This is a genomic window from Variovorax sp. FW305-3-2-15-B-LB1 (assembly GCF_058787635.1).
Window position 1 is genome coordinate 1 of record NZ_JBYSZY010000023.1, and the last position, 55,871, is coordinate 55,871.

Annotated in this window: 50 protein-coding genes and 5 tRNA genes (1 of these 55 running past the window's edge); 26 read left to right on the plus strand and 29 right to left on the minus strand. The window is 68.5% G+C overall.

The features are described from left to right. The coding region (locus AC3WQR_RS16020; protein ID WP_492742733.1) for a histidine phosphatase family protein at positions 1 to 684 on the plus strand (684 nt) is incomplete at its 5' end. A gap of 1 nt (position 685) precedes the next feature. Here the strand turns inward: AC3WQR_RS16020 and AC3WQR_RS16025 are convergent. The 3 genes from AC3WQR_RS16025 to AC3WQR_RS16035 form a co-directional block, all read right to left on the minus strand. After that, positions 686 to 2,278, minus strand: coding sequence for an N-acyl-D-amino-acid deacylase family protein (locus AC3WQR_RS16025; protein ID WP_492742734.1), 1,593 nt, complete (start codon positions 2,276 to 2,278; stop codon positions 686 to 688). Between the two features lie 117 nt (positions 2,279 to 2,395). Beyond that, positions 2,396 to 3,757, minus strand: coding sequence for a tetratricopeptide repeat protein (locus AC3WQR_RS16030; RefSeq protein WP_492742735.1), 1,362 nt, complete (start codon positions 3,755 to 3,757; stop codon positions 2,396 to 2,398). 50 nt (positions 3,758 to 3,807) lie between these two features. Then, positions 3,808 to 4,206 carry a tautomerase family protein gene (locus AC3WQR_RS16035; protein ID WP_095949164.1) on the minus strand — a complete coding sequence of 133 codons (399 nt, stop codon included), beginning with the start codon at positions 4,204 to 4,206 and terminating at the stop codon, positions 3,808 to 3,810. A 124-nt stretch (positions 4,207 to 4,330) separates the two neighbouring features. On the opposite strand from AC3WQR_RS16035, the gene AC3WQR_RS16040 reads away from it, so the two are divergent. After that, a complete protein-coding gene (locus tag AC3WQR_RS16040; RefSeq protein WP_492742736.1) occupies positions 4,331 to 5,194 on the plus strand; it encodes a LysR family transcriptional regulator in 864 nt (287 codons plus the stop codon). Positions 5,195 to 5,215: 21 nt separating this feature from the next. Here AC3WQR_RS16040 and AC3WQR_RS16045 read toward each other — a convergent pair whose 3' ends face one another. The 6 genes from AC3WQR_RS16045 to AC3WQR_RS16070 form a co-directional block, all read right to left on the minus strand. Further along, on the minus strand, positions 5,216 to 6,610 hold the full coding sequence (locus AC3WQR_RS16045) for an amidase (RefSeq protein ID WP_370869615.1): 1,395 nt from the start codon (positions 6,608 to 6,610) through the stop codon (positions 5,216 to 5,218). A gap of 23 nt (positions 6,611 to 6,633) precedes the next feature. Next, entirely contained in the window at positions 6,634 to 8,121 is a 1,488-nt protein-coding gene (locus tag AC3WQR_RS16050; protein WP_492742737.1) for an ABC transporter substrate-binding protein, read from the minus strand. 275 nt (positions 8,122 to 8,396) lie between these two features. Beyond that, positions 8,397 to 9,218 (minus strand): ATP-binding cassette domain-containing protein, encoded by an 822-nt coding sequence (locus AC3WQR_RS16055; RefSeq protein ID WP_492742738.1) that lies wholly within the window; start codon positions 9,216 to 9,218, stop codon positions 8,397 to 8,399. Next, positions 9,215 to 10,204: an ABC transporter ATP-binding protein gene (locus tag AC3WQR_RS16060; RefSeq protein WP_492742739.1), complete on the minus strand. Its 990-nt coding sequence runs from the start codon at positions 10,202 to 10,204 to the stop codon at positions 9,215 to 9,217. The genes AC3WQR_RS16055 and AC3WQR_RS16060 overlap by 4 nt, the downstream gene beginning before the upstream one ends. A gap of 11 nt (positions 10,205 to 10,215) precedes the next feature. After that, positions 10,216 to 11,091: an ABC transporter permease gene (locus tag AC3WQR_RS16065; protein WP_062481348.1), complete on the minus strand. Its 876-nt coding sequence runs from the start codon at positions 11,089 to 11,091 to the stop codon at positions 10,216 to 10,218. Beyond that, entirely contained in the window at positions 11,088 to 12,038 is a 951-nt protein-coding gene (locus tag AC3WQR_RS16070) for an ABC transporter permease (RefSeq protein ID WP_095746670.1), read from the minus strand. Before AC3WQR_RS16070 ends, AC3WQR_RS16065 begins: the two co-directional genes overlap by 4 nt. Before the next feature lie 145 nt (positions 12,039 to 12,183). Here AC3WQR_RS16070 and AC3WQR_RS16075 point away from each other — a divergent pair, with 145 nt between their 5' ends. Then, positions 12,184 to 12,486 carry a YfhL family 4Fe-4S dicluster ferredoxin gene (locus AC3WQR_RS16075; protein WP_354342277.1) on the plus strand — a complete coding sequence of 101 codons (303 nt, stop codon included), beginning with the start codon at positions 12,184 to 12,186 and terminating at the stop codon, positions 12,484 to 12,486. On the opposite strand, the gene AC3WQR_RS16080 is transcribed toward AC3WQR_RS16075, so the two are convergent. From AC3WQR_RS16080 to AC3WQR_RS16115, 8 genes are all read right to left on the minus strand, one after another. Continuing rightward, positions 12,469 to 12,813 (minus strand): hypothetical protein, encoded by a 345-nt coding sequence (locus AC3WQR_RS16080; RefSeq protein WP_492742740.1) that lies wholly within the window; start codon positions 12,811 to 12,813, stop codon positions 12,469 to 12,471. The two genes, AC3WQR_RS16075 and AC3WQR_RS16080, sit on opposite strands and share 18 nt — an antisense overlap. Positions 12,814 to 13,013: 200 nt before the next feature. Continuing rightward, the gene (gene pth / locus AC3WQR_RS16085; protein ID WP_095949172.1) at positions 13,014 to 13,649 is read right to left on the minus strand and encodes an aminoacyl-tRNA hydrolase; all 636 of its coding nucleotides are present in this window, start codon (positions 13,647 to 13,649) and stop codon (positions 13,014 to 13,016) included. Positions 13,650 to 13,730: 81 nt separating this feature from the next. Beyond that, positions 13,731 to 14,387 carry a 50S ribosomal protein L25/general stress protein Ctc gene (locus tag AC3WQR_RS16090; RefSeq protein WP_062476274.1) on the minus strand — a complete coding sequence of 219 codons (657 nt, stop codon included), beginning with the start codon at positions 14,385 to 14,387 and terminating at the stop codon, positions 13,731 to 13,733. 86 nt (positions 14,388 to 14,473) lie between these two features. Further along, positions 14,474 to 15,448 carry a ribose-phosphate pyrophosphokinase gene (locus tag AC3WQR_RS16095; RefSeq protein WP_062476346.1) on the minus strand — a complete coding sequence of 325 codons (975 nt, stop codon included), beginning with the start codon at positions 15,446 to 15,448 and terminating at the stop codon, positions 14,474 to 14,476. Positions 15,449 to 15,591: 143 nt separating this feature from the next. Further along, positions 15,592 to 15,668: transfer RNA gene (locus AC3WQR_RS16100), tRNA-Gln, on the minus strand. Between the two features lie 71 nt (positions 15,669 to 15,739). After that, positions 15,740 to 16,621, minus strand: a complete 882-nt coding sequence (ispE, locus tag AC3WQR_RS16105; protein ID WP_070061996.1) for a 4-(cytidine 5'-diphospho)-2-C-methyl-D-erythritol kinase — start codon at positions 16,619 to 16,621, stop codon at positions 15,740 to 15,742. After that, the gene (locus AC3WQR_RS16110; protein WP_492742741.1) at positions 16,618 to 17,145 is read right to left on the minus strand and encodes a lipoprotein insertase outer membrane protein LolB; all 528 of its coding nucleotides are present in this window, start codon (positions 17,143 to 17,145) and stop codon (positions 16,618 to 16,620) included. Before AC3WQR_RS16110 ends, ispE begins: the two co-directional genes overlap by 4 nt. 18 nt (positions 17,146 to 17,163) lie before the next feature. Then, complete coding sequence (locus tag AC3WQR_RS16115; RefSeq protein ID WP_492742742.1) at positions 17,164 to 19,020, minus strand: tetratricopeptide repeat protein; 1,857 nt, start codon at positions 19,018 to 19,020, stop codon at positions 17,164 to 17,166. Between the two features lie 71 nt (positions 19,021 to 19,091). Here AC3WQR_RS16115 and mutM point away from each other — a divergent pair, with 71 nt between their 5' ends. The 3 genes from mutM (at position 19,092) to mutY (ending at position 23,059) form a co-directional block, all read left to right on the plus strand. After that, complete coding sequence (gene mutM / locus AC3WQR_RS16120; RefSeq protein ID WP_070061998.1) at positions 19,092 to 19,907, plus strand: bifunctional DNA-formamidopyrimidine glycosylase/DNA-(apurinic or apyrimidinic site) lyase; 816 nt, start codon at positions 19,092 to 19,094, stop codon at positions 19,905 to 19,907. Between the two features lie 103 nt (positions 19,908 to 20,010). Beyond that, positions 20,011 to 21,984, plus strand: a complete 1,974-nt coding sequence (locus AC3WQR_RS16125) for a dynamin family protein (RefSeq protein ID WP_070061999.1) — start codon at positions 20,011 to 20,013, stop codon at positions 21,982 to 21,984. A 40-nt stretch (positions 21,985 to 22,024) separates the two neighbouring features. After that, entirely contained in the window at positions 22,025 to 23,059 is a 1,035-nt protein-coding gene (gene mutY, locus AC3WQR_RS16130; RefSeq protein WP_492742797.1) for an A/G-specific adenine glycosylase, read from the plus strand. Positions 23,060 to 23,075: 16 nt separating this feature from the next. On the opposite strand, the gene rapZ is transcribed toward mutY, so the two are convergent. Genes rapZ through AC3WQR_RS16145 form a run of 3 tightly spaced genes read right to left on the minus strand, consistent with a single transcriptional unit; the run spans position 23,076 to position 26,576 of the window. After that, on the minus strand, positions 23,076 to 23,948 hold the full coding sequence (rapZ, locus tag AC3WQR_RS16135; protein WP_095949299.1) for an RNase adapter RapZ: 873 nt from the start codon (positions 23,946 to 23,948) through the stop codon (positions 23,076 to 23,078). A 2-nt stretch (positions 23,949 to 23,950) separates the two neighbouring features. Beyond that, complete coding sequence (gene recN / locus AC3WQR_RS16140; RefSeq protein WP_492742744.1) at positions 23,951 to 25,633, minus strand: DNA repair protein RecN; 1,683 nt, start codon at positions 25,631 to 25,633, stop codon at positions 23,951 to 23,953. A 37-nt stretch (positions 25,634 to 25,670) separates the two neighbouring features. Next, positions 25,671 to 26,576: an NAD kinase gene (locus AC3WQR_RS16145; RefSeq protein WP_062476290.1), complete on the minus strand. Its 906-nt coding sequence runs from the start codon at positions 26,574 to 26,576 to the stop codon at positions 25,671 to 25,673. Positions 26,577 to 26,607: 31 nt separating this feature from the next. Between AC3WQR_RS16145 and hrcA the strand changes: the two genes are divergently transcribed. The 5 genes from hrcA (at position 26,608) to AC3WQR_RS16170 (ending at position 32,424) form a co-directional block, all read left to right on the plus strand. Further along, on the plus strand, positions 26,608 to 27,615 hold the full coding sequence (gene hrcA, locus AC3WQR_RS16150; RefSeq protein ID WP_062476292.1) for a heat-inducible transcriptional repressor HrcA: 1,008 nt from the start codon (positions 26,608 to 26,610) through the stop codon (positions 27,613 to 27,615). A gap of 35 nt (positions 27,616 to 27,650) precedes the next feature. Next, positions 27,651 to 27,727, plus strand: a tRNA-Ile gene (locus AC3WQR_RS16155). Positions 27,728 to 27,983: 256 nt separating this feature from the next. Continuing rightward, complete coding sequence (locus AC3WQR_RS16160) at positions 27,984 to 29,111, plus strand: efflux RND transporter periplasmic adaptor subunit (protein ID WP_492742746.1); 1,128 nt, start codon at positions 27,984 to 27,986, stop codon at positions 29,109 to 29,111. Positions 29,112 to 29,130: 19 nt separating this feature from the next. Then, entirely contained in the window at positions 29,131 to 32,265 is a 3,135-nt protein-coding gene (locus AC3WQR_RS16165) for an efflux RND transporter permease subunit (protein WP_492742748.1), read from the plus strand. An 82-nt stretch (positions 32,266 to 32,347) separates the two neighbouring features. Continuing rightward, positions 32,348 to 32,424 (plus strand) — tRNA-Arg (locus tag AC3WQR_RS16170). A 184-nt stretch (positions 32,425 to 32,608) separates the two neighbouring features. On the opposite strand, the gene AC3WQR_RS16175 is transcribed toward AC3WQR_RS16170, so the two are convergent. Further along, the gene (locus tag AC3WQR_RS16175; protein ID WP_070062003.1) at positions 32,609 to 33,019 is read right to left on the minus strand and encodes an HU family DNA-binding protein; all 411 of its coding nucleotides are present in this window, start codon (positions 33,017 to 33,019) and stop codon (positions 32,609 to 32,611) included. Between the two features lie 217 nt (positions 33,020 to 33,236). Here AC3WQR_RS16175 and AC3WQR_RS16180 point away from each other — a divergent pair. After that, positions 33,237 to 33,313 (plus strand) — tRNA-Arg (locus tag AC3WQR_RS16180). A gap of 69 nt (positions 33,314 to 33,382) precedes the next feature. Here AC3WQR_RS16180 and AC3WQR_RS16185 read toward each other — a convergent pair. Further along, complete coding sequence (locus AC3WQR_RS16185; RefSeq protein WP_492742750.1) at positions 33,383 to 33,943, minus strand: thermonuclease family protein; 561 nt, start codon at positions 33,941 to 33,943, stop codon at positions 33,383 to 33,385. 98 nt (positions 33,944 to 34,041) lie between these two features. Here AC3WQR_RS16185 and greB point away from each other — a divergent pair, with 98 nt between their 5' ends. After that, a complete protein-coding gene (gene greB, locus AC3WQR_RS16190) occupies positions 34,042 to 34,623 on the plus strand; it encodes a transcription elongation factor GreB (RefSeq protein ID WP_492697487.1) in 582 nt (193 codons plus the stop codon). 13 nt (positions 34,624 to 34,636) lie between these two features. Here greB and AC3WQR_RS16195 read toward each other — a convergent pair whose 3' ends face one another. From AC3WQR_RS16195 to AC3WQR_RS16210, 4 genes are all read right to left on the minus strand, one after another. After that, complete coding sequence (locus AC3WQR_RS16195) at positions 34,637 to 36,880, minus strand: RelA/SpoT family protein (RefSeq protein WP_095746649.1); 2,244 nt, start codon at positions 36,878 to 36,880, stop codon at positions 34,637 to 34,639. 93 nt (positions 36,881 to 36,973) lie between these two features. Continuing rightward, a complete protein-coding gene (gene rpoZ, locus AC3WQR_RS16200; protein WP_013543330.1) occupies positions 36,974 to 37,177 on the minus strand; it encodes a DNA-directed RNA polymerase subunit omega in 204 nt (67 codons plus the stop codon). A 31-nt stretch (positions 37,178 to 37,208) separates the two neighbouring features. After that, positions 37,209 to 37,829, minus strand: coding sequence for a guanylate kinase (gene gmk, locus AC3WQR_RS16205; RefSeq protein WP_062476362.1), 621 nt, complete (start codon positions 37,827 to 37,829; stop codon positions 37,209 to 37,211). Positions 37,830 to 37,843: 14 nt separating this feature from the next. Beyond that, positions 37,844 to 38,767, minus strand: coding sequence for a YicC/YloC family endoribonuclease (locus AC3WQR_RS16210; RefSeq protein WP_492742752.1), 924 nt, complete (start codon positions 38,765 to 38,767; stop codon positions 37,844 to 37,846). 91 nt (positions 38,768 to 38,858) lie between these two features. Here AC3WQR_RS16210 and AC3WQR_RS16215 point away from each other — a divergent pair, with 91 nt between their 5' ends. The 6 genes from AC3WQR_RS16215 to AC3WQR_RS16240 all read left to right on the plus strand — a co-directional run bounded on the left by AC3WQR_RS16215 (position 38,859) and on the right by AC3WQR_RS16240 (position 43,623). Beyond that, positions 38,859 to 39,866: a serine/threonine protein kinase gene (locus AC3WQR_RS16215; RefSeq protein ID WP_056573330.1), complete on the plus strand. Its 1,008-nt coding sequence runs from the start codon at positions 38,859 to 38,861 to the stop codon at positions 39,864 to 39,866. Between the two features lie 5 nt (positions 39,867 to 39,871). After that, complete coding sequence (locus tag AC3WQR_RS16220) at positions 39,872 to 40,780, plus strand: PP2C family protein-serine/threonine phosphatase (protein WP_062476311.1); 909 nt, start codon at positions 39,872 to 39,874, stop codon at positions 40,778 to 40,780. Between the two features lie 55 nt (positions 40,781 to 40,835). Further along, entirely contained in the window at positions 40,836 to 41,567 is a 732-nt protein-coding gene (gene rph, locus AC3WQR_RS16225; RefSeq protein WP_062476315.1) for a ribonuclease PH, read from the plus strand. Positions 41,568 to 41,637: 70 nt separating this feature from the next. After that, positions 41,638 to 42,237, plus strand: a complete 600-nt coding sequence (locus AC3WQR_RS16230) for a non-canonical purine NTP pyrophosphatase (protein WP_062476318.1) — start codon at positions 41,638 to 41,640, stop codon at positions 42,235 to 42,237. A gap of 3 nt (positions 42,238 to 42,240) precedes the next feature. Continuing rightward, complete coding sequence (hemW, locus tag AC3WQR_RS16235; RefSeq protein ID WP_062476321.1) at positions 42,241 to 43,503, plus strand: radical SAM family heme chaperone HemW; 1,263 nt, start codon at positions 42,241 to 42,243, stop codon at positions 43,501 to 43,503. Between the two features lie 32 nt (positions 43,504 to 43,535). After that, a tRNA-Ser gene (locus AC3WQR_RS16240) sits at positions 43,536 to 43,623 on the plus strand. A 302-nt stretch (positions 43,624 to 43,925) separates the two neighbouring features. On the opposite strand, the gene AC3WQR_RS16245 is transcribed toward AC3WQR_RS16240, so the two are convergent. Both AC3WQR_RS16245 and AC3WQR_RS16250 read right to left on the minus strand, forming a co-directional pair. Continuing rightward, complete coding sequence (locus tag AC3WQR_RS16245; protein ID WP_492742753.1) at positions 43,926 to 44,528, minus strand: hypothetical protein; 603 nt, start codon at positions 44,526 to 44,528, stop codon at positions 43,926 to 43,928. A 77-nt stretch (positions 44,529 to 44,605) separates the two neighbouring features. Continuing rightward, positions 44,606 to 46,294, minus strand: a complete 1,689-nt coding sequence (locus AC3WQR_RS16250; RefSeq protein WP_492742754.1) for an InlB B-repeat-containing protein — start codon at positions 46,292 to 46,294, stop codon at positions 44,606 to 44,608. 167 nt (positions 46,295 to 46,461) lie between these two features. Between AC3WQR_RS16250 and AC3WQR_RS16255 the strand changes: the two genes are divergently transcribed. The 3 genes from AC3WQR_RS16255 (at position 46,462) to AC3WQR_RS16265 (ending at position 49,437) form a co-directional block, all read left to right on the plus strand. Then, positions 46,462 to 46,854, plus strand: a complete 393-nt coding sequence (locus AC3WQR_RS16255) for a hypothetical protein (RefSeq protein WP_492742756.1) — start codon at positions 46,462 to 46,464, stop codon at positions 46,852 to 46,854. A 104-nt stretch (positions 46,855 to 46,958) separates the two neighbouring features. Continuing rightward, the gene (locus AC3WQR_RS16260) at positions 46,959 to 47,567 is read left to right on the plus strand and encodes a response regulator transcription factor (protein WP_307694981.1); all 609 of its coding nucleotides are present in this window, start codon (positions 46,959 to 46,961) and stop codon (positions 47,565 to 47,567) included. Between the two features lies 1 nt (position 47,568). Continuing rightward, positions 47,569 to 49,437 (plus strand): sensor histidine kinase, encoded by a 1,869-nt coding sequence (locus AC3WQR_RS16265; RefSeq protein ID WP_492742759.1) that lies wholly within the window; start codon positions 47,569 to 47,571, stop codon positions 49,435 to 49,437. A gap of 8 nt (positions 49,438 to 49,445) precedes the next feature. Here the strand turns inward: AC3WQR_RS16265 and AC3WQR_RS16270 are convergent, their stop codons facing one another. Next, a complete protein-coding gene (locus tag AC3WQR_RS16270) occupies positions 49,446 to 50,360 on the minus strand; it encodes an alpha/beta fold hydrolase (RefSeq protein ID WP_492742760.1) in 915 nt (304 codons plus the stop codon). 299 nt (positions 50,361 to 50,659) lie between these two features. On the opposite strand from AC3WQR_RS16270, the gene AC3WQR_RS16275 reads away from it, so the two are divergent. The 4 genes from AC3WQR_RS16275 to AC3WQR_RS16290 form a co-directional block, all read left to right on the plus strand. Then, on the plus strand, positions 50,660 to 51,700 hold the full coding sequence (locus AC3WQR_RS16275) for an AraC family transcriptional regulator (RefSeq protein ID WP_139702671.1): 1,041 nt from the start codon (positions 50,660 to 50,662) through the stop codon (positions 51,698 to 51,700). A gap of 537 nt (positions 51,701 to 52,237) precedes the next feature. Next, entirely contained in the window at positions 52,238 to 53,017 is a 780-nt protein-coding gene (locus tag AC3WQR_RS16280) for an esterase/lipase family protein (protein ID WP_095948796.1), read from the plus strand. A 44-nt stretch (positions 53,018 to 53,061) separates the two neighbouring features. Further along, positions 53,062 to 54,774 carry a long-chain-fatty-acid--CoA ligase gene (locus tag AC3WQR_RS16285; RefSeq protein WP_492742762.1) on the plus strand — a complete coding sequence of 571 codons (1,713 nt, stop codon included), beginning with the start codon at positions 53,062 to 53,064 and terminating at the stop codon, positions 54,772 to 54,774. Between the two features lie 50 nt (positions 54,775 to 54,824). Continuing rightward, positions 54,825 to 55,871, plus strand: the 5' portion of a protein-coding gene (locus AC3WQR_RS16290) for a wax ester/triacylglycerol synthase family O-acyltransferase (protein WP_492742763.1). 570 nt of this gene lie beyond the right edge of the window; only the first 1,047 of its 1,617 coding nucleotides appear in the window; its start codon is at positions 54,825 to 54,827; its stop codon lies off the right edge, out of view.

Below are 55,871 nucleotides of genomic sequence, written 5' to 3' on the forward strand. Positions count from 1 at the left end.
ACCCCCGACTCCGCCCCCACCGACCTCATCCTGATCCGCCACGGCGAAACCGCCTGGAACCGCGAGTTGCGTTTCCAGGGCCACGCGGACGTCCCGCTCAACGACATCGGCCACGAGCAGGCGCGCCGCCTCGGCCTGCGTCTGGCGGGCGAGACGGCACGGCACCTCATCAGCAGCGACCTCATGCGCGCCCAGCAGACCGCGGCGCCCGCGGCGCAGCAGCTGGCGCTGCCGGTCGTCACCTCGGTGGCGCTGCGCGAGCAGCACTTCGGCGTGGTCGAGGGCATGCGGGCCGACGAGATCCAGAGCCAGCATCCGCGTGCCTGGGAAGAGTGGCTGGAGTTCCGCGAAGACCATGCCATGCCGCAGGGCGAGAGCGCGCGCGAGTTCCATGCGCGCGTGATCGGCGCGCTCGGCACGGTCGCCGCTGCACATCGCGGCCAGCGCCTGATCGTCGTCACGCACGGCGGCGTGCTCGACATGGTGTGGCGCACCGCGCGCGGCCTGAGCCTCAGCGGCCCGCGCCAGAGCGAAATTCCGAACGCGGGCTTCAACCGCATCCGCATCGCCGACCCGGCCGCGCCGGACGCCATCGAGATCGTCGAGTGGGCCGACACGCGCCACCTCGCCGACCTGCCGCCGCAGCCGACCTACGACCAGCGGCGGCACCTGAAGAAGGACTGATTCAGGCCGGGCAGCTGCCCGGCCTCGGCGTGCGCAGCAGCGGCACGCCGGCGCCCACGCCCGTGGGCTGGCCGCCGTCCACCGCGAGGCGGCCGTTCACCAGCACCGTGACCACGCCTTCGGACAACAGCGTCGGCTGCGTGTAGGTGGCCTTGGCCGCAAAGCGCTTCGGATCGAACACCACCACGTCGGCGTGGTAGCCGGGGCGCAGGTGGCCGCGCTGCACGAGGCCCAGCGTGTCGGCTGTGAACGAGGTGCTGCTGCGGATGAACTGCGTCAGCGAGATCGCGCGCTCCTTCACCACGTACTGGTCGTACTTGCGCGCGAAGGTGCCGTAGGCGCGCGGATGGCCCAGCGACGAGTCGGACGAGGTCATGACCCACGGCCGCTTCATGAAGGCGCGCACGTCGTCGTCGCTCATGTTGAACGAGGCGATCATCAGGTCGCCGTCGCGCAGCACGGCGATGGCGGCGTCGACCGGGTCGGCGTTCGAGGTCTTGGCCACGTCGGCCAGTGTCTTGCCCACGTACTTCGTGCTGCCGGCCGAGAACAGGATGGCCTCGGGCCCGCCGCGCAGGCGCAGGTTCTCGCGCATGTCCTTGCGCAGGCGCTCCTGCTGCGCCGCGTCGTCGAAGCGTTGCAGCGTCGCGGCGCGGCCGCCTTCGTTGGCCCAGGGCGGCAGCAGCGCGGCCGAGAAGCGCGTGCTCGACGCGGTCCAGGGGTAGTGGTCGGCCGTGATGTCCAGGCCCGCGGCGCGCTCCTTCTCGATGCGCCGGATGATGTCGCCGCTCTGGCCCTGCACCGCCACGCCCAGCGCCTTGATGTGCGCCAAGTGCACCGGCAGCTTCGCCTCGTGGCCGATGCGGATCACCTCGTCGATCGAGCCCTTGAGGCCGACGTTGTACATGGCCTCGTCGCGGATGTGGCTGTCGTACAGGCCGCCGTGCGCGGCCGCCACCTTCGCGAGTTCGATGACCTCCTCGGTCTTCGAGAAATTCTGCGGCGGGTAGAACAGGCCCGTCGACAGCCCGAGCGCGCCGTCGCACATCGCGCGGGCCAGGTGCTGCTTCATCGTGTCCATCTGCGCGGGCGTGGGCGCGCGGTTGGCCTCGCCGAGCTGGCTGATGCGCAGCGGCCCGAAGCCCGCGTACATCGCGACGTTGGTGCCGACCGGCACGGCGCGCAGCTTCTGCGTCTGCGCGGCGATGTCGTAGCCGCCGAAGCCGTCGTTGCCGATCACGGCCGTGGTCACGCCCTGCGTGAGAAAGGGAATGTTCAGGCGCTTGCGCGCGTCGCTCGAGAGCAGGTCGGCGTCGGCGTGCGTGTGGGCGTCGATGAAGCCGGGCGCCACCACGAGGCCGGTGGCGTCGATGGTGCGGCGCGCGCTGAACTGCGCCGGCATGGCGCGGCCCGCGAACACGATGCGGTCGCCCGCAATGCCGACGTCGCCGACCACCGGCGTGTCGCTGTCGCCCGTGTAGATCGTGCCGCCGCGCAGCAGCAGGTCGAGCTCGACGGGGGCTTCAGCGGCGGTGGTGTGGAAGGGCGAGGCGAGGGCCGCGAGAACGGCCAGCGTGACGAGGGAGCGCTGCATGGGCGAACGGGAGGAGAGCGGGAGGAGCGGCCAGTTTAGGAGTCGCTCCCGCGCAGCCGTTAATTCCTTTTGCGGCACGCCCCATGACCGGAAGGCATGGGTGGCGCCGCGCGCCGCTCAGCGCGCCGCGATCTGCCCGAGTCCCAGCCGCGCGTAGACCGCGTCGGTCTGCCGCCGCAACCGCAGCGATTCGGGCTGGCCGTTGAGCTGCTGCTGCAGCAGGCCCTGCGCGCCTGCGAGCGCGGCCTCGGTGCCGGTGCGCACCAGCGCGTCGAGGTACAGCTGCTCGAACAGGTCGCGCTGCGCATGGCTGCCGCCGATCTCGATCATGCGCGGCAGCGCGACGCCCAGGCCCTCGACGGCGCCCACCACGTCGCCGCGCGCGTGGGCCACGAGGCCGCGCGCGGCCGGCACGCACACGCGCTGCCACGCGGCGCGCGTGGACGCCGGCGCCACGGGCGCGAAGGCCTCGATGTTGTGCAGCAGCACCTGCGCCTCGGGCCGGCCGGCGCGCGCCAGGCCGTAGAGGTACTGCAGGTCGAGAAAGGGCAGCACATGGTCGGCCTGGCGCTGCCGCAGGTGGTCGGCCACGTCGTCCCAGCGCGCGCCGACATCGATGCCCGCCAGCTCGAGCCGCGCGAGCAGCGACACGGCGCCGATCTGGTCTTGCGAATAGTCCTTCACCACGCCCCAGGCGTGCTCGTCGTACACCGCGAGCGCTTCGGCGTCGCGGCCCAGGTCGATGAGGAACAGCGCCACGTGCCACCAGTTGTGCGTGACCATGAAGGAGTTGAGCCCGGTCCAGGTGTCGCTCACGCCCTGCATGAACGCCAGCCCCTCGGCCAGCCGGCCTTCGGTGAGCATCACGTGCGCCAGCGCATGGTGCGCCCAGGGCTCCTTGCGGCACAGGCTGATGGCATGGCGCGCGCTGGCCTCGGCTTCGCGCAGCAGGTGGCACTGTTCGTAGCCGAAGGCCACCATGCCGTGCACGTAGGGCACCTCGGCCGCGGCCGGCAGCGCCGCGAGCGCCAGCCGCAGCATGCCGGGGCAGTCGCCGGTGTTGAAGCAGTGGTACTGGCCCAGCTTCACCGACACCAGGTCGCGCGGATGCTCGCGGGCCTGTTCGGCATGCAGCGCGATGGCGCGCCCGATGTCGCCGTCCGCCCAGGCCTGGACGGCGGCGATGTAGCGCTGCTCGCGCGGCGTGGCGCGCGCCGCACCGGCGCGGGCCTTGTCGAGGAAGGGCTGCGCGTTGGCCGCGGCCTCGCGCGATTCGGCGAACAGGTGCAGCGTCGCGCAGTAGGCCTGCACGATCGGGCTGGCATCGCGTTCGGCCAGCGCCAGCAGGTTCACGGCGCGCGCCTCGGTCGAGAGAAAGCCCATGACGAAGTCGTCGACCAAAGCGAGGCTGGCGGCGTCGTCGAGCGTGAGCGGATTGCCGAGGCTGTCGGCAGCGTGCGGGGTTCCGTGGGAGGGCATGGCGGCATGGTGCCACGCCCCCGGCGTCTTTCAAGTCCCTGTGAGACGCCCTAGACACCCGCCTGCTGGTGGCGGTACTCCTGCGTCTGGCCGCCATAGCCGTAGGCCGCGGCGCGCGCGTCGATCACGTGGACGTACGAGACTTCGTGCAGGTCGGGCCGCAGCCGGGCCATGGCCGCGTGCACCTCGCGCAGGTAGCGCGCCTTCTCGGCCTTGGTGTTGGTCTCGTCGGTCACGCTGATGTCCAGGTGGAAGGCCGACTTGCCGAGCTCGGCCAGCGACTTGCCGCCGATGAACCAGCTGTCGGCGGCGATGTACTGCACCGTGACGGCGATGACCGGCAGTGCCTTGCCCAGCACGCTCTGCGTGAGCTCGGCGACCGTGTCGACGGTCTTGCGGGTGAGGGCGGCGTCAGGCTGGCCGGAGAGGTGGACGACGATGTGGGGCATGGTGGACTCCTTTTGCGTTGAAGAACGGGTGGTCGATGGGGTGATTGTGGGATTTCGCTCGTCATCGGAAAAGCGGGAAGATATGATGGAATCCATCGGATTAGCGAATGGATAGGCAGGCACCATGCAAGGCTTCGACCTCGAACAGTTGCGCACCCTGGTGGCGGTGGCCGACGCCGGCAGCCTCACGGCCGCGGCGCCGCGCGTGTACCTGTCGCAGTCCTCGGTGAGCGAGCAGATCCGCAAGCTCGAGGAGCGCGCCGGCCAGTCGCTGCTGACGCGCAGCAAGGCCGGCGTGGCACCCACCGAGGCGGGCCTGCGGCTGCTGGGGCATGCGCGGCGCATCCTCGCGCTGAGCGACGAGGCCTTTCGCGACCTGCGCGGCGAAACCTTGCAGGGCGAGCTGCGGCTGGCCGTGACCGACTACTTCCGCCCCGGCGACCTCACCCGCCTGCTGGGCCGGCTCGGCGAGCGCTATCCGCAGGTGCGGCTGCACGTGACCATCCTGAAGAGCGACGCGCTGCGCACCGCCTATGCGCATGGCGATTTCGACGTGGGGTTGGCGATGAACATCGCGGGCGCCAATGCCGCGGCGAGCGGCAGCGGCGCCGTGCTGCGGCGCGAATCGCTGGCGTGGCTCGGAGCGACCGGCCTGCGCGTGGTGCGCGGCGAGCCAGTGCGGCTGCTGGCGCTGCCCGACACCTGTTCGCTGCACCAGTTCACCGTGTCCCTGCTGCGCCGCCGCCGCGTGCCCTACGTGCTGGCGCATGTCGCGTCGGGGGTGGCGGGCCTGCAGTCGGCCCTGGCCGCGGGCCTGGGCGTGGCCTGCCTCAACGAATCGGCGATCGGGGAGGGCGTTGCACGGCTCGCACCGCCGCATGGGCTGCCGGCGCTGCCGCGCGTGGCGTTCCAGTGGTTGCCCGCGCGGCGGGGGGAGACCGCGTTCGTGACGCGGGCGCGGGAGATGCTGTCGTTGCAGCTGGCCTGAAGGCTTTCAGGCCAGACGCATTCAGACCTGCGGCCAGGGCCGCTGCACTTCCCGGATCTGCTCGAACGCACGCGCCACGCGCAGCACGCCGAGGTCATCGAAGCGCTGTCCCGCGATCTGCAGCCCGATCGGCAGGCCGCCGGCCGAGTACCCGCAGTTCACCGACGCCGCCGGCTGCTCCGACATGTTGAACGGCACGGTGAAGCCGATGTGCTCCAGCGGCCGCAGCGGGTCGTTGGTGGGCGAGGGCGCCTCAGCCGCTGCCGGCATGTTGGGCGACACCGGCGAGATCACGTAGTCGAAGCGCGCGCAGGCGTTCACCGTCGTGACGCGCGTGGCGTGGAACTGGCTGAAGCTGCGGAACACGTGCTCGCCGCTGAACTCGGCGGCGCTCTCGGCCCATTCGCGGATGTAGGGCAGCACCTTGGCACGCTGGTCGGGGCGCAGGGCCTTCAGGTCCACGAGCGAGCGCATGCGCCACAGGTGGTCCATGCCGTCGAGCAGGGCCTGCGACATGAAGGGCTGCATGGGCTCGACCGTGGCGCCGGCCTTCTCGAACAGGCGCGCGGCCTGCTCGACCGCGGCCTGGATCTCGGGTTCGACCGCGAGGCCGCAGCCGGCGTCGAGCAGCAGCCCGATGCGCAGGCCGCGCAGGTGGTCGGGCGCGACGTCGAACGCAGCCCAGTCGATGTCCTGCGCGGGCAGGCTCATGCTGTCGCGCGCGTCGGGCCGGGCCAGCGCCTGCATCATGAGCGCGGCGTCGCCGACGGTGCGCGTCATGGGGCCGGCGGCGCGGCCCATGTAGGGTGGGTCGATCGGGATGCGCCCCAGGCTGGGCTTGAGCGTGAAGATGCCGCACCAGCTGGCGGGCAGCCGCAGCGAGCCGCCGATGTCGGTGCCCAGGTGCAGCGGACCGTAGCCCGCCGCCGCGGCGGCACCGGCGCCAGCACTGGAACCGCCCGGCGTGCGGCTCAGGTCCCAGGGGTTGCGCGCCAGCGTGTGAAAGCTCGACAGCCCCGACGACAACATGCCGTAGTCGGGCATGGTGGTCTTGCTGACGATGACGGCGCCGGCCTCCTTCAGGCGCGCGGCCGGCGGCGCGTCGGCGGCGGCGGGCATGAGGTCGACGGCGGCGGTGCCCGCGGGCAGTGGGTCGCCGCGCGTGGCGATGTTTTCCTTGATCGTGGTCGGCACGCCGTCGAGCGGGCCGCGCGCGTCGCCGCGCTGCCAGCGCTGCTCCGAGGCGCGCGCCTGCTCCAGCGCGGCCTCGGGCCGGAACAGCCACGTGGCCTGCAGCCGAGGCTCGCAGTGCTCGATGCGCGCGATGACGGCGCGCGTCACCTCGACCGGCGACAGGCGCTTCTCGCGGTAGGCCGCAGACAGCTCCTGCGCCGACAGGTCGCTCAACGAAGGCAGGGAAGGGTCAGGCACTGCGGGGCTCATCCCCACGACAGGGCCGACAGGTCGTTCACGAAGATCGGGTTCTCTTTCCAGAGGCCCTTGACGCTCTTCTTGGCCACGGTCGGGAACTGCGGCTGGTAGAGGAAGCCGTTGGCCGCGTCGGTGGCCAGCAGCTTCTGCGCCTCGCCCAGCAGCTTGTTGCGCTCGGCCGCGTTGCCGGTGGACTTGATCTTGTCGAACAGCGTGTCGAAGGCCTTCGACTGGTAGCCCCAGTAGTAGTCGGGCTTGGCGTAGTTGCCCAGGTCGAAGGGCTCGACGTGCGAAATGATCGACAGGTCGTAGTCCTTGTTGGTGTAGGTGCCGCTGAGCCACTGCGCCCACTCGACGTTCTGGATCTTCACGTTGATGCCGATCTTGGCGAGCTGCGCCACGATGACTTCGCCGCCCTGGCGCGCATACGGCGGCGGGGGCAGGGTCATGCGCAGTTCGAGCGGGGTCTTCACGCCGGCTTCGGCCAGCAGCTTCTTGGCCTTCTCGATGTCGAAGGGGTTGATGCCCGTGGTGTCGATGTAGCCCGCGGCGCCCGGCACGTAATGGCTGCCGATCGGCACGCCCAGGCCGTCGGCCGCGCCCTCGATGAAGGCCTTGCGGTCGATGGCCGCGAGGATCGCGCGGCGCACGCGCACGTCGTCGAGCGGCTTCTTCTTGTTGTTGATCGAGAGAATGGTCTTGGCGCGCGAACCGGCCAGGATGGTCTGGAACTGCGGGTTGTTGCGGAACTGCGGCACGGCGCGCGTGCCGATGCGCGTGAACACGTCCACGTCGCCCGAGAGCACGGCGGCGGCCTGCGCGGCGGTGTCCGAGATGAAGCGGAAGGTGACCTTGTTGATCTTGGCGACGGCGGGGGCGCGGAAGCCCTCCCACTTGCTCAGCGTGATCGACGAGCCCTTGGCCCAGTTGTCCAGCTTGTAGGGGCCGGTGCCGATCGGCTTGGTGGCGTTGCCCTCGGCGCTCTTGGGCTCGACGATGGCGGCCGTGGCCTGGCCCAGCACGAAGGGCAGGTCGGGGTCGATCTCCTTGTTGATGACCACCACCGTGTGCTCGTCGACCACCTGCGTGGCGAGGTTGGCGAAGGTGCGCTTGTCCTTGTTGGTGCTCTTCTCGCCGCCGGCGCGGTCGAACGCGAACTTGACGGTGGAGGCGTTGAAGGGCTCGCCGTTCTGGAACTTCACGCCCTTGCGCAGCTTGAAGGTGTAGGTCTTCAGGTCGGGCGAGATTTCCCAGCTCTCGGCCAACAGCGGCGTGACGCTGCCGTCGACGTTGATCTTGGTCAGCGTTTCCAGGATGTTGTACTGCACGACCTCGGCGATGGCGGCGGCGGCGCCGGTGGTCGGGTCCAGGCCCGGCGGCTCCAGGGCCATGCCGATCACGATGGCGTCCTTGCGGCCCTGCGCCATGCCGGCCAGCGGGGTGGCCAGGGCGACGGTGGCGCCGGCGGTGGTAAGGAGCGTGCGACGGTTCAACATACGGGGTGATCTCCGGAAAACGGTCAGTGTCGAATGACTGCTTCGGCGCGCACCGTGCCCCAGGGGGAAGCGCAGCGCCACGAAAGAAAGACACACAGCACGAAAGATGCCACGTGCAGCGGATCATTCTCTCGCAGCAGGCCCTCCGGTGCGCGCCGGCGCGGGCGGTTTTTCCTCGGGACGTTCCCGGATGGGCGAGCGATCTTGCGCGAAGCCCACCGCTTGCGCCACCAGATGCTCATGACCGATCTGTCCGAGGCCGTGCCCCCGCGACTTCAGGCCGCGCGCAGCGTGTCGCCGGGCGGCGTGTGCAGCACCGCCGACAGCAGGGTGCGGGTGTACGGATGCTGCGCGTGATGGAACAGCTCGGCCGGCGGCCCCTGCTCCACGATCTGGCCCTTGAACACCACGCACACCTCGTCGCACAGGTGGTTGACCACGGCGAGGTCGTGGCTGATGAGCAGGTAGCTGATGCCGAACTGCTGCTGCAGGTCCTGCATGAGGTTGAGCACCTGGGCCTGCACCGACACATCGAGCGCGCTCACGGGCTCGTCGGCCACGATGAGCTTGGGGCGCGTGATGAGCGCGCGCGCGATCGCGATGCGCTGGCGCTGGCCGCCGGAGAACTCGTGCGGGTACTTGTCGAGGTCGGTGGTGCGCAGGCCGACGGCCGCGAGCGCTTCGGCGGCGCGCTCGCGCTGCTCGGCACGCCGCGTTTCAGCCAGTGCTTCGAGCGGCTCGGCGACGATGCGCGCGACGGTCTGGCGCGGGTCGAGCGAGCCGTACGGGTCCTGAAAGACCATCTGGAAGTCGCGCCGCGCGGTGCGCAGCTCGGCCTTCGAGAGCGCGTGCAGGTTGCGGCCTTCGAGCGCGACGCTGCCCGAGGTCGGGGTGTCCAGCGCCATCACGAGGCGCGCGATGGTGGACTTGCCCGAGCCCGATTCGCCGACGATGCCCAGGCTCTTGCCGGCCTGCACGCTGAAGCTCACGCCATTGAGGGCCTTCACGGTGGGCGGCGGGCCGAAGAGTTTTTCGCGCGGCAGGGCGTAGTGCCGCACGAGGTCGGTCACCTGCAGCAACGGGGTCGATGGATTCATGGCGCAACAGCCTGCGCGGCTGCAATTTCTTCGAGACGCATGCAGCGCACCGCATGGTCCGGCGGCAGCACCGTGGCGGACGGCCGCGTGGTGTGACAGGCGTCGACCGTGTACGCGCAGCGGCCCGCGAACGGGCAGCCCGGCGGCAGGTCGACCAGCTCGGGCACGCTGCCGCGGATGGTGGCCAGGCGCAGGCCGCGCGGCGCGCCGATGGCGGGGCGCGCGGCGAACAGGCCTTGCGTGTAGGGGTGGGCGCGCTTGGCGAACACGGCGTCGGTGGGGCCGCTCTCGACCACGCTGCCGCCGTACATCACGAGCATCTTCGAGACCGTCTGCGAGATCACGCCGAGGTCGTGCGAGATCAGGATCAGCGCCATGCTGCGTTCGGCCACGAGGCCCTGGATGAGCTCGAGGATCTGCTTCTGGATCGTCACGTCGAGCGCGGTGGTGGGCTCGTCGGCAATCAGCAGGTCGGGGCCGCAGGCCAGCGCCATCGCGATGCCGATGCGCTGGCGCTGCCCGCCGGAGAACTGGTGCGGGTAGGCGTCGAGGCGCGAGGCGGCGTCGGGAATGCCGACGCGGTCGAGCAGCGCGAGCACTTCCTTGCGCGCTTCGGCCTTCGACAGGCCGCGGTGCAGCCGCAGCGGCTCACCGACCTGGCGCACGATGGTGTGCACCGGGTTCAGGGCCGTCATCGGCTCCTGGAAGATCATGCCGATGCGGTTGCCGCGGATCTGGCACATGTCCTTTTCGTCGCGCCCGACCAGCTCGGTGCCGTCGAAGCGGATGCTGCCCGTGACCTTGGCGGTCGCGGGCAGCAGGCCCATGAGCGACATCACGGTGATCGACTTGCCGCAGCCCGACTCGCCGACGATGCCCAGCGTTTCGCCGCGCTCCAGCGAGAAGGAAATGCCGCGCACGGCTTCGGCCGGGCCGCGTTGCGTCTGCAGGCCGATGTGGAGGTCGTTGACTTCGAGAAGCGCCATGACGTGCTTGTTTACCTCGCGCGCGCCAGGCGCGGATCGAGCAGGTCGCGCAGACCGTCGCCCATCAGGTTCAGGCCGAGCACCGCCAGAGCGATGGCCATGCCGGGGAACACCGCGAGCAGCGGCTGCTGGAACATGAGGGTCTGGGCTTCGCTGAGCATGCGACCCCACGAGGGCTGCGGCGGTTGCGTGCCGAGGCCGAGGTACGACAGCGCAGCCTCGGCCAGGATGGCGATGGCGAAGCGGATGGTGATCTGCACGATCAGCACGGCCGAGATGTTGGGCAGCACGTGCTGCATCGTGATCGCGAACGATCCTTTGCCGCAGGCGCGTGCTGCGGCCACGTACTCGCGCGACCAGATCGCGTTGGCCGAAGCGCGCGTGATGCGTGCGAAGGTCGGAATGTTGTAGATGCCGATCGCGATGATGGCGTTGACGATGCCGGCGCCGAACACGGCGGTCATCATGATGGCCGACAGGATCGCGGGGAAGGCCAGTGTGAAGTCCGACAGGCGCATCACCGCCTCTTCGACCCAGCCGCGCCTCGCAGCAGCGAGCAGGCCCAGCGCCGTGCCGACCACGAGGCCGATGCCGACGGCAATCACGCCCACGAGGATGGACGCACGCGCACCCACGAGCAGCAGCGAAGCCACGTCGCGCCCGAACGCATCGGTGCCGAGCCAGTGCGTGGCCGAAGGGCCCTGCATCTTGTTCGCCATGTCCATCGCGTAGGGCGACCACGGCGTCCAGACCAGGGAGAGCACGGCAGCGATCAGCAGCAGCAGGCTCAGCACGCCGCCGATCGCGAAGCTGCGGTGGTGCAGGGCGCGGCGCCAGAAGCCCGGCACCTTGAGCGCGACGGCGCTGGGAACGGTGGTCGTGCTCATACGTCGCTCGCCTTGATGCGCGGGTCGATCACGGCGTAGAGCACGTCGACCACGAAGTTCACGATGACGACCATGGCTGCGAGCAGCATCACGCAGTTGCGCACCACGATCAGGTCGCGGTTGCTGATGGCCTGGAAGATCAGCCGGCCCAGCCCGGGCAGGTAGAACACGTTCTCCACCACGATGGTGCCGGCCAGCAGCTCGGAGAACTGCATGCCCATGACGGTGATCACGGGGATCATCGCGTTGCGCAGCACGTGGGTCCACAGCACCATGCGCTGCGACACGCCCTTGGCGCGCGCGGTGCGCACGAAGTCTTCGCGCATCACCTCGAGCACCGCCGAGCGCGTGATGCGAGCGAGGATCGCGGCCTGCACCACCGCGAGCGACAGCGCGGGCAGCAGCAGGGACTTGAGCCCCGCGAAGATGCCTTCACCCCAGCCCTCGAAGCCGCCCGCGGAGAACCACTGCAGTTGCACCGAGAACACCAGGATCAGCAGGATCGCGAACCAGAAGTTGGGAATGGCGATGCCGACCTGGGCCATGCCCATGAGGCCGACGTCGCCGAGCTTGTTGTGGCGTGCGGCAGCCGTCACACCCACGAGCAGGGCGATGACGACGGTCAGGGCCATGGCCATCACGGCCAGCGGCACGGTGAGGGCCAGGCGCTCCAGGATCAGGTCGATGACGGGCGAGCTGTAGGCGTAGCTGTCGCCGAGGTTGCCGGTGAGCAGGCCGCCGATCCAGTGCCAGTAGCGGGTCCAGGCGGGCTGGTCCAGGCCGAGCTTGGTGGCCAGGGCGGCGACGGCGTCGGGCGAGGCGTCGGGGCCCATGAGCATCTGCGCGGCGTTGCCGGGCAGGATCTCGAGGACGAGGAAAACGATGACCGAGGCGCCGATCAGGGTGCCGATCAGCGTGGCGATGCGCTTGAATAGAAACAGACTCATGGGGCGGGCCGCAGCATAACTGACTGGTGCAACAACCGTGCCTCGACTGTGACCTTTGTCGCTCCTCGCCGGACCGCCCTGACGCTGGCGGGGGCTCCGCAGGGTCTGCTGGGAGGCCTTCGCCCGGTCCGCCGATAATCGGGGGATGGCCCTCATGATCACCGACGAATGCATCAACTGCGATGTCTGCGAGCCCGAGTGCCCGAACGATGCGATCTACATGGGCGCCGAGTTCTACGAGATCGATCCGCACAAGTGCACCGAGTGCGTCGGCCACTTCGACGAGCCGCAGTGCGTGCAGATCTGCCCGGTGGCCTGCATCCCGGTGAACCCCGACCATGTGGAGACCCGCGAGACGCTGATGCAGAAGTACGTGCGCCTCACGGCGGACAAGGCGGCAGCGCCAGCTTCGGATGCCGCCTCGCCGTCGTCAGCCGGCGCCCTCTGAGCCGGGTTTCTTCTTCTTTTTCTTCTTGCCTGTGTCCTTCGGCGCCTCGTCGCCAGTCGAAGGACTGTTGAAGCGCGCACTCGTCGGGCGGGGCTCGGCCGTGTGCTTGCGCTGACGGGCCTGGGCGGCCTGTTCGGCGGGCGTGAGCGGTTGCGCGCCCGAGGCGAAGCGCCCCGCATCGAAGGTCGTGGGACTGCGCCGGCCGAGCGCCTCCCGCTCCTGCGACTCCCGGTTGCGTGCCAGCCGACCTGCGCTGTGTTCGTTGCGGCGCGTGGCATCTTCCGACGCCCTGCGGTCCGCATCGCTGCGCCGGTCGTCCACCTTCACGGTCCGCCCGCCTTCGCACGGCTGGTCAGAGTAGGTGTTGCCGCATCGCCAAGTCTGGGCTGAGGCGCCCATGCAGGCGGCAGACAGTGCTATTGAAAATATAGCAATTGCCGCTGTGCCTGCTGTCTTCTGGTTCTTCGTCGTCGTTCTTCTTTTTCTCATTTTTTGCTTGCTCTCCCTCCCTGCACTCCCGTGGCCGGCTAGGTGGCGGCAGGCGTCGTGCCTCCGTCGCCGGGCTCCCGCCTCGGCGGCTTGGGCCGCGGCGGTTTGCTCGTGTGAATCATCAGCGTGGCTTTTTCCATCTCGCCGGCCACCAGCGCGGGGGCGGCATGCAAGGTGCGCACGATGGCGTCTTCGATCGCTTCGCGCTGCTCCTTGAGCGGCTTCTTGAGCACCCAGTTGACCACCTCCGACTTCACGCCGGGATGGCCGATGCCCAGGCGCAGCCGCCAGTAGTCGCCGGTGCCGAGCTGGGCATGGATGTCGCGCAGGCCGTTGTGGCCCGCATGGCTGCCGCCGAACTTGAGCTTGGCCTGGCCGGGCACCACGTCGAGCTCGTCGTGCACCACGAGGATTTCGTCGGGCGCGATCTTGAAGAAGCGCGCCAGTGCGGCCACCGACTTGCCTGACAGGTTCATGAAGGTCTGCGGCTCCAGCAGCCAGATGCTCTGGCCGCCGATGTTCGCGCGCGCCGCGAGGCCGTGGTAGCCGCGCTCGGGCACGAGGTTGAGCTTCCAGTCGCGCGCGAGGGCGTCGATCCACCAGAAGCCCGCGTTGTGGCGCGTGGCTTCGTACTCAGGGCCCGGGTTTCCGAGGCCGACAAACAGCTTGATCATGGCGGGAATTATCTCGCCGCCCCCCAAAGCAAAAGGCCCGCACGAGGCGGGCCTTCTGTTCGCGGACGGAAAGAAAGAGGATTACTTCTTCTTGGCCGTCTTGGCGGCGGGCTTGCCAGCGGCAGCAGCAGCGCCTTCGGCAGCAGCGCCTTCGGCGGCAGGTGCCGGCTCTTCCGAGACCAGCGGCGGCACGGCCGACACGATGACGGGGTTGGTCTTGCCGTGGCTCACGAACTTCACGCCCTTGGGCAGCTTGATGTCGTTGACGTGCAGCGTGGCGTTCTTCTTCAGGCCCGAGAGGTCGATCTCGATGAATTCAGGCAGATCGCTGGGCAGGCAGTTGATTTCCAGCTCGGTCATCACGTGGTTCACGAGGTTGTGATCCAGCTTGACGGCGTCGGACTCTTCTTCACCCTTGAAGTGAAGCGGCACCTTCATGTTCATGCGGGTCTTGGCATCGACGCGTTGGAAGTCGATGTGTTGCACCAGCTGGCGGAACGGGTGGTATTGCACGTCGCGCAGCAGCACCTTGGTGACGGCGCCGGCGAGGTCCATTTCGAGGATCGACGAGTGGAAGGCTTCCTTCTTCAGGGCGTGCCACAGCGCGTTGTGATCGATTTCGATCAGTTGCGGCTGGGTGTCACCACCGTAGACGATGCCCGGGGTCTTGCCCGTGATGCGGAGACGGCGGCTCGCACCCGTGCCCTGCTTTGCGCGCTCATAAGCGACGAATTTCATAACTAGCTCCTGTGAGAGTCCACCGCGACCAGTGCGACTCCGGTTCAAAAAGGCCTCCGAAGGAGGCCTGCTTTTTCGCTCTCAGCTCAGAACAGGTTGTCCTGGTCCGAGAACAAACTCATCACCGACTCGCCCTTGGCAATGCGCTGGATCGTTTCGGCGATCAGCGGTGCCACGGAGAGCTGGCGGATCTTTCCGCACGCGACGGCCGCGTCGGAAAGAGGGATGGTGTTGGTGACGACCACTTCGTCCAGGGCCGTGCCCTTGGAGAGGCGCTCGATGGCCGGGCCCGAGAAGATCGGGTGCGTGCAGTAGGCGTACACGCTCTTGGCGCCGCGTTCCTTCAGCACTTCGGCTGCCTTGACCAGCGTGCCGGCGGTGTCGATCATGTCGTCCATGATCACGCAGTTGCGGCCGTCGATTTCGCCGATCACGTTCATGACTTCGCTGACGTTGGCCTTCGGGCGGCGCTTGTCGATGATGGCGAGGTCGCAGTTCAGTTGCTTGGCCAGCGCACGGGCGCGCACCACGCCGCCGACGTCGGGCGAGACCACGATCAGGTCTTCGTAGTTCTTCTGGCGCAGGTCGCCCAGCAGCACGGGCGAGGCGTAGATGTTGTCGACCGGAATGTCGAAGAAGCCCTGGATCTGGTCGGCGTGCAGGTCCATGGTGAGCACGCGCTCGACGCCCACGGTTTCCAGCAGGTTGGCGACCACCTTGGCCGAGATCGGCACGCGGCTCGAGCGCGGGCGGCGGTCCTGGCGGGCGTAGCCGAAGTAGGGAATCACGGCGCTGATCCGCTCGGCCGAGGCGCGCTTGAGCGCGTCGACCATGATCAGCAGTTCCATCAGGTTTTCGTTGGTCGGCGCGCAGGTCGACTGCACCACGAACACGTCACGGGCACGGACGTTCTGGTTGATCTCGACGGTGACTTCGCCGTCGGAGAAGCGACCGACGCGTGCCGCGCCCAGCGAGGTGCCGAGGTTGTGCGCGATTTCTGCAGCAAGGCCGGGATTGGCGTTGCCGGTGAAAACCAAGAAGTCAGGGTGATTGGCCTGCATGAGCGCGTCCGGGCAGTGCAAATGGGCTTGCGGGAAAGCCGCCAAAGGTTTCGAGTCGTGGCGGCCTGTGTGGGCCGCCGATTATTGCAGCCGGTGGACTGCAAAAGAAGCACTGCGGCCATCAGGCCGCAGTTTGAGAGATTTGGCAGGGGAGAAAGGATTCGAACCTTTGCATGCTGGAATCAAAATCCAGTGCCTTAACCAGCTTGGCGACTCCCCTACACAGGTTGATGGTTTGCACCACCCACCGATATATGTCGCATCGAACCGCAGAGCGTTCCGATTATCTCTTCAGGCTGCCCATCCCCAGAGTGGATGAACTGCCAGATTGTCGCATTGTCGAACCTGCCATCCCCGGGGGGCTTCAAGCAGTTCCGCTTCCTGCGGCAATTGCGGCATCTTCGCGAACACCGAACTTCCGGAGCCGGTCATCCGGGCCTTCAATCCTTGCAGTCCGAGCCATTCGATGGCGTCGGTGACTGCGGGGCAAAGCCGTTGGGCAACCGGCTGCAGGTCGTTGTGACCGAAGTCGTAAACCCCGTTGCCGAGGTTTGTGGCTTCTAGCTGTTCGCTATCTGCAGCAAAGCCTGAGATTATAGCAACAGGAGTTGCCCGTTCCAAATCATCCGCAGAAAAAATTAATCGGGTATCGAGTCCCTCGGGTGGCTTGGCCACCACGAAGCGTGCGGGCGGCAGGTTGACCGGGGTGATTTCCTCGCCGATGCCCTCGACCCAGGCGTTGCGCCCACCGAGGAAGAAAGGCACATCCGCCCCCAGCTTCAGCCCGATCTGCGCCAGGCGCGACAGCGGCAGGTTCAGGTTCCAGAGGCGGTTGAGTGCGAGCAGGCAGGTGGCCGCATCCGACGACCCTCCGCCCATGCCCGCCTGCGCCGGCACGTGCTTGGCGATGCCGATGTGCGCGCCCTGGCCGGGCGCGGCATGCGCCTGCAGCGCACGGGCGGCGCGCAGCACGAGGTCGTCGGCCGGCAGCGGCGTGGTGAGGTCTTCGCGGCTGAGCTGGCCGTCGTTGCGCAGCTCGACGTGCAGCGTGTCGCACCAGTCGATCAGCATGAAGACCGACTGCAGCAGGTGGTAGCCGTCGTCGCGCCGCCCGGTGATGTGCAGGAACAGGTTCAGCTTGGCCGGCGCGGGAAGGTCGTAGATCGCCTTCATGAGCGTTCGAACACGATGCGCAGGTCCGCCCGAGGCGCCGGAGATTCGCGCGTGGCCTGCAGGCGGCCGTTCGACAGCTGGCCAAGGTCGGCGCGCCAGCCGGGCACGGGGTCGGCGCGGCCATCGAGCCAGCCGAACAGGGCGCCCACCGGAATGGCGGCACCGGTGGCGGCTTCGATCAGTGCGTCGACGGAGTCGTAGCGGCGGGTCTCGCTGCCGTTCTTCAGCAGGGCTTCACCCGGCGCCCAGTGCAACTGGGCCAGCGTGCTGCCGATGGGCGTGGTCAGCGTCAGGTCGCCGGTTTCGGCTGAGCCGCGCAGCTCGAACAGGGCGGCAAAGGTCTGGACCGGTTCGCTGTCGATGCGCAGCGACATGCGCCCGCTCCAGCTCGCCGATCGCCCGGGCGCGGCAGCCGGGCCGCCCGAGAGCTGGGCGCAGCCCGTGAGCCACAGCAGCAGTGCACCGCCGCCCGCGCCAAGCGCCGCGCGGCGGGTGAGGGACTCATCGCCCCGCGCGGGAGCCATGTGCGTGATCGATGCCATTCAGGGTTTGACGCGCAGGCGCTTGAGGGTTTCCTGCAGCGTCTCGTTTTCGGCGTCCGTCAGCAGCGATTCTTTCCAGATCGCGACCGCGCGGTCCTTCTGGCCGACCGACCACAGGACTTCGCCGAAATGCGCGCCGATCTCGGGGTCGGGCCGCGTCTTGTAGGCTGCCTCGAGGATGCGGATCGCCTCCGCCGTGTTGCCGAGCCGGAACTCGACCCAGCCCAGGCTGTCGGCGATGAACGGGTCTTCGGGCGCGAGCTGCACCGCCTTCTGGATGAGCGTGCGCGCCTCGTCGAGCCGGATCTTGCGATCGGCAAAGGAGTAGCCCAGCGCGTTGTATGCGTTCTGGCTCTCGGGCTTGAGCGTCATCAGGCGGCGCAGCAGCCGTTCCATGTCGTCCAGGCGGTTGAGCTTCTCGGCCATCATGGCCTGGTCGTAGACGAGGTCGCCGTCGTCCGGCGCGGCGGCCGAGGCCTGGGCCAGCAGGTCGTAGGCGGCCTGGTATTGCTTGGCTTCGCGCAGCAGCTGGGTTTCGGCCAGCAGTTTCTGCTTGCGCTCCTCCGCCGTGCGCTCGGGCAGCGCGCGCAGCAGCTCGCGGGCCTGGGGCAGCTTGCCCTGCTTGGCGAGCAGGCTGGCGCGGCGGCCCTGGATGGCGCTCTGGTTGTCAGTGCTGTCGATGCGCGTGACCCAGCGGTCGGCCGCCTGGAAATCCTTGCGCCGCTCGGCCAGTTGCGACAGCACGAGATACGCCTGCGTCAGCCCGCGCTTGCGGTCCGCGACGTCACCGGCGTCCTGGCTCTGGCCCGGCGCCGTCATCAGGTCGACGTAGCGCTTGAGCGAGGTTTCGGCCGCGGCTTCCTGGCGGGCCTGCATCTGCAGGCTGCCGAGCAGCAGCCAGGGCTCCGCCAGCTCGGGGCGTGCGGCGGTCAGGGTCTGCAGCTGCGTGCTGGCGTCGCCGAAGCGGCGGTTCTCGACCAGCGTGCGCGCATAGGCGATGCGCAGGTCGGGCGAGGCCTTGGGGTTGTTCGCGAGGTAGCGCGTGACGATCGGTTCGGCCAGCGGCTGGCCCGGATCGATGAGTTCCAGCGCCAGCGCCGAGGGCGCCTCGGACGACGGGTCGATGGCTTGCCCCTTGCGCGCGGCGTCCAGCGCCCCCGAGGGGTCGCCGGCGTTCAGGCGCAGCCGGCCCACGGTGGCCCAGGCCAGTCCGCCGGTGGTCGGGCTCTTGAGCTCGTCGACCAGCGCCTGCTCGACCACCGAGGCGGCGAGCTTCTTGTCGGCGGCGCGGCCGTAGGTGCGCGCGATCACCGCCATCAGCAGGGGCCGTTCGATCTGCGAGGTGGCGGCCACTTCGGCGCGCAGCGGTTCGACGGTTTCGCTGATGCGGTTCAGTGCGATCAGGATCTGCAGCTCGATGCGCCGGGCATCGCGCGAATTGGGCAGTGCTTCCTGCCAGGCGCGTGCCGCGGAAATGGCGGCGTCGCCGGAGCGCGACTGCAGCGCAATTTCGACCGCGCGCTGGAACAGCTTGCCATCGCGCAGGCGCCGGGCGGCGTCGAGCACCAGCGAATAGCCGGAGCCGGGGTCGCCGGAGCGGGCGGTGATCTCGCCCATGAGGATTTCGTAGAACAGGTCGGCCGTCAGCGCCGACGGCTGCGCGGCTTCGGCGGCCGGCTTGGCGGCGGCAGGGGTCGTCCGGGGGCGCACCGGCGGCTTCGGCGGTGCCGTGCGTTCGATGACGGGAGGCGGGTTGCCGGCGGCGGTGGGTTCAAGAGACTGTGCGTGCGTTGTGTAGGCAAGCAGCACGAGAGACGCGGCCGCCGCAAGGCGGTGACGGCGGGGCGATGGGTTCATCTGACCATAATAATCCAGCCATTTGAACGAGTGCCGCATGGGGCTTCGTCGCTGCCGGAGTTTTACTTTTCATGCCTGAACTACCCGAAGTCGAAGTCACCCGGCGCGGCTTTGCCGACCGCATCGCCGGCGCGCGCATCGAGTCCGTGCGCATCGGCAAGCCGCTGCGCTGGGCGCTGATGGTGGTGCCGCAGGCGCTGGTCGGGCGCCGCGTGCGTGAGGTGCGCCGTCGCGGCAAGTACCTGCTCATCGACCTGGACCGCGGGTTGCTGCTGCTGCACCTGGGCATGTCGGGCAGCCTGCGTTTCGACATCCACCTGCCGGAGCCCGGCGTGCACGACCACTTCGATCTCGTCACCGAGCTTGGCACGCTGCGGCTGAACGACCCGCGCCGCTTCGGCGCGGTGGTCTACGTGGACGATGAAGAGGCGCCCTGGGCCCTCAAGCTGCTCGGCGGGCTGGGCATGGAGCCGCTGGGCGATGCCTTCGACCTCGACGCCTTCCATGCCGGGCTGAAGAAACGCCGCACGGCCATCAAGCAGGTGCTGCTCGCGGGCGACGTGGTGGTGGGCGTGGGCAACATCTACGCGTCGGAGGCGCTGTTCATCGCCGGTATCCGCCCGACCCTGTCGGCGGCGCGCATCAGCCGGCCGCGCGCCGCGAAGCTGCATGCGGCGGTGCGCGACATCCTGGCACGGGCGGTGGAGAAGGGCGGCAGCACCCTGCGCGACTTCTCGAACGTGGATGGGCAAAGCGGCTACTTCCAGCTAGAAGCGACCGTCTACGGCCGCGCGGGCGAGCCGTGCCGAGTGTGCGGCACGCCGATCCGGCAGCTGAAACAGGGGCAGCGCTCTACTTATTACTGTCCCCATTGCCAGAAATCCTAGGGACGGTGGGCCCCGTGGCGGCTGCTTCGGGGCAAACTCCTGCAGGTACCCCGTTCGCCATGTGGCGATGTTATATTTGTAAATTCTTACTTACATCTTCCCCTTGAGCCGCTCTTTCAACCAACAGCTCGATCAGCACGGCGCCTGGCGGAGCAACTTCGCCCGCCGCCTTCAGTGGCTGTCCCGTTGGCTGACCGACAACGAGCTGCTCGATCAGGCCGTGGCCGAACGGTTGCGCGCCCTCGAAGACCAGATCCGCACCAGCAAGGTCATGGTGGCCTTCGTGGCCGAGTTCTCGCGCGGCAAGTCGGAGCTGATCAACGCGATCTTCTTTGCCGGCTACGGGCGGCGGATCATGCCGGCCAGCGCCGGGCGCACCACGATGTGCCCGACCGAGCTGGGCTACGACGCCGCCCTGGCGCCCAAGCTGCGCCTGCTGCCTATCGAAACCCGCCTGGAACCGCATTCGCTTGCCCACTGGCGCGAACGGCCCACGCGCTGGACCGAATTGCCTATCGAGGTGGGCGATGCCGAGCAGCTGGCCCGGGCCATGGGCAAGGTGGCCGAAGTCCGCTGGGTGAGCAAGGACGAAGCCCGCGCGCTCGGCTTCTGGAACCCCGAGACGCCCGATGACAACCCGGTGCAGGACGCCGAAGGCCGCGTCGAGATTCCACGCTGGCGCCATGCGGTGCTCAACATGCCACACCCGCTGCTTGAGCAGGGCCTCGTGATTCTCGACACGCCCGGCCTGAACGCGATCGGCGCCGAGCCCGAACTCACCGTGAGCCTGATCCCGCAGGCGCATGCCGTGGTCTTCATCCTGGGCGCTGAAACCGGCGTGACCCGCTCCGACCTGTCGATCTGGCGCGAGCACCTGATCACCGGCGACGACAGCCACGACACGCGCTTCGTGGTGCTCAACAAGATCGACACGCTGTGGGACACGCTGAGCACCCCGGCGCAGATCGCGCAGCAGATCGAGCGCCAGCGCGAAGGCGCGGCCCGGCTGCTCGAGGTGCCGCTGGCGCAGGTGCTGCCGGTGTCGGCGCAGAAGGGGTTGCAGGCCAAGATCGGTCACGACGCGGCCCTGCTCGACGCCAGCCGGCTGCCGGCGCTCGAGGCGCTGCTCGGCGAAGGCGTGCTCGGCAAGCGCGAAACCATGCTGCGGCTCGCCGTCGATGCCGGCATGACCGCGCTGCGCACCGAGGCCGAGCGCCTGCTGAAGGTGCGCCAGCGCGACCTGTCGGAGCAGGCGCTCGAGCTGCAGGGCCTGCGCGGCAAGAACGTGTCGGTGATCCGCCACATGCGCGCGCGCATCGACCAGGAACACGCTGAATTCGAAGGCAGCAACACCCGCATCCTGGCGCTGCGCTCGGTGCAGGGCAAGCTGCTGCGCGAGGTGTACGCGGTGCTCGGGCGCACGGCGCTCAAGGCCGACATGGTCAAGCTGGCCGCGGCGCTCAAGCGTCCCGGCGTCAAGTTCAACGTGCGCAAGGTGTACGGCGAAACCTTCGATGCGCTGCGCAACAACCTGCGCGAAGTGCAGGCGACCACGGCCGAGATCCAGTCGATGCTGCACGCCACTTTCCGCCAGCTCAACGCCGAGCAGGGCTTCACGCTACAGGCGCCGGCCGAACCCGACCTGAGCGGCTTCGAGCAGGAGCTGGGCCAGATCGAGCGCAGCCACATCCACTACCTGGGCGTAGGCAACCTGATCAAGCTCGCGCAGGCCGACTTCTGCGACAAGCTGGTGCGCGCGCTGGCCAGCCGGCTGCGGCTCGTCAACGAAGCCGCCATGACCGAGGTCGAGCGCTGGAGCAAGGGCGCGAGCGCGCAGATCGATGCGCAGCTCAAGGAACGCCGCCGCAATTTCAGCAAGCGCATCGAGGCGATCGAACGCATCCAGAATGCCGCGGGCAGCCTCGACGACCGGTTGGCCGAGATCGCCGCGCAAGAGAGCCACCTGGCTGCGCTGCAGGAGCGGCTGCACGAGTTCACCTCGCTGATCGCGCAGCACGGCAGCCAGCCGCCTGCCGCGGCCGCCGCCATCGCGGGCGAGCAACTGCGTGCGGCCTGAGCGAACCGCCGCGCGGGCGGCCGTCTCCCCACTTCCGCCGCTGCCCCCCGAATTCGCAGCACAGATCGTGCGCTGGCAGCGCAGCCATGGGCGCAGCGAGCTGCCGTGGCAGAACACGCGCGACCCCTACCGTGTCTGGCTCTCCGAGGTGATGCTCCAGCAGACCCAGGTCACGACCGTGCTGGGCTACTTCGCGCGCTTTCTCGAACGCTTCCCCGACGTGGCGGCGCTGGCCGCCGGCACCGAGGACGAGGTGTTCGGCCTGTGGAGCGGCCTTGGCTACTACAGCCGCGCGCGCAACATGCACCGCTGCGCGCAGGAGGTGGTCGCGCGCTTCGGCGGCGCCTTTCCGCACACCGCCGCCGAACTCGTGACCCTGCCCGGCATCGGTCGTTCGACGGCGGCCGCCATTGCGGCCTTCTGTTTCGGCGAGCGCGTGGCGATCCTCGACGGCAACGTGAAGCGCGTGCTGACGCGCGTGCTCGGCTTCGACGGCGACATGTCGTCGGCGGCGCAGGAGCGTGCGCTGTGGGACCTCGCCACGCTGCTGTTGCCGCCGGACGGCCAGCGCGAGGCGGTGGCGCACTACACGCAGGGCCTGATGGACCTGGGCGCCACGGTCTGCCTGCCGCGCAAGCCCAGCTGCATGATCTGCCCGGTGAACGCGAGCTGCGTGGGCCTGCGCCAGGGCGCGCCCGAGCGCTACCCGGTGAAGACGCGCAAGCTCAAGCGCAGCGCCCAGTCGCTGTGGGTGCTGCTGGCGCGCGACGCGCACGGGCGCGTGTGGCTGGAGAAGCGGCCGGCCAAGGGCATCTGGGCGGGGCTGCATTGCCTGCCGGTGTTCGACAGCCACGATGACCTGCTCGCGGCCCTGCCGTCGGGCGCGGCGCATGACACGCAGGACCTGCCACCCTTCGTGCACGTGCTGACCCACAAGGACCTGCACCTGCACCCCGTGCTGCTCCAGGGCGTCCAGCCGCAAGGCGAGGGCGCGCGCTGGGTCGAGGCACAGGAGTGGAGCCGGCTGGGCCTGCCTGCCCCGATGCGCAAACTGCTGGAAACCGCCGAGGCCTGAGCGGCCTTCGTCGTCGTCAGGCGTCGAGTTCGCGGTGGCGCTTGAGCGCGCCCCAGCGGGCGCCGAAGGCGCGTGCCAACTGCTCGACCAGGAACACCGACCGGTGCTGCCCGCCCGTGCAGCCGATGGCCACCGTCACGTAGCTGCGGTGGTCGCGCGCCAGTGCATCGAGCCAGTGCGTCAGGAACTGTTCGATGTCGTCGAACATGCGCGCCACCTCGTCGTGCTCGCGCAGCCATTGGATTACTGGCTCGTCGCGGCCCGTCAGCGCGCGCAGCGCCGGCACGTAGTGCGGGTTGGGCAGCATGCGCACGTCGAACACGTAGTCGGCATCGAGCGGCACGCCGCGCTTGAAGGCGAACGATTCGAACACCAGCGTCAGCGCGTTCTGCGGCGCCGAGATCAGCCCCTTGATGTAGCTCTGCAGCTGCGCGGGGCGGATGAGGCTGGTGTCGATCACGTCGGCGCCGTCGCGCAGGTCGGCCAGCAATTCGCGTTCGAGTTCGATGGCCTGCACCAGCACGCGGTGCTGCTCGGGCACGTCGGTGCGGCTTTCCTGGCGCGAGAGCGGGTGGCGCCGGCGGGTTTCGGAATAGCGGCGCAGCAGCGCATCGGTGGTCGCGTCGAGGAACAGCGAGCGCAGCGAGACGCCGTCGGCGCGCAGCGCCTCGAGCTGCTGCGGCACGATCGGCAGCGACACGCCGCTGCGCACGTCCATCGCGATCGCCACGCGCGTGGCCTGCTGTTCGTGCTGCAGCGCGATGAAGGCGGTGAGCAGCTCAGGCGGCAGGTTGTCGACGCAGTAGTAGCCGGCGTCTTCCAGCGCGTGCAGCGCCACCGACTTGCCGGAGCCCGACATGCCGGTGATGAGGACGAGGTCGAGATTCATGTTCATGGGGCGGTCGCCGGCGTCTTGTGGCCCAGCATTTCGCGCGCGTGGGCCAGCGAGGTGGCCGACACCTTTTCACCGCCCAGCATGCGGGCGATTTCGCGCGCGCGGTCGTCGGCGGCGAGGCGCGACACGCCGCTTTCGGTGCGCGGGCCGTCCGTGCCGGCCGCTGTCGTCTGGCGCTTGGCGACCACGAGGTGGTGGTCGGCGCAGGCCGCCACTTGGGGAAGATGGGTCACGGCGAGCACCTGACGGTCGCGGCCGAGCTGCTTCATGAGGCGGCCCACGGTCTCGGCGACGGCGCCGCCGACGCCTGCATCGACCTCGTCGAAGATCAGCGTCTGCGCGGCGCCCAGTTCGCTGGTCGTCACGGCGATGGCCAGTGCGATGCGCGAGAGTTCGCCGCCCGAGGCCACCTTGCCGATGGCGCGCGGCGTGCTGCCGGCGTGGCCGGCCACCAGGAACGAGATTTCTTCGAGGCCGGCGCGGCCGGGCTGTGCCAGCGGCTGCAGTTCGACGTCGAAACGCCCGCCTTGCATGCCCAGGCCCTGCATCGCCTGCGTGACGGCCTGGGCCAGGCGCGGTGCCGCCTGCTTGCGGATCTTGCCGAGCGCCTTGGCTTCCTTCATGTAGGCCTGCTGGGTGTTCTGCTCGGCGCGCTCCAGACCTTCGAGGTCGCTTTGCGCGTCGAGCGCCTGCAGCTCGGCCTGCCAGCCGGCCAGCAGCGCGGGCAGCTCGGCCGGCGTGCGCTTGTAGCGGCGCGCGAGCGACATCCACAGGCCCATGCGCTCGTCGAGTTCGGCGAGGGTCTTGGGATCGGTGTCGGTGTCGCGCAGGTAGCCGTGCAGCGAGTGGGCCGCGTCCGAGGCCTGCGCCACGCAGGAGGCCAGCACCTCGCCCAGCGTGCGGAACTCGGGCTCGATGTGCTCGCAGTTCTGCAGCAGCGTCGCGGCACGCGAGAGGGCGGCGAGGGCGCCGTTGTCGTCGTCTTCGAGCGCCTGGCTCGCGCCCTGGGCGGCGTCGATGAGGGCCTGCGCGTTCGAGATGCGCGAATGGTGGGCCGAGAGTTCGTCCCACTCGTCGGCGCCCGGCGCGAGCTTGGCGACTTCGGAAATCTGCCATTGCAGCCGCTCGCGCTCGCGTTGCAGCGAGTCTTGCGCCGAGCGTGCGTGGTCGAGCGCCGAGAGCGCCTGGCGCCAACTCTGCCAGGCGGCGTCGAGCGCGTCGGTGCGCGCGCCGGCGTAGGCGTCGAGCAGGCCGCGCACGGCCTCGGGGCGGGTCAGGCTCTGCCAGGCGTGCTGGCCGTGGATGTCGAGCAGGCGGTCGCCGAGTTCGCGCAACTGCGTGGCGGTGGCGGGGCTGCCGTTGATCCAGCCGCGGCTGCGTCCCTGCAGGTCGACCGTGCGGCGCAGCAGCAGGCCGTCGCCCGCCTCGAAGCCGCCTTCGTCGAGCCAGCCGGCCAGGGCCGGGTCGGCGTCGAACTCGGCGCTCACGTCGAGCCGCTCGGCGCCTTCGCGCACGGCACCGGCGTCGGCGCGGTTGCCCAGTGCCAGCTGCAGCGCGTCGATCAGGATGGACTTGCCGGCGCCGGTTTCCCCGGTCAGCACCGTGAAGCCGGCGGACAGGTCGAGTTCAAGGGACCGCACGATCACGAAGTCGCGCAGTGCGATGCGTCGCAAAGCCATCTCAGTTCGTCCTCAAGCTGGGGGCGTGGTCCTTCATTCAGGAGCCCCCTTCGTTCCAATGGAGTTTTTTCCGCAGCGTGTCGAAGTAGCTCCAGCCGCGCGGGTGCAGGAAGCGCACCCGGAAGTCGGAGCGGCGCACCACCACGCGGTCGCCGATGGCGAGCGAGGCGAGTGACTGCATGTCGAAATTGGCGCTGGCGTCGCGCCCGCTCACCAGTTCGATCACGATCTCGTCGGCGTCGGGCAGCAATACGGGGCGGTTGGACAGCGTGTGCGGCGCGATCGGCACCATCACCCAGCCCGGCACCGCCGGATGCAGCAGCGGACCGCCGGCCGACAGCGCGTAGGCTGTCGAGCCCGTGGGCGACGCGATGATCAGCCCGTCGGCGCGCTGGTTGGCCACGAAATGGCGGCCCACCGACACGCGCATCTCGACCATGCCCGAGGTGGCGCCGCGGTTGACTACCACGTCGTTCATCGCGAGCGCGTCGAACACCACGGCCTCGTCGCGGAGCACCTGCGCGTGCATCAGGCTGCGGTGGTCTTCTTCGTATTCGCCGGCCAGCATCGGGATCAGCGTGGCCTGGTAGTTGTCCAGCGGGATGTCGGTGATGAAGCCCAGCCGGCCGCGGTTGATGCCGATCAGCGGGATGCCGTAGCACGCGAGCTGCCGGCCGATGCCGAGCATGGTGCCGTCACCGCCGACCACGAGGCCGAGGTCGCAGCGCTGGCCGATTTCCTCGACCGACAGCGCCTGGTAGCGCGGGTGGGGCGGTGCGTCGGTGTCCTCGCAGGACGAACGCTCCACGAACACCGTGCAACCCTGCGATTCGAGGAAGGCGCCGATGCCCTCCATCACGCCGTCGCGCGCATCGGCTTGCGCCCGGGCGCCGGAAGCCTGGTATTTGCCGATCAGGGCGACGTGACGAAAGCGTGAGGTCATAGCTCACAAATTACAACACTAAAATCTTGCAATGCTGGACGACCGTGCCAAGTTGCTGTTGAAGACGCTGGTCGAGCGTTACATCGCCGATGGGCAACCCGTCGGATCACGCACGCTCTCGCGTTCGGCGGGGCTGGATCTCTCGCCCGCGACCATCCGCAACGTGATGTCCGACCTCGAGGCGCTGGGGCTCATTGCCAGCCCCCACACCTCGGCCGGACGCGTGCCGACCACGCGCGGCTACCGGCTCTTCGTCGACACCATGCTGACCGCGCAGCGCGAGCAGATGAGCACGCCAAGCCTGGCGGCCGACCAGCCGCAGAAGGTGATTGCCAATGCCGCGCACCTGCTGTCGAACCTGTCGCAGTTCGTGGGCGTCGTGATGGCGCCGCGGCGCGTCTCGGTGTTCAAGCAGATCGAATTCTTGCGGTTGTCCGAGCGGCGGCTGCTGGTGATCATCGTCTCGCCCGACGGCGACGTGCAGAACCGCGTGATCTTCCCGGAATCCGACTACTCGCAGTCGCAGCTGGTGGAAGCCTCGAACTACATCAACGCGCACTTCGCGGGCCTGACGATCGAGCAGGTGCGCGACCGCCTGCAGTCCGAGGTCGAGAAGCTGCGCGGTGAAATCGCCGCGCTGATGCAGGCCGCGGTGCAGGTCAGCTCCGAAGTGCTCACCGATGCGCAGGCCGACGACGTCGTGATCTCCGGCGAGCGCAACCTGCTGTCGGTGACCGATTTTTCCAGCGACATGGGGCAGCTGCGGCGCGCCTTCGATCTTTTTGAAGAGAAGGCGCAGCTGATGCGGCTGCTCGACGTGTCGAGCAAGGCCGAGGGCGTGCGCATCTTCATCGGTGGCGAAAGCCAGGTCGTACCGTTCGAGGAGTTGTCCATCGTCAGTGCCAACTACGAGGTCGACGGCCAGGTGGTGGGCACGCTGGGCGTGATCGGCCCGACCCGCATGCCGTACGACCGCATGATCCAGATCGTCGACATCACGTCGCGGCTGGTGAGCAACGCGCTGAGCCACCGCAAGTAAGCGGCCGCGCGCGGCGCATAGAATCGGGCCCGCGTGGGCCGTTAGCTCAGTTGGTTAGAGCAGCGGACTCATAATCCGTTGGTCGAGTGTTCAAGCCACTCACGGCCTACCACCACACATTCCCCCCTCTGCAGATACTCCGACGAAGGCCGCATTTCGCGGCCTTTTTTTTTGCCAGAGGCGCGAGCGAGGCCTGCGGCCGCCGCCGATTTCACCTACGGCAAACACAGGATTCCTTCAGGTTGCAATGCAACATCGAAGGCAGAATGCACCATTTGAGTGCAAATGTAACGAGCCGGGTGATCCCTGCGCGCGCCGCACTGCGATTTCCGATGGCCATGACCCCGCTTTTCAAGCTCCTGCTTCCGATGTCCCTGCTCGCGCTCGCTGCATGCGGCGCCAAGCAGGCTTCCACCACCGATGACGCGCCGCCCGAAGTCGGCGTGGTGGCGCTGCACGCCAGCGACGTGGCCGTGCACACCGAGCTCGCGGGCCGGACGGCCGCCTACCGCGTCTCCGAGGTGCGGCCCCAGGTCAACGGCATCGTGCGCAAGCGGCTGTTCGAAGAGGGCGGCATGGTCCGCGCGGGCCAAGTGCTGTACGAGATCGAGCCCGGCCCGTTCGAGGCCGCGCACGAGCAGGCGCAAGCCGCATTGGCCACGTCGCAGGCCACCATTGCCAGCCTGCGCGGCAAGGCCGATCGTTTCGGCGAGCTGGTCAAGGCCAACGCCGTGAGCAGGCAGGAACACGAAGAGGCGCAGGCGGCGCTGGTGCAGGCGCAAGCCGGCGTGAAGGCCGCGCAGGCGGCCATGAAGGCGGCGCGCATCAACCTCGACTTCACGCGCATCACCGCGCCCATCGCGGGGCGCATCGGCCGCTCCGCCGTGACCGAAGGCGCGCTCGTGGCGCCGGGCCAGGCGATGGCGCTGGCGACGATCCAGCGGCTCGACCCGATCTACGTCGACGTCGTGCAGTCGAGCCTGGCGTTGACGAAGCTCAAGCGTCGCTTCATTTCGGGCGACATGGCGCCGGCCAGCACCCAGGTCCGCCTGCGCATGGAAGACGGCCTGCCTTACCCGCATGCCGGCACGCTGAAGTTCTCCGAAGTGGCCGTCGACGAGGCCACCGGCTCGGTCACGTTGCGCGCGGAATTCCCGAACCCGCAAGGGCTGCTGCTGCCGGGCATGTACGTGCGCGCGCAGGTCGAGTCCGGCGTGGAGCGCCAGGCCATCCTGGCGCCGCAGCGCGGCGTGGCCCGCAACGAGAAGGGCGAGCCGACCGCGCTGGTGGTGGCGGCCGACAACAAGGTCGAGCTGCGCGCGCTCGAGGTGCGCAGCACCGAGGGCGAGCACTGGGTCGTGACCCGGGGCCTGCGCGAGGGCGACCGCCTGGTGGTCGACGGCCTGCAGCGCGCGCGCCCGGGCGAAAAAGTGAAGCCGGTGCCGGTGTCCACGGCGGGCGCATCGTCCGCCGCCGCGCCTTCGCCGGCCGATTGATCGGAAGCGACAACCTCCCGTGATCGCTCATTTCTTCATCCAGCGGCCCGTCTTCGCCTGGGTCATCGCCATCCTCATCATGCTGGCCGGCGGCGTGGCCATTCGCACGCTGCCGGTGTCGCAGTACCCGGACATCGCGCCGCCGACCGTGGTCGTGTCGGCCAACTACCCCGGCGCCTCGGCGCAGGCGGTTGAAAACAGCGTCACGCAGGTGCTTGAGCAGCAGCTCAAGGGCATCGACGGCCTGATGTACTTCAAGTCGACCAGCAGCGCCGCCGGCTGGGCCGAGATCAACGTCACCTTCCGCCAGGGCATCGACCCCGACACCGCGCAGGTGCAGGTGCAGAACAAGGTCAGTCAGGCCACCAGCCGGCTGCCGCAGGCGGTGCAGCAGCAGGGCGTGACGGTCGCCAAGTCGCAGAACAACTTCCTGCTGATCGTGGCGCTCTACGACGAGACCGGCCAGCGCACCGACACCGACATCGCCGACTGGATGGCCAGCAACCTGCGCGACCCCATCAGCCGCGTCGACGGCGTGGGCTCGGTGCAGGCCTTCGGCGCGGCGTACGCCATGCGCATCTGGCTCGACCCGCACCGGTTGGCCAGCTACCAGCTGATGCCGTCCGACGTCACGGCCGCCATCACCGCGCAGAACACGCAGGTGTCGGTGGGCGAGATCGGCGCGCGGCCGTCGGCGCCGACGCAGCAGCTGAACGCCACCGTCACCGCGATGTCGCGGCTGCAGACGCCCGACCAGTTCAAGGCCATCGTGCTCAAGACGCAGGCCGACGGTGCCGTGGTGCGGCTGGGCGACGTGGCGCGCGTGGAGATCGGCAGCGAGTCGTATGCCGAGACCACGCGCCTGAACGGCCACCCGGCCGCGGGCTCGGCCGTGATGCTGGCGCCCGGCGCCAACGCGCTGACCACGGCCCGCGCGGTGAAGGCGCGCATCGCCGAACTCGAGCGCTCGCTGCCCGCCGGCCTGCGCGTGGCCTACGCGGAAGACACGACGCGCTTCGTCAAGATCTCGATCCAGTCGGTCATCCGGACGCTGCTGGAGGCGATCGCGCTGGTGGTGGTCGTGATGTTCCTCTTCCTGCAGAACTGGCGCGCCACGGTGATCCCCGCGATCACCGTGCCGGTGGTGCTGCTGGGCACCTTCGGCGTGCTGGCGGCCTTCGGGTATTCGATCAACGTGCTCACGCTGTTCGGCATGGTGCTGGCCATCGGCCTGCTGGTGGACGACGCGATCGTGGTGGTGGAGAACGTCGAGCGCGTCATGCACGAAGAGGGGCTCGATGCGAAGGCCGCCACGATCCAGTCGATGAAGGAGATCACCGGGGCGCTGGTCGGCATCGCGGTGGTGGTGTCGGCGGTGTTCCTGCCCATGGCCTTCTTCGGCGGCTCGGTGGGCGTGATCTACCGGCAGTTCTCGGTGACCATCATCGCGTCGATGGTGCTGTCCGTGGTGGTGGCCATCGTGCTCATCCCAGCGCTGTGCGCGCGCTTCCTGAAGGCCGGCGTGCCGCCGCGCACGCGCGGCTTTCTGGGCGCCTTCAACCGCCGCTTCGACGCTGCGCAGGGCCGCTACGTGGGCGTGCTGGGCCACATCCTGCGCAAGCCGCTGCGCTTCACGGCGGTGTATGTCGCCATCGTGGCCGGCATGGGCCTGCTGTACCTGAGCCTGCCCGGCGGTTTCCTGCCGGAAGAGGACCAGGGCAGCGTGATGGTGATCGCGACGCTGCCGGCCGGCGCCACTTCGGGCCGCACCGATGAAGTGAACCGCACTATCGAAAAGCACTTTCTCGAGACCGAGAAGGACACGACCGACACCATCTTCACGCTCACCGGCTGGAGCTACAGCGGCTCGGGGCAGAACATGGGCATGACGTTTGTCTCGCTGAAGGACTGGTCCGAACGCGCCAGCGCCGACAAGCGTGCGCACGCCATCGTCGAGCGTGCCGGCAAGGCGCTGGCCAAGCAGCAGCGCGACGCCGAGGTCTTCGGCATGGTGCCGCCGCCCATCGAAGGGCTGGGCGAATCGAACGGCTTCGAGTTCTGGCTGCAGGACACCTCGGGCATGGGCGCCGAGCGGCTGTTGCAGGCGCGCGAAAAACTGGTGCGCGAGGCCAACAAGGACCCGCGCCTGCAGTCGGTGCGCGCCAACAGCGTGGCCGGCACGCCGCAGCTGCAGGTCGACATCGACCAGCTGAAGGCCTCGGCGCTGCGGCTGTCGCTGGACGACGTGAACACCACGCTGGGCATTGCCTGGGGCGGCAGCTACGTCAACGACTTCATCGACCGCGGCCGCGTGAAGCGCGTGTACGTGCAGGCCGATGCGCCGTACCGCTCGGCACCGGACGACATCGGCCAGTGGTTCGTGCGCGGCAGCACGGGCGCGATGACGCCGTTCTCGGCCTTTGCCACCACGCGCTGGTCGCAGGGCGCCTCGCAGCTGGAGCGCTACAACGGCCTGCCCGCGGTGCAGATCCAGGGCGCGGCCGCGCAGGGCACGAGCTCGGGCACGGCCATGGCGGCCATCGAGACCCTCGCGAAGAAGCAGAGCGGCACGGGCCAGGCCTGGAGCGGCCTGTCGTACCAGGAGCGGCTGTCGGGCGGGCAGGCGCCGCTGCTGTTCGCGCTGTCGATCCTCGTGGTGTTCCTGTGCCTGGCGGCGCTGTACGAGAGCTGGTCGGTGCCGGTGTCGGTGATGCTGGTGATTCCGCTGGGCGTGCTCGGCGCGGTGATCGCGGCGGCGCTGCGCGGGTTGTCGAACGACATCTACTTTCAGGTCGGCCTGCTCGCGACCATCGGCCTGTCGGCCAAGAACGCGATCCTGATCATCGAGTTCGCGGAGGCCGCGCTGCGCCGTGGCGTGCCGCTGCTCGAAGCGGTGGCCGAAGGCGCGCGCCTGCGGCTGCGGCCGATCCTGATGACCTCGCTGGCCTTCCTGGCGGGCGTGATCCCGCTGGCGGTGGCCACCGGCGCGGGCTCGGGCAGCCAGGTCGCGATCGGCACCGGCGTGTTCGGCGGCGTGCTCGCGGCGACGGCACTGGGCATCTTCTTCGTGCCGCTGTTCTACCTGCTGGTGAAGCGCGTGGCCGCACGGCTGATGGGGCGCAAGGCGGAGGAGGGCGGCGAACAGGTGGCCTGAGGCCGTCGCATCACAAGGCCGTGAAGCTTTTTTGAAGGCCTCGCCGGAACAGCGCTTTCGGCGGGGTAGAATTCAAGGCTGCGCGGCTGTAGCTCAGTTGGATAGAGTACTTGGCTACGAACCAAGGGGTCGTGGGTTCAATTCCTGCCAGCCGCACCATCTCTCGAATAGCCTGGAAGAGTTTCTCTTCCAGGCTATTTTCGTTTGGGGCCCTCACAGAGGGTTTCGCTGCCCGCATTCGCTGCGCGGCAGGCGCCCACAAAAAAAGCCGCCCGAGGGCGGCTTTTTGACGTCGATACGGACAACTGCCAAGCCAAGCCTGTGCAGCGTCGCACCATGCGTCTTACTTCTTCTTGGCGACGGCCTTCTTGGCGGGAGCCTTGGCGACGACTGCCTTCGTGACAGCAGCCTTCTTGGGGGCGGCGGCCTTCTTGGCAGCGGGTGCAGCAGCAGCCTTTTCAGCCTTGCGCTTGGCGGCCTTGGGGTCGATGGCGGCCTTGAAGGCAGCGCCGGCGACGAACTTCGGCACCTTGGTGGCGGCGATCTTGATCTTGGTGCCGGCCTGAGGGTTGAAGCCCGAGCGTGCAGCGCGTGCGACTTGCTTGAAAGTACCGAAGCCGACCAGCTGGACCGAATCGCCCTTCTTCACAGCAGCGACGACGCTGCTGGTGATCGTTTCGAGGACGCGTGCGGCCTCGGCCTTGCTCAGGTTGTGGGTGGTGGCGATCTTCTCGACCAGTTCGATGCGGTTCATTCAGTATTCCTTGGATGGTATGGCGCCGTGTTGCCTACGGCGGCCCAGGCTTATTCCGGGCGGGGCGGAGTGTACCGGGTCGGAAGGGCCTCTTTGGAACGGCACGGGCCGGATGCGTTGCAACAGGCCCCGTTGCAGGCGGTCGTCGTCCGTATTTTCAGCTTTCGATCACAAAGGTTGGGGCGCGCGAAAAAAACACGCTATAATCGAAAGCTGTGCGGCTGTAGCTCAGTTGGATAGAGTACTTGGCTACGAACCAAGGGGTCGTGGGTTCAATTCCTGCCAGCCGCACCACTCTTCAAGGGTTAGCTCGTTTTTCGAGCTAACCCTTTTTCTTTGGCCGGTCATTGCGTCGTGCCCGCATCAAGGACGCGCCGGTCGCGCGTCCTTCCAGAGGCCGGCCCGCTTGGCCTTGGCTTCTTCCTCCGCGAATTCGTACTGCCCGCGCTCCTGGGGTGACAGGCGCTGCGCCTGCGCGGGCTGCCAGCGTGCCAATCCGACGGTCAGCAATGCCAAGCTTGCGTCGAGCGTCCTCGGGCCATTGGGTGCCGAGTCCGGCGTCACCATGACACGGCAGATGCGTTCGCGAGCGTGGGATGTGGGATCGTCGCAGTCGACGTCCGCCGGCTTCAGGCGAACCATGTCGTGCATCTTCTGCCGGGCCTGCTCGGCAAAGGGCTGCCCGGGCTTCGGCGCCTCGATGCCTTGCAGGCGCACGCGGCGCCACGCACTGGCGCTGGCTGCGTCGCCGCAGCGGGCGGTGAGGGTGTCGCCGCTGTGGATGCTCACGACGAAGCAGGTCTGCGTCCTGGCGTGGGTGTCGAAGGGAAGAAAGCCCAGTACGGCAGCAAGGGCCGTGAGAGCGTACAAATGAAGCCCCGCCGAGGCATGGCGACGGCATGGGAAATGTCCGGTGGCGATCACGGGGGCTCCTGTCTCCTGGGCATGGCGGTTGCGGCAAACTCACCGGCTTGTAGGGCGCGGCAAGGGCGCCCAGTATTTCCGATTTGAAGGGCTCTGCATTGAACAAGGCATTCACCAAGGAGTCGGACGCCGATGCGGACGACGACGATGACGGCGCAGGTGGCGTCGCGCCCCCGCTGCCGGCCGGCAGCAAGAACTACATCACGCCCGAGGGCTACGCGCGGCTGCGCGACGAACTGCTGCAGCTGATGGACGAGGAGCGCCCCAAGGTCGTCGAGGCCGTGCACTGGGCCGCGAAGAACGGCGACCGTTCCGAGAACGGCGACTACCTCTACGGCAAGAAGCGCCTGCGCGAGATCGACCGGCGCATCCGCTTCCTCGGCAAGCGGCTCGAGATCGCGGAGATCACCGACCCGTCGGTGCACCACGGGCGCGACCAGGTCTTCTTCGGCGCCACCGTCCGCTATGTCGACGAGACCGGCGAGGAGCGCAGCGTCACGATCCTCGGCATTGATGAGGCCGAGAGCGCCAAGTCGGAGGTCAGCTGGATTTCCCCGATCGCGCGTGCGCTGCTCAAGGCGCGCGAAGGCGACGTGGTGAAGCTCGTGACGCCCGGCGGGGCGCACGAGGTGGAGATCCTGTCGGTGAGCTATCCGGCACCGCGCACGCCGGCGAACTGACGCGCGAGCGAACTCAGGGCGCCGGAATCGTCCGCGCCGCGGTCAGCACCGACGCGGTCCGGCGCGCGGCGCGCAGCACGGCATCGAGGTGCGTGCGGTCGCGCACCGCGATCACGAAGCGCAGGTCGGTCGAATCCTGCGGGGTCTCGTCGGCCATTTCCACGTGCGTGATGTCGGCTTCGGCATCGGCCAGGGTGGCCGCCACGCGGGCCAGCACGCCCTTGTCGTTGCGCACGGTGATGACCACGCCGGTCTCGAAGGCACGCGTGGGCTCGTCGGCCCATTCGACCGCGAAGAAGCGCTCGCTGTCCTTGTTGCGCAGGCGCTGGCCCACGCCGCAGTCGTCGGTGTGCACTACCAGCCCTTCGCCGTGCCCGAGGTAGCCGACGATCTGGTCGCCGGGAATGGGCCGGCAGCACTGCGCAAAGCGCACGGAAGAGTTCTCGCTGCCGTCGAGCGTGACGGCGCCTTGCGACACGGCCTCGTGCGAGGTGAAGCGCTCGCGGCTCAGGAGCAGGGCGTCGGGGCGCTCGCCGATCTCGGCCAGCAGCGCCATGAGCCGCTTGGCGACGATGCTGGCGATGCGCTTGCCCAGGCCGATGTCGGTCAGCAGCTCGGCGCGGGTGCGGTTGCCGGTGAAGCGCAGCAGCTTCTCCCACAGCGCCTGGTGTTCGTCGTCTTCCTCGGGCAGCTTGCCCAGGCCTTCGGCGCGCAGCGCCTGCGCCAGCAGCTTCTCGCCCAGGCCTTCGGACTCGGCATGCGCCAGCGTCTTCAGGTAGTGACGGATCTTGGAGCGTGCCCGGCCGGTGCGCACGAAGCCCAGCCACGCGGGGTTGGGTGTGGACACGGGCGCGGTGATCACTTCGACCACGTCGCCGTTCTTCAACTCGGTGCGCAGCGGCACCTGGTCGCCGTTGATGCGCGCGGCCGAGGTGTGGTCGCCGATGTTGCTGTGGATCGCGTAGGCGAAGTCGACCACCGTGGCGCCGCGCGGCAGCGCCATGATCTGGCTCTTGGGCGTGAAGACGTAGACCGCGTCGGGGAATAGGTCGACCTTGACGTGGTCCCAGAACTCGGCGGCGTCGCGCGTCTCGTCCTGGATGTCGAGCAGCGACTGCAGCCACTTGGTGCCCAGCCGGTCGTTGCTCGCGGCATTGGGCTCGGCGGCCTTGTAGAGCCAGTGCGCTGCGACGCCCGATTCGGCCACGACGTGCATGGCCTCGGTGCGCAGCTGGAACTCCACGCTCACGCCGGCAGGGCCCACCAGCGTGGTGTGCAGCGACTGGTAGCCGTTGAGCTTGGCGATCGCGATGTGGTCCTTGAACTTGCCCGGCAGCGGCTTGTACATCTGGTGCAGGATGCCCAGGCCGGTGTAGCAGGCGATCACGTTCGGCACGATGAGCCGGAAGCCGTAGATGTCGGTCACCTGCGCGAAGCTCAGGTGTTTTTCTTCCATCTTGCGGTAGATGGAATAGAGCGTTTTCTCGCGACCCGCGATGCGCAGCGTCATGCCGGCGGCGGAGAAGGCCGTCTCGACCTCTTTCTGCACCTTCTGGATCAGGTCGCGTCGTCGTCCGCGGGCCTTGGCGACGGCCTTGGCCAGCGTGGCGTAGCGCCAGGGCTTGAGGTGGCGGAACGACAGGTCCTGCAGCTCGCGGTAGGTCTGGTTCAGGCCCAGCCGATGCGCGATGGGCGCGTAGATCTCGAGCGTTTCACGCGAGATGCGGGCCCACTTCTCGCGCGGCGCATCGGCCAGCGTGCGCATGTTGTGCGTGCGGTCGGCCAGCTTGACCAGGATGACGCGCACGTCGCGCGCCATGGCCAGCAGCATCTTGCGGAAGGACTCGGCCTGGTTCTCTTCGCGCGTGTTGAACTGCAGCTTGTCGAGCTTGGTGAGCCCGTCGACCAGCTCGGCAACCGGGGCGCCGAAGCGCTCGATGAGTTCCGGCTTGGTGACCCCGCAGTCCTCGATGGCATCGTGCAGCAGCGCGGCCATGAGCGCCTGGGCGTCGAGCTTCCATTCGGCGCACTGCGCCGCCACGGCGATGGGGTGGGTGATGTACGGCTCGCCGCTGTTGCGCAACTGCCCGAGGTGGGCCTCGTCGGCGAAGCGGTAGGCCCGGCGAACCAGCTCGGTGTCTTCGGGGCTGAGGTAGTCGAGGCGGGCCGTCAGCGCGGCAAAACTCGCGGCGGCCGCGTTCAGCGCCGCCGGGCTCGGTTTCGGCGTGGGGGACGGAGGTTTGGCGACCGCGCTCATGGCTACCACTTTAGCGTGACCGCTCTGTGGACGCGTCCAGACGTAAAAAAAGCACCGCAATGCGGTGCCTTTTCGTTGCGGGGCTGCGTCAGATCAGCCCGGCACTTTCTTGAGCATCTCGATGCCGATCTTGCCTTCGGCGATTTCGCGCAGGGCCGTGACGGCGGGCTTGTTCTTGCTCTCGATCTTGGGCGCATGGCCTTGGCTCAGCATGCGCGCACGGTACGTGGCGGCGAGAACGAGCTGGAAGCGGTTCGGAATCTGAACGAGACAATCTTCGACGGTGATGCGGGCCATGATGAATTCTTTCGGTCGGTGAGCGGGGATTTCAAGGGATGTTCAGTGCGGCGAACGTATCGGCACGGGCTCTGCGCTGTGCGGAATACCGGAGCCGCTGCGCGTGGACGATCGCCTTGAGATCGAAAAGTGCGCGCTCAAATAACTCGTTGATTATAACGAAATCGAATTTTCCGGCCTGGGCCATCTCTTCGGCCGCGTTCTTCAGACGCAATTCGATCACCGCCGCGCTGTCCTCGCCGCGCCGCTCGAGGCGGGAGCGCAGCTCTTCCCAGCTGGGCGGGAGGATGAAGATCATGACCGCGTTGGCAAAGGTCTTGCGGATCTGCAGCGCGCCCTGGAAGTCGATTTCGAGGATCACGTCGGTGCCCAGGGCCACCCGCTCCTCGACCGCCTTCTTCGACGTGCCGTAGCGGTGGCCGTGCACGTGGGCCCATTCGACGAAGCCGTCGGCCGCGATGAGGGCATCGAACTCGCTCGGGGAAGCGAAAAAGTACTCCCGGCCGTGCTTTTCCTGCCCGCGCGGGGGGCGCGTGGTGTGGGAGACCGAGGGCTGAACGGCCGAGTCGAGCTCCATGAGAGCCTTGACCAGGCTCGATTTGCCAGCGCCGCTGGGCGCGGCGACCACGAAGATATTGCCGGGGTAGTCCATGGGTAGGCTCGTCGTCATTCGATGTTCTGCACCTGCTCGCGCATCTGCTCGATGAGGACCTTCATGTCCACGCCGATGCGCGTGAGTTCCAGGGCTGCCGACTTGGAGCCCAGGGTGTTGGCTTCGCGGTGCAGTTCCTGGATCAGGAAATCCAGCCGCTTGCCGATCTCGCCGCCCTTCTTGAGCAGCCGCTCGATCTCGTCGAGGTGCGAGTTCAGCCGCGTGAGCTCTTCCGCCACGTCGATGCGGATCGCGAAGGCGGTGGCCTCGGTCAGGGCGCGGTCCTGGGCGGCTTCGGGCAGCGTGCCGCCCGTGCCGGCGGTCAGGCCCATGGCCTCCTGCCAGCGCTCCAGGAAGCGGGTGCGCTGCTGTTCGACCAGCTGCGGCACCAGCGGGCCAGCCTGCTGCACCAGGGTGCGCAGCTGCGCCAGGTGCGCTTCGAGCATCTTGGCCAGCCGGGCGCCTTCGCGCTGGCGGGCGGAGATCAGGGCCTCCAGGGCCTTGCCTGCCACGTCGAGCAGGTCGGGGCCCCAGTCGCCGCGGGTGGCGCCGTCGCCGCCGGCCAGGCGCAGCACGTCGGCCACGCTCAGCTCGCGGGCGCCGGGCAGCCAGGCACGGATGCCGTCCTGCACGCCGTTCAGCCGCTGAAGCAGCTTGACGGAGGGCTCGACCACGCCCGCCTGGGACGTGTTCTCGATGGCCGCGCGCACCTCGACCTTGCCGCGCTTGAGCTTGCCCGTGAGCAGCTCGCGCAGCGCGGTCTCATGCTGGCGCAGCTCCTCGGGGAGCTTGAAGGTGAGGTCGAGAAAGCGGCTGTTGACCGAGCGGATTTCGACCCCGAGCCGGCCCGCGGCGGAGGGCCGTGCATCGGCTTCGGAGTGGCTGCCTGCGGGGCCGTTCTGGCCGCTGGCGTAGCCGGTCATGCTGTAAACTGGCATTGCGCCTCACTGTGGTTTTGCTTGCAAGCACCGAGGCGTCGGTACAGCGTTCGCTTGCCGCACCATCGCCTTCGGGCGAAACTCCCGGATTATGTCAAAGGTCAAGCCTACGCCCCTGTTGCCCGATACGGTCATTGGCGGATATCGCGTTGTTCGCCGGCTTTCCGCGGGCGGTTTCGGCGTGGTCTACCTCGCGATCGACCCGAACGGCCAGCAGGTCGCCGTCAAGGAATACCTGCCTTCGTCGCTCGCCACCCGGGGCCCCGGCGAGCTGGCGCCGCAGGTGCCGCCCGAGAAGCTGTCGCTGTACCGCCTGGGGCTCAAGAGCTTCTTCGAAGAAGGCCGCTCGCTCGCGCAAATTTCGCATGCCTCGGTGGTCAGCGTGCTCAATTTCTTCCGCGAAAACGAGACCGTCTACATGGTCATGAACTACCTGGAGGGCGCGACCCTGCAGGATTTCGTGGTCACGGCACGCGACCTGAAGCGGCAGAAGGTGTTCCGCGAATCGACCATCCGTTCGCTGTTCGACGAAATCCTGCGCGGCCTGCGCATCGTCCACCAGTACAAGATGCTGCACCTGGACATCAAGCCCGCCAACATCTTCGTCACCGACGACGACCGCGCCGTGCTGATCGACTTCGGCGCCGCCCGCGAAGTGCTCAGCAAGGAGGGCATTTTCATCCGCCCCATGTACACGCCCGGCTTCGCCGCGCCCGAGATGTACCGGCGCGACTCGTCGATGGGCCCCTGGACCGACATCTACGCCATCGGTGCCTGCATCTACGCCTGCATGCAGGGCTATCCGCCCAACGACGCACCCCGGCGCATCGAGAAGGACCGCCTGAGCCTGTCGCTCTCGCGCCTGCGCGGCGTGTACTCCGACAACCTCATCGAGGTGGTCGAGTGGTGCATGTCGCTCGACCCGCTCTCGCGCCCGCAGTCGGTGTTTGCGCTGCAAAAAGAACTCAGCCGCGAAGGCGAGCGCCGCTACACCAAGCTCACGGTCGGCGAAAAGGTGCGCCTGTCGATCGACAACATCCGCTCCTTCGACAAGAAGAGCCTGCCGCGCGCCGCCGCGCCCACCACCCGACCGGCCTGAGCGACATGAAGTTCTCCGTGTTCCAGGTCAGCCGCAAGGGTGGCCGTCTCAAGAACGAAGACCGCATGGGCTACTGCTACACGCGGGAGTCGGGTCTGTTCGTGCTCGCCGACGGCATGGGCGGCCATCCTGAAGGCGAAGTGGCAGCCCAGCTGGCGCTGCAGACCATCGCCGCGCTGTACCAGCGCGAGGCCCGCCCCACCGTGAAGGACGTGAAGGCCTTCCTGGCCGAATCGGCCATGTCGGCGCACCAGCAGATCATGCGGTACGCCAGCCACAAGGCGATGCTCGACACGCCCCGCACCACCGTCGTCGCGGCCGTCCTGCAGAACGCCACCGCCACCTGGCTGCATTGCGGCGACTCGCGCCTGTACGTCGTGCGCGACGGCCGCCTGCTGACCCGCACGCGCGACCACTCGCATGCCGAGCGCCCCAAGCCTCACGGCGCCACCGACGCGCCCGTCAACCGCAACCTGCTGCTGACCTGCCTGGGCTCGCCGACCACGCCGCTGTTCGACGTGTCGGCGCCGCTGCCGCTGCAGCGCGGCGACCGCCTCATGCTGTGCTCCGACGGCGTCTGGGGCGTGCTCGACGACGCCGTCATCGTGCACACCCTCTCGTCCGGCAAGCCCGTGTCCGACGCCGCGCCCGACCTCGCCGAAATGGCGCTGCGCAAGGGCGGCGCCCACAGCGACAACGTGACGCTCATCGCGCTCGAGTGGGAAATGCCCGAGACGCCCGGCGACGACCGCGGCGTGTCCACCGAAACCATCGACGACGGCGTGTTCGCCTCGACCATCCAGGCCGGCATGCCGTCCGACAGCGAGATCGACGATCTCGACGAAGACGCCATCGAGCGCTCCATCGCCGAGATCAACGAAGCCATTCGCCGCTCAGCCGCCCGCAAGACCTGATCTCTTGATCGGGTCTCGCGGTTTTTCTTTTTCTTTTTCGGTTTCCTCCAGACACATGACTGCTTTCACACGAAGCGGCGGCCGCGCCGCCGACCAGCTGCGCCCCGTGCGCATCACCCGCGGCTTCACCATCCACGCCGAAGGCTCCGTGCTCATCGAGTTCGGCCAGACCCGCGTGCTGTGCACCGCCTCGGTCGAAGAAAAAGTGCCGCCGCACAAGAAGGGCAGCGGCGAAGGCTGGGTGACGGCCGAATACGGCATGCTGCCGCGCGCCACCCACACCCGCAGCAGCCGTGAAGCCGCCAAGGGCAAGCAGACCGGCCGCACGCAGGAAATCCAGCGCCTCATCGGCCGCTCGATGCGCGCCGTGTTCGACCTCGCCGCCTTGGGCGAACGCACCATCCACCTCGATTGCGACGTGCTGCAGGCCGACGGCGGCACGCGCACCGCGGCCATCACCGGCGCCTTCGTGGCCGCACAGGATGCCGTCGACAAGCTGCTGGCCTCCGGCGCGCTCAAGACTTCGCCCATCAAGGGCCACGTGGCCGCCATTTCGGTGGGCATCGTCGACGGCACGCCGCTGCTCGACCTCGAGTACACCGAAGACTCGGCCTGCGACACCGACATGAACGTCGTCATGACCGGCGCCGGCCACTTCGTCGAAGTGCAGGGCACGGCCGAAGGCGTGGCCTTCACGCGCGAAGAAATGAACCTCCTGCTCGGCCTGGCCGAGAAGGGCATCGGCGAACTCGTGAGCCTGCAGCAGCAGGCCCTGCTTTCGAACTGAACGAACGACGACCCCAACCCACAGCCACTGGCGCCCATTCGCTGGGCATCACAGCCATCTTTGACTTTCCATGAAACTGGTTCTGGCTTCCAACAACGCGGGCAAGCTCGCCGAACTCCAGCAGCTGTTTGCCGAGCTGTCCGTCACCCTGGTGCCGCAGTCGGCACTGGGCGTGGGCGAGGCTGAAGAACCCTTCCGCACCTTCGTCGAGAACGCGCTCACCAAGGCGCGCCACGCCAGCGCCGCCACCGGCCTGCCGGCCATTGCCGACGACGCGGGCCTGTGCGTCGATGCCTTCGGCGGCCTGCCGGGCGTCGACACCGCCTATTACGCCACGCAGTTCGGCTACGCCAAGGGCGACGCGAACAACGTGAAGGCGCTGCTCGAACAGCTCGATGGCGTGGTCAACCGCCGCGCCGCGCTCGTCAGCACGCTGGTCGCGCTGCGTAGCCACGACGACCCCGAGCCGCTCATTGCCGTCGGCCGCGTGGTCGGCGAGATCGCGCCCGCGCCCATCGGCGACAACGGCTTCGGCTTCGACCCCGTCATGTACCTGCCGACCTTCGGCAAGACCTTCGCCCAGCTGCCGCCCGATGTGAAGAACGCCAACAGCCACCGCGGCCGCGCCGCGCAGGCCATGCTCGCCCTGATGCGCGAGCGCTGGTTCTGACCTATGGCCACCGTCTTCCCGATCCAGCCCGCCCAAGCCGGCGGCGCCCCCCAGGCCAATGACGTGCTGCACTGGATGCGCCCCGGCCCGCTGCAACTCGCCGCGCTGCCGCCGCTGTCGCTGTACATCCACCTGCCGTGGTGCCTGCGCAAGTGCCCCTACTGCGACTTCAACTCGCACGAGTGGCGTGCCACGAGCGAAGCCGACATCGATGGCCTTCCCGAAGCCGCCTACATCGACGCGCTGATCGCCGACCTCGACGCCGCGTTGCCGCTGATCTGGGGCCGCACCGTCCACACCATCTTCATCGGCGGCGGCACGCCCAGCCTGTTCTCGCCGCAAGCCATCGACCGGTTGCTGGGCGACGTGCGCGCGCGCCTGAAGCTCGCGCCCGAGTGCGAGATCACGCTCGAGGCCAACCCCGGCACCTTCGAGCGCAACCGCTTCCGCGCCTACCGCGCGGCCGGCGTCACGCGCCTGTCGGTGGGCGTGCAGAGCTTCAACGACGAGCACCTGACGGCGCTGGGCCGCGTGCACGACCGTGCCCAGGCCATCGCCGCGGTGGAGGAGGCCGCGAGCGCCTTCGACACCTTCAACCTCGATTTGATGTACGCCCTGCCGGGCCAGACCATGGAAGGCCTCGACGCCGACCTGACCCAGGCCCTGGCGCTGGCGCCGCCGCACATCTCGATCTACCACCTCACCATCGAGCCCAACACCTGGTTCGCCAAGTTCCCGCCCACGCTGCCCGAGGACGACATCGCCTACGCCATGCTCGACCGCATCACCGAGCGCACGGGCGCGAGCGGCATGTCGCGCTACGAGGTCTCGGCCTATGCGCGCGACGGGCATCAATGCGCGCACAACCTCAACTACTGGCAGTTCGGCGACTACCTCGGCATCGGCGCCGGCGCGCACAGCAAGCTGAGCTTTGCGCACCGTATCGTGCGGCAGGTGCGTTATCGCGAACCGCGCCTGTACATGGAGAACGCGCGCGCTGGCATGGCCGTGTCGCAGAGCGACGAAGTGGCGCTGGCCGACCTGCCGTTCGAGTTCATGCTCAATGCGCTGCGGCTGAAGCAGGGCTTCACGCTGCCCCAGTTCAGCGAGCGCACGGGCCTGGCGATGACGTCGATCCAGCGCGGCCTGGAAGAGGCCGAGCGCAAGGGGCTCGTCGCGCGCGACCTGTTCCGCGTGTGGCCCACCGAGCGCGGACTCGACTTCCTGAGCGATCTGCAGACGCTGTTCCTGCCCGATGACGAGTAAGGCTGCGCCGTCAGCTTAAAATCGACGGTTCCGGAGAGTTGGGTGAGTGGTTTAAACCAGCAGTCTTGAAAACTGCCGACGTGAAAGCGTCCGTGAGTTCGAATCTCACACTCTCCGCCAGAATCAGTTTTTGGCAGCTCTTGAAGGTCCCGTGCGGTCTCCGCGACGGGACTTTTCCATTGGGAATGACCGGCTTCCCATGCGCGCCAACGACAGGAGGCTCTCTCCAAGGCTTGTGTCGCGCGAAGTGAGTAGGGGACTCAAAATCCCCCACCGAATGCAGTGTTCCGGACGGGGGATTTGAACCCCCGGCGTGACAGGCCGGTATTCCAGTTGCTTGGCTCCGTTCTGCTGTCGAGAGTTCGGGTCCCGCTTTCATCGACGGAGCGAGGTGGAGGTTTCGTTGCCGATATCGCTGTCGGCTACTCCCTTGGCGGCAAAGTCATCCACTGTGGATCAGTGATCTGAATAGGGGTTTGATGAATACAGGCGAACAACTCCCCCGTTAGCAGCCACACCCCGGCAAAGCCTTGGCTTGCCGTCTGGCAGTGCTGTTGAACCTTCGATGGGCAGAGGTCACTCGCACCTAGGTTCACGTAGACCAGCAGTTGCAATTCGGCTTGATCTGAGTACAGCTTTTTAGCCTTTGCTTCGATTGCCGTTCGGATGCTTTCCGCCGCCTCCTCAGGTTCCATGAAAGGCTCGAGCCACCGCGAGCCAGGCGCGCGATCTATGTACTCGTCGCCCCGGCGACGGCCGGACTTCTGAACTTCCGCCTGCTCGAAGCTGTGCGTGAGGCCGCCCACGAACGACACCGAGAAGTCACCACTTCGCTGGTCGTCGACGTCATCTATCAGCACGGCGCACTGACCGAAGTGATGCTCAAAGCCTGCGGCCAATCGAGCGGCGCACCACATTTCGCGCAGTCGCTGAAGACCTGGCTGGCGAAAGAACTCCGCACTTGTCAGGGGCGCCCGGAGTTCGTCGTACTTGCGCAGCAGTTCGGAGGGCGTGTATTCGGCCATGCCCCTTATTTTCGTTGCCGCGCCGAGATGAACGAAGGGGCTCGTGATCGGGGTAGATCATTTGCCCCTCACGCAACCTACCTCCCCGACCCATACTGCCGCACCAGAATGCGCGTCCCACTCGCCGCCTCAAACTGCTGCCAAGCCAACACCGCATTCCCCACCTCATTCATCGCCAGATCCGGCGAAGTCGCAATTTCGTCCGAGCCCTCCTGAGCCACCGGCACCCCCCAGCCATCCGCCAGCGTGTGCCGAGCCGCATACAGATCGCTCGTTCCCACCCCATTGCCCTGCGCCCACGCCACCAACGCATTGGTCGCATCGTCCACGCCCAGTGCAGGCAAGCTCGCCAACGCCTGCGAAGCCGCTGCCCGCACCACACGGTCCGCGCTGAACGCCGCGCCCGGTGCCGCCGTCGCCGCCATGAGCGCGTTGTCCAGCCGTCCCCAGCTCACGACCGCCGCACCCGCCGCATTCATGCGCAGCACGGGCGTGCTCAGTAACGCCTGCGTGGAGACAAACGGTGCGCCCACCCGCGCAGTGCTGCTCTGCCACGCGCCCGCCGAGAAGCGCTTGAACCACACGGCGCTCGCCCACTGGTTGCTGCCGCCGGGCAGGTCGGCTTGGCCCCAGGCGAGCAGGGCGTTGCCGGCAGCATCGATCGCCAGGTCGTGGGCGCCGATGGAGTGACCGGTGCCGGTGTCGGGCACGAGTTCGGTGGCCGTGGTCCAGGTGCCGCTTGCGTTGGCGCGGTTGGTCCAGAGCGAGGCGCTGCTGCCGTCGGAGCGCTTCCACACGGCGACCGATTCGCCGGACCCCGCGACCACGACGGCCGGGTCGCCGTCGACGCTGCCCACGACCTCGTTGGTCTCGATGAGCGCGGCGGTGCCCCAGCCGCCGGCCGGGGTGTAGCGGTTGGCGTAGATGCTGAAGCGCGTGCTCGGGCCGATCTGCGACCACACGGCGACGGCGTTGCCGTTGGCGTCGATGCCCACGCTGGCGTTGCCGACGATGCCGGTGCCGGTCTCCAGCAGCGCGGGGTTGCCCCAGCCGCCCGCGGGGTCGACGGGCAGCGCCCACAGGTCGTAGCCGGTCACGGAGCTCAGCTGGGTCCACAGCACGACGGCGCGGCCGCTGGGCTTGTCGATGGCGATGCGGATGTCGCGCACGCCGCCGGCGTTGGCCTCGAGGCGCTGCGGCGCGGTCCAGCCGCTGCCGGGCAGGTAGCGGCTGCCCCACAGGCGGTCCACCTGGGGGTTGCCTTCGATCTGGCGCCACACCACCAGCGCGCGCCCCTGCGCGTCGATCGCGGTCTTCGGCAGGCTGGCGCCACCGGCCGACAGCGCCGACGCATCGCCCCAGCCGATCACGGGCGGTGCCGCCACGAAAGTGGCCGTCACGTCGAGCGCGGCGTCCATCCGCACGGTGCAGGTGCCGGCGTTGCCGCTGCAGGCGCCGCCCCAACTGCCGAGCACTTGTCCTGCCGCTGGCGTGGCCGCGAGGACGACCTCGGTGCCCGCGCTGAAATCGGCACTGCAGCGGTCGGTGCAGTCGATGCCCGCGGGCTGCGACCCGACGCGGCCGTTGCCGGTGATGCCGACCTCCAGGCGATGCGTCACTGCCGCCGGCGGGGGCGCGGGCGGAAAGAGGCCGAGGGGCGGCAACGCGCCGCCGCCCGATCCCCCGCCACCACCGCCACAGGCCGCCAGCAGGGCCAGCGCCCCTGCGCACACCATCCTCCGTCCGTAGCTGCTCGTCTTCGTCATGTCTGTGTTCCTCCTCGTCCGCTGGCGCCGGGGCCCGGCGCCTTCTGTGCTTGTTCGTTCAAGAGGGCCGGATCGTAGGGACGGCTGCGCGTGCGGCCCATAGCACCTTCGGGCACCTGCCCGAAGGTGCTATGGGCCGTTGCAAGGTGTCCCGATAGGCTCGCTGCATGACCTCTTCACGAACGCGCCTGTGCTCGCCCTTGCTTCTCATCGCTGCCGCTCTGGCAGGCGGATGCGCTTCGCATGCCGTGACCGACGGCGCCATCGTCACGAACACCTCGCGTGCGTTGGGCCTGCCGCCGCAGGCCTTCACGATCTCGAATCGGGCCGACAGCGGCGTGCAGACGACCTTCCAGGCCCGCACCGACGGTGGACGGGTCTACAGCTGCTACGTGGAGGGTTCGGTGTCGGTGGTCGGCCGGGTGGTCAGCGATGCCATCTGCCAGGAGATGCGCCAGAGCGACGCCCCCGCGTCCGCGCGCCGCTCCGCCACGCGGCCGACGACCAGCCCCACACCGGCCTGCAATGCGCTGCTGCGCGCCGCCGGACGTTGCAACTGAGGCTTCGCGAAAGCCGGTGCGGCACCGATGCGCCGGCGTGGACAACAATGGCGCCCTACGAGGAGAGGGCGCGGGCCGGGCCCGCACCCGAGGATCACGGCACCATGAAACTCCTGCTTGTCGACGATCACCCGCTGTTCGGTGTCGGCTTTGCGCATGCGCTGACGCACGCCCGGCCCGACTTCGAAGTGCAGACTGCGCTCTCGCTGGCCGAGGGCGTGGCGCGGGCCTCGCAATGTGCGCCCGACATCGTGCTGATCGACTACCGCCTGGGCGGTGAAGACGGTCTCGAAGGCCTGCGCCTCTTCGGTGCCCGGCATCCCCTCGTGTCGCGCCTGATGATCTCGGGCGACGAAGAACCGGCACTCGCCGCCCGCGCACGCGCCGCGGGAGCGGCCGGCTTCATCGGCAAGTCGCGCTCGGTGGCGCACATCGCGGCGGCGCTGGACGAGGTGGCCGCCGGTGGCGAGGCTTTCGATGTGCTGGCCTCGCGCACCGGCCCACAGGTCGCGAGCCTCACGCCGCGCCAGCTCGAAGTGCTGCTGCTGGTGGCGCAAGGCCGCCAGAACAAGCAGATCGCCGCCGAACTGGAGATCGCGGAGCGCACAGTCAAGCTCCACATCACGGCGCTGCTCGACACGATGGACGCGCGCAACCGCACCCACCTGCTGGTCCAGGCGCGGCGCGCGGGGCTGTGGCTGGCGCAGGAATAAGATGAGCGCGTCGTCCCCGGTGCAGGCCCCTTCCAACGCCGACGTGGTGGCGGAGGAGGTCGCGGCGCCCGCCCCGCACGCACGCATCCGCGCGTGGTCGGCCCTGTCGGACCTGCAACTCGAGCAGCTGACGCAGATGATCCGCTCCACGCCGTGGTCGTGGATGCTGGCCGCGGTCGGCGGCTTGCTCTGCTACCTCGAATACGCAGCGGGGCCCGATGGCCCGCGGGTGGGGGCGTGGGTCGTCGTCTACGGCCTGGTCATCGCCGCGCGGATGGGCCTCTGGCTGGCCTGGGCGGTGCGGCCCGGGCTGCGCGCGAACCTGGCGGCGATGGTGTGGCCCGTCATGGCCAGCAACCAGCTGCTGGCCCTGCTCTGGGGCGTGCTCAGTGCGCTGCTGTGGCACGAAGGTCCGGCGCAGGCCGAGGCCATTCTTCACATCGCGATGGTGACGGTGTCGCTGGGTGGCGCGATCCGCCTCTCGACGATCGGGCGGGCGGCCATGGCCTATGTGGTGCTCATCCTCGGCCCGCTGGTGCTGCGCGACATCTGGTTCGGCGGGAGCTACCACCTGGCCATGGCGCTGATCGTGACGCTCATCGGCGTCTACACGCTGCTGAGTTCCCGGGAGCTCTCGCGTGCGCTGCACGAGATCCAGGCGCAGCGCCGGCGCAATGCCGAACTGGTGACCGCGCTGAGCGCCGAAAACGAGCGCAGCCGCTCGGCCCGACAGACCGCCGAAGAAGCCGTGGCGGCACGCATGCGTTTCTTTGCCTCGGCCAATCACGACCTGCGCCAGCCGCTCAACGCGATGGCGCTGCTGGCGCAGACGCTGCACACGGTCAGCACGCAGCCGCAGGTGCAGGCGCTCTCCGAGCAGCTGGTGGCCTGCGCCGACGGCATGACCGACGTGGTGGACGACCTGCTCGACATCACGCGCGCCGACGCCGGATCGATCAGCCCGCAGTGGTCGCTCTTCGCCATCGACGCGCTGCTGCGCGACTGCTGCCGGCCGCACCAGGCCGTGGCCACGGCCAAGGGGCTGACGTTCGAGCTGGCCAGCGACCCCGCTACGGTCCGCAGCGACCGCGCCTTGCTCACGCGCGTCGTCACCAACCTGCTGGCGAACGCCATCCGCTACACGCACCAGGGCACTGTGCGGCTCGGCGGCCGGGTCGAGAACGGCCGGCTGCGGCTAGCCATCGAAGACACGGGCATCGGCATCGCGCCCGAGCACCTGCCGCACGTATTCGACGAGTTCTATCAAATCGACAACCCCGCGCGCGACCGCCGCCTGGGCTACGGCCTGGGCCTCGCGACCGTCAAGCGCCTGAGCGAACTGCTCGACCTGCGCGTGACCGTGCGCTCGCAGCCGGGGCAGGGCAGCGTGTTCGACGTGCAGGTGCCGTTGGCCGATGCGGCCGAGAGCGATCGGGCGGACGACGTCGAACGGCTCGCCGCGTCACCGACCGCCGTGTTGGCCGCGCGCGTGCTCGTGCTCGACGACGACCAGAGTTCGTTGCAGGCGCTGCAAGGGCTGCTGGCCTCTTGGGGCGCGGAGGTCCGCGCCGCGAGCGACATGGCGGGCGCGCTGGCGTGCCTGCAGGCGGGCTTCCAGCCCGATGCGCTGGTGGTGGACCTGCGGCTCGGCCTGCAGGCGAGTGGCCTCCAGGCCATCGCCGACCTGCGCCTTGCGTTGAACGAAGCCGACCTGCCCGCGTTGATCGTGACCGGCGACGTCGGCGGCGATTCGCTGGCCGCGGCACGCGAGGCCGGCCTGCCGGTGCTCGTCAAGCCGGTGCGGCCCTCGCAGCTTCGCGCCTTCCTGGGCCACGCGCAGGCCTGGAGGCAGGAGCACGCGCCCGACTGAACGATGGATCAGCGGCCCTCCACCGCGTGCCCCGCAATCGCATCGATCACCGGCGCCCACGTCACCTTCGGCAGCGCGTGGCCCATGCCCTCGATGGTCACCATCCTCGCGCCGGGCACGTGGCGCGCCACGTCCTTCCCGCATTCGATCGGCACCAGCGGATCGACGTCGCCGTGGATCACCAGCGTCGGCGTCTTCAGCGACGCCAGCCGCTCCCTGCGGCTGCCTGACGCGATGATGGCCGCGAGCTGGCGCGCGTAGCCGGCGGGGTGCAGGCCGCGTTCGAAACTGCGTTCCGCGCGCGCGGCGTCGAGCGCCTCTTCGTCCGAATGCGAGCCGGCGCGCAGCACCTTCATCACCTGCTGCTGGCGCACGATGTAGCCGTCGCGGTCCAGCGGCGTGGGCGTGAGCAGCACCTGCAGCGCCTGCGGTTGGGGCGGCGGCAGGTCGGGCGCGCCGCTGGTGGCCATGATCGACACCAGCGTGCGCACGCGCGCCGGATGGCGCAGCGCGATCTCCTGGCCGATGGCGCCGCCCATCGAGGCGCCGACGATGTGGGCGCGATCGATGCCCAGCGCATCGAGCAGGCCGACCGCATCGTCGGCCATGTGGGCCAGCGTGTACGGCACCTGGCTCGCGCTCACCGGCACGCCGGCCAGTGCCTGCCCGAGCAGCTTGGCCACGTCGGGAATACCCGCGGCGCTCAGGCGCGTGGACTGTCCGATGTCGCGGTTGTCGAAGCGGATGACGCGGTAGCCGCGACCGGCCAGGCGTTCGCAGAAGGCTTCGTCCCACGCAATCATCTGCGTGCCCAGGCCCATGATGAGCAGCAGCGGTGGCGCCGCCGGATCGCCGAAGCAGTCGTAGGCCAGCTCGATGCCGTTGGACGAAGCGAACGAAGGGGAGGAGGGGTCGCGTTGCATGGGGCGTGGCGGTGAAAAGGAAGGGGAGAGAAAGCAAGAGAAGCGAAAGGCAACCGTCGCGCGTTGCGCTTTGTGCCCTGCGGCCGGGACGGTGTTTCGTGGACGATCTTTCCGTGGGGCCCCGGAGCGAGAAAGGTTCGTTCAGACCAACCGGGAGTGACTTCGGGACAATTTGGCGCTATCGGGAAACTCCGAGTCTGCGCGTGCAGAACGCTTCGATATCCTGCGACGACCTTGGAGTGCGAGGCCAGTGGCGGCCTCGCCATCGAAGGCATGTGTTCTGAAGGGATTGAATCGTCGTGCATCGTTCGCCACCCGACTTCGCGTCACGCGTCTACGGACCCCAGCGCGTCGCAGCCATCGTCGCCACCCTGGTCGAAGAAGGCATCGCACCGGAACAAACCCTGAGCGGAAGTGGCCTGACGGAAGACCAGCTGCGCGCACCGGCGACGCGGATTTCCTACGAGCAGGCGGCCGTGGTCTTCCGCAACGCGGTGCGTCTGGCGCCCGGCCCCAGCATCGCCTTTCGCGCGGGCATCCGCATGCACCTCACGGCCTACGGCATGTACGGCTACGGGCTGCTGAGCAGCCCCACGCATGCCGACCTGATGGACTTCACCATCAAGTACAACCGCGTCATGGGCCCCGTGGCCGGGCCGGTGTCGTACACCTGCAGCGGCGGCACGGCGGTGCTGCCCTACGAGGTGCTGCTGTCGTCCGACCCGCAAGACCCGCTGTACCGCTTCGCGCTCGAGTTCGCCTTTGCGGTGCACCTTCGACTGGGGCGCGATCTCTTCGGTCCGTCGTTCGGTCTTTCCGCACTGCACGTGCGCTTTGCCGAGCCCGACGACCTGAGCGCCTACCGCACGCTGTTCGGCTGCCCCGTGGCGTTCGGCCAGCCGCGCGATGAACTGCATGTGGGCTCGCCGTGGGTGGGCCATCCCTCGCGGCTGCCCGACTCGGTCACGCATGCGATGGTGAGCGAGATGTGCCAGCAGGTGCTGGCCGACCTGCCGCGCTCGGGCGGTGTCTCTTCAGTGGTGCGGCGCACGCTGATCGACCACATGCCGTGGCGCTTTCCCACCATCGAGCCGATGGCTTCGGAGTTGTCGATCCATCCGCGCACCTTGCGCCGACGCCTCGAGACCGAAGGCACGACCTACCGCGGCATCCTGGCCGACGTGCGCCGCGTGCTGGCCATCGAGTACCTGCGCACCACGCGCATGACCACCGAGGAAATCGCCGAGCGGCTGGGCTACAGCGACGCCTCGAACTTCCGCCACGCCTTCGTGCGCTGGACCGGTCGCAGCCCGCAGGACTACCGCGCGGCGAAGGCCTGAGCCGCGCCTGCGCGATACCGCATCGGGCATCGTGAATCACCGCTGATTCGCACGCGCGCGCCGTCGTGCGGCGTTCGCGTGGCCGTCGATCCACACATCTGTTCGCAGTTGTGAGTCGCGCCTGCGCGTCGTTCAAATGCGCGTCCCGAAATCACCGCGAAGTGGTCGCATCGCACCTTTCCTTGTCGACGTCGCCGCGAAAAGATGGCGCCCAGAGCAACGACAACAAAGTGCCCGATCCGAGCCTCGCTGAAGGCCCGGACGAGGCCGACAGGAGACAACAACATGGATGCACCTCGCGCGTGCCGGCATGCCCGGCACGGACTGGACGTACGCGGCGGGTTCACACCATGCATGCGTGCCGCCGCACAGGCCGGGCGTCGCCGTTGCGCGGCGCCTTCACCCCTTTTCCCCGACCTCGATCCTCTCTCGAACGACCGCCCGACCGGGTAGCCGTGTGCATCGCGTCTGCACGTCGGGCTTTTTCTTCGCCTCTCTTTTTTTCTCTTTCCCTTTCCCTTCACTCCCGAGATGACCATGACCGAATCTTCTTCGATGGCCCCGCCGTCCCGCCGCCTGCTGATGCTCGAGTGGCGCGCCGTGGCGGAGCTGTCCGCGTTCTTCACCATGGCCCCGATGCTGCGCATGGCGCCCGCGGGCGACGGGCATCCTGTGCTCGTGCTGCCCGGCCTCTCGGCAAGCGATGCCTCGACACAACCGCTGCGCGCTTTCCTGCGCGACCGCGGCTACCGCGCGCACGGATGGAAGCTCGGCCCCAACTTCGGTCCGCGCCCCGGCGTGGAAGACCAGATGCAGGAGCGTCTGGCCGAGCTGCACGAGCGCTACCAGCGCAAGGTGAGCATCGTCGGCTGGAGCCTGGGCGGCGTGTTCGCACGCGAGCTGGCACGGCGCGCGCCTTCGCAGGTGCGCAGCGTCATCACGCTCGGCAGCCCGTTCGCCGGCGAGCCGCGCGCGAGCAACGCGTGGCGGCTGTACGAGATGGTGAGCGAGCGCAAGGTCGAGGACTGGCCCGAGCGCGAACGCATGCGCACGCCGCCGCCCGTGCCGGCCAGCGCCATCTACAGCCGCAGCGACGGCATCGTGGCCTGGCAGGGCTGCCGCGAACGCGAGACCGCGACCTCGGAAAACATCGAGGTCGAGGGAAGCCACTGCGGCCTCGGCCACAACCCGGTGGTGCTCTATGCCATCGCCGACCGGCTCGCGCAGCCCGAGGGCCAGTGGAAGCCGTTCCGTCGCGAAGGCCTGCGCCGCCTGCTGTACCTCGATCCGCACCGCGACGTGCGCAAGGCCGCCTGACGCGCCGCATCACCAACCCACTCATTCACTTCCTGGAGACGCACATGAACAGCAAGCCCTGGCTGGCTTCCTACCCCGAAGGCGTGGCGTGGGACCACGAGATCACGCCCACCTCGGTCCAGCAGATCCTGGCCGACGCCGTGGCCGGTTTTCCCGACCGGCCGGCCATCGACTTCATGGGCAAGCGGCTGAACTACCGCGAGCTCGGCGCGCTGGTCGACCGCGCCGCCAAGGGCTTGCAGGCCCTGGGCGTGCGCCCCGGCGTGCACGTGGGCCTGTTTTTGCCCAACACGCCGCACTACCTGGTCGCGCTGTTCGGCGTGCTGCAGGCGGGCGGCACGGTGGTCAACTACTCGCCGCTCGATGCGGCGAAGGTGCTCGAGCACAAGATCGAGGACAGCCAGACCGACTTCCTCATCACGCTCGACCTGGCGGCGCTGTACCCGCAGATGGCCGCCATGCTCGGCAAGACACGCCTCAAGAAGCTCATCGTCGGCAACCTCGCCGAGATGACGGGCGCGCCCGAGCAGGTGGCCGCGCTGATGAAGGCGAAGAACGAGACGGTCGACATTTTGGGCGACGAGCACCACCTGCGTTTTTCCGACCTGCTCGACAACGACGGCCGCTACACGCCGCACCCCCTCGGCGATCCGCGCGAGGCGCTGGCCATCCTGCAGTACACGGGCGGCACCACCGGCCTGCCCAAGGGCGCGATGCTCACGCACGCCAACCTGTCGTCGGCCTGCGAGCAGGTGGTGATCACGCAGTCGGGCACGCCGCCCGTGCTGCAGATGGGCACCGAGCGGCTGCTCGCGGTGCTGCCGCCGTTTCACATCTACGCGCTCACGGTCAACCTGCTGCTGGGCGTGCGCCTGGCGGCCGAGATCGTGCAGCACCTGCGCTTCGACCCCAAGGCCGCGCTGCGCGACATCGCCGAGAAGAAGCTCACCACCTTCTGCGGCGTGCCCACCATGTTCACCGCGGTGATCGGCGACCCCGACACGCCGCAGTACGACCTGCACTCGCTCAAGCTGTGCAACTCGGGCGGCGCGCCGCTGCCGATGGAGGTCGGCGAGCGCTTCCGCGCCATCACCGGCACCTGGCTGGCCGAAGGCTGGGGCATGACCGAAACATCGCCCACCGGCACCTTCTCGCCCGCGCACGGCCAGCGCAAGGCGGGCTCGTGCGGCATTCCGCACCCGGGCGTGGTCATCAAGATGCTCGACCTCGAAGACCCCACGCGCTACGTGCCGCTGGGCGAGAAGGGCGAGATGTGCATCCAGGGCCCCAACGTGATGAAGGGCTACTGGAACAAGCCCGAGGCCACGGCCGACAGCACCACCTTCGACGGCTTCTTTCGCACCGGCGACGTGGGCTACATGGACGAGGACGGCTTTGTCTTCATCGTCGACCGCTGCAAGGACATGCTGCTGTGCAGCGGCTACAACGTCTATCCGCGCGTGCTCGAAGAGGCCATCTACCAGCACCCGGCCGTGCATGAGGTGGCGGTGATCGGCGTGCCCGACGAATACCGCGGCCAGTCGCCCAAGGCCTTCGTCACGCTCAAACCCGGCGCCGAGGCCTTCGACATCAAGGCCCTGCAAAGCTTTCTCAAGGAGCGCGTGGGCAAGCACGAGATGGTGCAGGCCCTGGAGATCCGCGCCGCGCTGCCCAAGACGGCGGTGGGCAAGCTCTCCAAGAAAGACCTCGTGGACGAAGAGCTGCGCAAGCAGGCCGTCGCCGCGGCCACCGCCTGAGCGCGCATTTCCCAATTCCCACCGATCCCACCGACGAAAGAGGCCACGCCATGGACCACCTGAGCAGCATGGACGCGTCGTTCCTGCACCTTGAAACCCCCGAGACGCCGATGCACGTCGGCAGCCTCATGCTCCTGGACCTGCCCGAGGGCTACCGGGGCGACTACTACGAAGACGTGAAGGGCATGCTGGGCAAGCGGCTGCACCTGGCGTCGGTGCTCACGCGCAAGCTCGCGCAGATGCCCTTCGAGCTGGCCGAGCCGGTTTGGATCGACGACGACGACATCGACCTGGACTACCACGTGCGCAGCCTCACGCTGCGCCGCCCCGGCACCATGGAGCAGCTGCACCACCTCGTGGCGCGCCTGCATTCCAGCCTGCTCGACCGCAGCCGCCCGCTGTGGGAGATGTATGTCATCGAGGGCCTGGAGAACGGCCAGGTGGCCTTCTACACCAAGGCCCACCACAGCGGCGTCGACGGCAAGGCCGGCACCGAGCTGGCCAAGGTGCTCTACGACACCACGGCGCAGATGCGCGAGGTGCCGCCCGCGCGCCGCAAGCGCGGCAGCGGCAGCCACTACCAGCTGGGCGTGGCCGAGCTGCTGCAGGCGGCGGTGTCGAACTCGGCGCGCCAGTACCGCAAGCTCGCCGAGCTGCTGCCGGCGGCCGCGCGCGCCCTCACGGCGGCCGGCAGCGTGCTGGCGAGCCAGCAGACCGGCAAGGGCGAGCGCCGCCTGAGCCTGGGCATGGCGCCCAAGAGCATGTTCAACGACGCCATCACCAACCAGCGCTCGTACAGCACGATGTCGCTGCCCTTCGACGAACTGAAGGCGCTGGGCAAGCGCGTGGGCGGCACCGTCAACACCATCGTGATGGCGATGTGCAGCGAGGCGCTGGCCCGCTTCCTGAAGGAGCGCAACCTGCTGCCGAAGGAAGCGCTGATCGCCGGCGTGCCCGTGAGCCTGCGCGCGGAGGGCGACGACTCGATGAACAACCAGGTGTCGATGGTGCGCGTCGACCTGGCGACCGACATCGGCGACGCGGCCGAGCGCTTCAAGGCGATCCATGCGTCGTCGGAGGCGGCCAAGGCCGTGGTG

Bases quoted from the DNA above. Each gene is read 5' to 3' on its own strand.
- AC3WQR_RS16025 (WP_492742734.1), bottom strand. From the start codon at position 2,278: ATGCAGCGCTCCCTCGTCACGCTGGCCGTTCTCGCGGCCCTCGCCTCG.
- AC3WQR_RS16030 (WP_492742735.1), bottom strand. From the start codon at position 3,757: ATGCCCTCCCACGGAACCCCGCACGCTGCCGACAGCCTCGGCAATCCG.
- AC3WQR_RS16035 (WP_095949164.1), bottom strand. From the start codon at position 4,206: ATGCCCCACATCGTCGTCCACCTCTCCGGCCAGCCTGACGCCGCCCTC.
- AC3WQR_RS16040 (WP_492742736.1), top strand. From the start codon at position 4,331: ATGCAAGGCTTCGACCTCGAACAGTTGCGCACCCTGGTGGCGGTGGCC.
- AC3WQR_RS16050 (WP_492742737.1), bottom strand. From the start codon at position 8,121: ATGTTGAACCGTCGCACGCTCCTTACCACCGCCGGCGCCACCGTCGCC.
- AC3WQR_RS16055 (WP_492742738.1), bottom strand. From the start codon at position 9,218: ATGAATCCATCGACCCCGTTGCTGCAGGTGACCGACCTCGTGCGGCAC.
- AC3WQR_RS16060 (WP_492742739.1), bottom strand. From the start codon at position 10,204: ATGGCGCTTCTCGAAGTCAACGACCTCCACATCGGCCTGCAGACGCAA.
- AC3WQR_RS16065 (WP_062481348.1), bottom strand. From the start codon at position 11,091: ATGAGCACGACCACCGTTCCCAGCGCCGTCGCGCTCAAGGTGCCGGGC.
- AC3WQR_RS16070 (WP_095746670.1), bottom strand. From the start codon at position 12,038: ATGAGTCTGTTTCTATTCAAGCGCATCGCCACGCTGATCGGCACCCTG.
- AC3WQR_RS16075 (WP_354342277.1), top strand. From the start codon at position 12,184: ATGGCCCTCATGATCACCGACGAATGCATCAACTGCGATGTCTGCGAG.
- pth (WP_095949172.1), bottom strand. From the start codon at position 13,649: ATGATCAAGCTGTTTGTCGGCCTCGGAAACCCGGGCCCTGAGTACGAA.
- AC3WQR_RS16090 (WP_062476274.1), bottom strand. From the start codon at position 14,387: ATGAAATTCGTCGCTTATGAGCGCGCAAAGCAGGGCACGGGTGCGAGC.
- AC3WQR_RS16095 (WP_062476346.1), bottom strand. From the start codon at position 15,448: ATGCAGGCCAATCACCCTGACTTCTTGGTTTTCACCGGCAACGCCAAT.
- ispE (WP_070061996.1), bottom strand. From the start codon at position 16,621: ATGAAGGCGATCTACGACCTTCCCGCGCCGGCCAAGCTGAACCTGTTC.
- AC3WQR_RS16110 (WP_492742741.1), bottom strand. From the start codon at position 17,145: ATGGCTCCCGCGCGGGGCGATGAGTCCCTCACCCGCCGCGCGGCGCTT.
- AC3WQR_RS16115 (WP_492742742.1), bottom strand. From the start codon at position 19,020: ATGAACCCATCGCCCCGCCGTCACCGCCTTGCGGCGGCCGCGTCTCTC.
- mutM (WP_070061998.1), top strand. From the start codon at position 19,092: ATGCCTGAACTACCCGAAGTCGAAGTCACCCGGCGCGGCTTTGCCGAC.
- rapZ (WP_095949299.1), bottom strand. From the start codon at position 23,948: ATGAATCTCGACCTCGTCCTCATCACCGGCATGTCGGGCTCCGGCAAG.
- recN (WP_492742744.1), bottom strand. From the start codon at position 25,633: ATGGCTTTGCGACGCATCGCACTGCGCGACTTCGTGATCGTGCGGTCC.
- AC3WQR_RS16145 (WP_062476290.1), bottom strand. From the start codon at position 26,576: ATGACCTCACGCTTTCGTCACGTCGCCCTGATCGGCAAATACCAGGCT.
- hrcA (WP_062476292.1), top strand. From the start codon at position 26,608: ATGCTGGACGACCGTGCCAAGTTGCTGTTGAAGACGCTGGTCGAGCGT.
- AC3WQR_RS16160 (WP_492742746.1), top strand. From the start codon at position 27,984: ATGTCCCTGCTCGCGCTCGCTGCATGCGGCGCCAAGCAGGCTTCCACC.
- AC3WQR_RS16175 (WP_070062003.1), bottom strand. From the start codon at position 33,019: ATGAACCGCATCGAACTGGTCGAGAAGATCGCCACCACCCACAACCTG.
- AC3WQR_RS16195 (WP_095746649.1), bottom strand. From the start codon at position 36,880: ATGAGCGCGGTCGCCAAACCTCCGTCCCCCACGCCGAAACCGAGCCCG.
- rpoZ (WP_013543330.1), bottom strand. From the start codon at position 37,177: ATGGCCCGCATCACCGTCGAAGATTGTCTCGTTCAGATTCCGAACCGC.
- gmk (WP_062476362.1), bottom strand. From the start codon at position 37,829: ATGGACTACCCCGGCAATATCTTCGTGGTCGCCGCGCCCAGCGGCGCT.
- AC3WQR_RS16210 (WP_492742752.1), bottom strand. From the start codon at position 38,767: ATGCCAGTTTACAGCATGACCGGCTACGCCAGCGGCCAGAACGGCCCC.
- AC3WQR_RS16215 (WP_056573330.1), top strand. From the start codon at position 38,859: ATGTCAAAGGTCAAGCCTACGCCCCTGTTGCCCGATACGGTCATTGGC.
- AC3WQR_RS16220 (WP_062476311.1), top strand. From the start codon at position 39,872: ATGAAGTTCTCCGTGTTCCAGGTCAGCCGCAAGGGTGGCCGTCTCAAG.
- rph (WP_062476315.1), top strand. From the start codon at position 40,836: ATGACTGCTTTCACACGAAGCGGCGGCCGCGCCGCCGACCAGCTGCGC.
- AC3WQR_RS16230 (WP_062476318.1), top strand. From the start codon at position 41,638: ATGAAACTGGTTCTGGCTTCCAACAACGCGGGCAAGCTCGCCGAACTC.
- hemW (WP_062476321.1), top strand. From the start codon at position 42,241: ATGGCCACCGTCTTCCCGATCCAGCCCGCCCAAGCCGGCGGCGCCCCC.
- AC3WQR_RS16245 (WP_492742753.1), bottom strand. From the start codon at position 44,528: ATGGCCGAATACACGCCCTCCGAACTGCTGCGCAAGTACGACGAACTC.
- AC3WQR_RS16250 (WP_492742754.1), bottom strand. From the start codon at position 46,294: ATGACGAAGACGAGCAGCTACGGACGGAGGATGGTGTGCGCAGGGGCG.
- AC3WQR_RS16255 (WP_492742756.1), top strand. From the start codon at position 46,462: ATGACCTCTTCACGAACGCGCCTGTGCTCGCCCTTGCTTCTCATCGCT.
- AC3WQR_RS16260 (WP_307694981.1), top strand. From the start codon at position 46,959: ATGAAACTCCTGCTTGTCGACGATCACCCGCTGTTCGGTGTCGGCTTT.
- AC3WQR_RS16265 (WP_492742759.1), top strand. From the start codon at position 47,569: ATGAGCGCGTCGTCCCCGGTGCAGGCCCCTTCCAACGCCGACGTGGTG.
- AC3WQR_RS16270 (WP_492742760.1), bottom strand. From the start codon at position 50,360: ATGCAACGCGACCCCTCCTCCCCTTCGTTCGCTTCGTCCAACGGCATC.
- AC3WQR_RS16280 (WP_095948796.1), top strand. From the start codon at position 52,238: ATGACCGAATCTTCTTCGATGGCCCCGCCGTCCCGCCGCCTGCTGATG.
- AC3WQR_RS16285 (WP_492742762.1), top strand. From the start codon at position 53,062: ATGAACAGCAAGCCCTGGCTGGCTTCCTACCCCGAAGGCGTGGCGTGG.